The sequence below is a fragment of the Frigoribacterium sp. CFBP 8759 genome (assembly GCF_014841655.1).
GTDB lineage: Bacteria > Actinomycetota > Actinomycetes > Actinomycetales > Microbacteriaceae > Frigoribacterium.
This window is the reverse complement of record NZ_JACYUH010000001.1, coordinates 454859-512057: the sequence shown is the minus strand read 5'-3', so window position 1 is coordinate 512057 and position 57199 is coordinate 454859. Positions and strand designations below refer to the sequence as shown.

Below are 57199 nucleotides of genomic sequence, written 5' to 3'. Positions count from 1 at the left end.
GACGAGCTGTTCTCGGAGGACCGTCGGGCCACCGCGCTCGTCTGGTTCGGTGGCGACGCCCCCATCGAGCGCAGCGACACGGTGCGATTCTCGACCCGCTACACGCCGGAGGTCACGGGCGAGATCCTGCTCGGCGTGGCCTCGGTCGGCCACTCGGTCATCCGCGTCGACGGCGAGGTCGTGCTCGACGGCACGAGCGAGGCCGTCGGCGACGACCTCGGCGCGGCGTTCCTCGCACCGCCGTCGCAGTCGGCGGCCGTGGCGGTCGTCGAGGGGCGACCGATCGACGTCGTCATCGACCACACCATCGGGGCGAGCGCACTCGGCGGAGCCCTGAGCTACACCTTCGGCATCGAGCCCGACGACGCCGACCCGTCCGGGCTGATCGACGAGGCCGTCGCGGCCGCGGCGGCCGCCGACCTGACGATCGTCGTGGTGGGCACGAACAGCAAGGTCGAGTCCGAGGGCTTCGACCGCACCTCGCTCGACCTGCCCGGCCGCCAGGACGAGCTCGTCTCGCGCGTGGCGGCGGCCGCCGCGACGACCGTCGTGGTCGTCAACGCGGGATCGCCGGTGACGATGCCGTGGCGTGACGAGGTCGACGCCCTGTTCCTCACCTGGTTCGGAGGTCAGGAGTACGGCCACGCGCTCGGCGACGTCCTCACCGGTGCCGTCGAGCCCGGCGGCCGTCTGCCCACGACGTGGCCCGCCACGCAGGCGGACGTGCCCGTGATCGACGTCACCCCCGTCGACGGCGAGGTGGTCTACGACGAGGGCATCCACGTCGGCTACCGCGCCTGGCTGAAGGCCGGCACGACCCCGGCCTACCCGTTCGGGCACGGCCTCGGCTACACGACCTGGTCGCTCTCAGGCCTCGACGTGACCTCGACGGTGAGCGCAGGAGGCGCGGTGCAGGTGGCCGTCGACGTCACCAACACCGGCGCCCGCGAGGGCAAGCACGTGGTCCAGGTCTACGCCTCGCGCCCCGACTCCGTGGTCGACCGTCCGGCGCGGTGGCTCGTCGGGTTCGCGCCCGTCGTGGTGCCGGCCGGGGGGACGAGCCGTGTCGAGGTGACCGTCCCGGCCCGGGCGTTCGCCGACTGGCGCGACGGGTCCTGGGCCCACGAGCCGGGCGCCTTCACGGTGCACGTCGGGTCGTCCGTCGCCGAGCTGCCGCTCGAGGCGACGGTCGTGCTCGAGGGGTGAGGCGCGCCGCGTGACGCGACCCGCGCCTCCTGGTCCGTCGGAGCAGGAGGCGCGGGTCGTCGGTGCGCCGAGGGGGCGTCAGCCGCGGTGGTTGCCCGTGCGCTCGCCCCACTCGCGCCACGAGTACTCGGGCACGAAGCCGAGCAGGTCGCGGGCCTTGTCGCTGCTGAGCAGCGGCTCGACGCCCTCGACCGCCCGGCGCTTCTCGACCTGCGGCCAGTACTGCTCGGCGAGCACGGCCGTCGGCGTGTTCATCACGGTGTCGGCCGCCGCGATGATGAACGCCTCGAAGCCGACGAGGTCGCTCTCGAGCGCCTTGCGCACGGCCTGGGCGCCGTCGCGGGCGTCGATGTACGAGAACAGGTTGAAGGTGCGCTTCTCGGGGGTCTCGTCGAAGGGGTACTCCGAGTAGTCGCCGTCGTCCATCACGTTCGAGAAGCGCAGGCCGATCAGCTTGAGCTGACGGTCCCACCGCGTGAAGTGCCGCGCCATCTCCTCCTCGACGGCCTTGCCCAGCGAGTACGACGACTCGGGGCGCACGGCGTACTCCTCGTCGAGCGGCAGGTACGGCGGATCGATGTCGAACGGGATGCCGAGCAGGGTCTCGCTCGAGGCCCAGACGACGTTGCGGATCTTCGCGGCACGGGCGGCCGCGAACACGTTGTAGCTCGACGTCACGTTGTTCGTGAAGAGGGCGGCGTTCGGCACCAGGCCGGGGGCCGGGATGGCGCCGAGGTGCACGACGGCGTCGATGTGGTCGTACCGGTCGTCCACGCTGGTGAGCGCCTGGACGACCTGGCCGTAGTCGGTCAGGTCGACCCTGACGAAGACGACGCCGTCGACGGGGTCGGGGCTGGGGACGCGGTCGAGCAGGACGACCTCGTAGCCGTGGTCGGCGAGGTCGCGGACGACGGCGCGGCCGAGCTTGCCGCTGCCGCCGGTGACGGCGACTCGGGTGGTGGGGGTGCGGGGAGACGACATCGTCGGCCCTTTCTGCCGGACGCCCGGCGGGTCTGGGGGTGCGCGGATCGGGCTCCGCGCCTCCGTCGTTTCTACTAGCCGGCGGGCCTCCGTGGTCGGACGCGGGTGGTCGGGCCGACTCCGTCCCGACGCCCGGAAGGCGCGGCGAGGGTCCGCATCCGCTGGGAGCCGTGTCGGACGTGCCGGGTAGCTTCGGCCTGACCGGGGTCGACCGTCGGCCCCCGAGAGAGGCCCTCATGAGCACGCCCACGAACCCCGCGAACCACGACGCCGACGAGCGCACCGACCCGGCGGCCGTGCACGGCGACAGCCCCGAGGAGGTCGAGCTGAACGGCGAGTCCCCGGCCGACGAGGCCGCGGTCGAAGGTGCCGTCGAGCAGGTCGACGGGCTCCTCGGTGGCCCGGGACGCGTCGCCTGAGCCGTCGGGCCGGTCGACGCGTCAGCCGATCGGCTGCAGCGAGTGGAAGGCGGTGCCGTGGTAGACGAGCGGTGCCGCCGTGTCGTCGACCCGGGCGCCGAGCACCTGCAGGATGACCACGACGTGGTCGCCGACGGGCACCTCGCGGTGCACCACGCACTCGAGCCGCAGCGGGGTGCCCGACACCAGGACGGCCCCGTCGTCGGTGACGACGTGGTCGACGTCGGCGAACCGGGCGGCCCGCGTGCGCGACGAGAGCTGACGGCAGAGCAGGCCCTGGTCGGCGGCGAGCACCGAGACGCCGAGGCGCGGCGCCGTGCGCAGGCGGGCCCAGGTCGCCGAGTCCTGACGCGCGGAGAACGTCACCATCGGCGGGTCGAACGAGGCCCCGACCGTGAAGCTCGAGACGACCATGCCGTCCGGGCCGTCGACCCCGGTGGCGGCGAGCGCGGCGACCCCGCTCGGGAAGGCGGCGAACGCCGAGCGTTCGACCGGGTCGAGCGACGTGGTGCGGTTCATCGGGGCTCCCGTCGAGAGATGTGAACCAGTTGGTTCATCGCGACGTTAGCCGTCCGGTGTTTCATCCGGATTACGAGGTGTTCCAATCACCTGGAAGTCACCCACCACCTCGGGCATCGTCCGAGGTACGGTGTAGTGCGCTCACCGGCTGGTTACCGGGGCGCCCGTTCCCGTCAAGCGGCCGACGAACGCAGCGTGGTCTCCTGATCCGACTTCGTGAGGTCCTCGGCCGTGGGTCCGGTGGGCACGCCCTGGTCCGAGCTCCGCTCGTCGACCGGGGCGTGCCCTCTTCTCGTCCCGGAGGTCGTCGCAGACCGGTCGTCCTCGGGGTCGCGAGTCGCGCCTCCTCGTGATTTACTTGAGTCCCCCTCACCTCGTGGAGGTTCAGGGCACGAGGCGGGGGACCGGCCGCGGGGGCGTCGTCGCGCTCCCGCGGCCGGACGACCCGTCCGTGGTCGTCGCCCTCGGACCGGTGGATGGTGCAGGGTTGACTCATCATGTCGCCCGCTCCCGTCGCCCCCCTCGCCGCCCTGCTCCCCTCGACGCCGGGCGCCGACTCGTACGACGCCGACGCGGCGTACACGGCCTTCGCCGAGTGGGCCGAGTCGCGGGGGCTGCCCCTCTACCCGGCCCAGGACGAAGCGATGATGGAGCTCGTCGGAGGCGCCTCGGTGATCCTCAGCACGCCGACCGGCACGGGCAAGTCGCTCGTCGCGGCCGGCGCCCACTTCGTCGCCCTGAGCCAGGGTGGGCGGTCGTACTACACGGCCCCGATCAAGGCCTTGGTCAGCGAGAAGTTCTTCGCGTTGGTCGAGCTCTTCGGGCCCGAGAACGTCGGCATGGTGACCGGCGACTCGTCGGTGAACTCCGACGCGCCGATCATCTGCTGCACGGCCGAGATCCTCGCGAACCTGGCCCTGCGGCACGGGGCCGACGCCGCCGTCGACCAGGTCGTGATGGACGAGTTCCACTTCTACGGCGACCAGTCCCGCGGCTGGGCCTGGCAGGTGCCGCTGTTGCTGCTGCCGCGTGCGCAGTTCCTGCTGATGTCGGCGACGCTGGGTGACGTCACCCGCATCACCGACGACCTCGCGCGGCGCACCGGTCGGCCCGTGGCGCGGGTCACGGGTGTCGAGCGTCCCGTGCCGCTGCACTACTTCTACGCGCAGACGCCCGTGCAGGAGACGGTCGAAGAACTGCTCTCGACCGGCGAGGCGCCCGTCTACGTCGTGCACTTCTCCCAGGCCGCGGCGCTCGAGCGGGCGCAGGCGCTGTCGAGCATCAAGGTCGCCAGCCGCGAGCAGCGCGACGAGATCGCCGAACTGATCGGCGGTTTCTGGTTCAGCACCGGGTTCGGCAAGACCCTCAACCGCCTGGTGCGCTCGGGCATCGGGGTGCACCACGCGGGCATGCTGCCCAAGTACCGTCGCCTCGTCGAGCAACTGGCGCAACGCGGCCTGCTGCGGGTCATCTGCGGCACGGACACGCTCGGCGTCGGCATCAACGTGCCGATCCGCACGGTGTTGCTGACGGCGCTGACCAAGTTCGACGGCACCCGCATGCGCCAGGTCAGCGCGCGAGAGTTCCACCAGATCGCCGGGCGGGCCGGTCGCGCGGGCTACGACACCTCGGGCACGGTGACGCTCCAGGCGCCCGAGCACGAGATCGACAACCTCAAGCAGATCGAGCGGGCGGGCGACGACCCGAAGAAGAAGCGCAAGATCGTCCGCAAGAAGGCGCCCGACGGCTTCGTGTCCTGGGGCGAACCCAGCTTCACCAAGCTCATCGCCGCCGAGCCGGAGGCCCTGACCTCGCACATGCAGGTCACCCACGCCATGCTGCTCAACGTCATCGGGCGCGGCGGCGACGTCTTCGCCAACGTGCGCTCGCTGGTCTTCGACAACCACGAGCCCCTCGCCAAGCAGTACGCCATGGCCCGGCAGGCCATCTCGATCTACCGCACGCTGCGCACCGCCGAGGTCGTCGTACAAGAGGCCTCGCCCGACGGAGGCGCTCCGACCATCCGCCTGACCGTCGACCTGCAGGCCAACTTCGCCCTGAACCAGCCGTTGTCGCCCTTCGCCCTGGCGACCTTCGAGGTGCTCGACGTCGAGTCGCCCACCTACGCCCTCGACATGGTGTCCGTGGTCGAGGCGACCCTCGACGACCCCCGGCCGATCCTGTCGCAGCAGCAGTTCAAGGCCCGCGGCGAGGCCGTGGCCGCGATGAAGTCCGAGGGCATCGAGTACGACCAGCGCATGGAACTCCTCGAGGAGGTCACCTGGCCCAAGCCGCTCGACGAGTTGTTGACCGCCCTGTTCGAGACGTATGCGGCCTCGCAGCCCTGGATCGGCGACTTCGCGCTCAGCCCCAAGTCGGTCGTGCGCGACCTGTACGAGCGGGCCATGACCTTCGGCGACTTCGTGGCCTTCTACGGGTTGGCCCGCTCCGAGGGGCTCGTGCTGCGCTACCTGTCCGACGCCTTCCGTGCGTTGCGGCAGACGGTGCCGGACGAGGCGAAGACCGACGAGCTGGTCGACGTCATCGAGTGGCTCGGCGAACTCGTCCGGCAGGTCGACTCCAGCCTGCTCGACGAGTGGGAAGAGATGGTGAACCCGAGCGAGCTCGAGGCCCACGACGAGATCGTGCCCCCGACGCTCCGCAACCTCACCGCCAACGCGCGGGCCTTCCGGATCATGGTCCGCAACGAGCTGTTCCGTCGCGTCGAACTCGCCGCCCGCGACGACGCGGACGCCCTCGGGGCCCTCGACGCGGGCTCGGGCTGGGACGCCGACCGCTGGGGCGAGGCCCTCGACCGGTACTACGACGAGTACGACTCCATCGGCACGGACGCCGCGGCCCGGGGCCCGCAGATGCTCCAGGTCGAGCAACTGCCCACGGTGTGGCGGGTGCGGCAGATCCTCGCCGACCCCGAGGGCGACCACGACTTCGGCATCTCGGCCGTGGTCGACCTCGCCTCGAGCGACGAGCGAGGCGAGGCCGTCGTGACCGTCACGGCCGTCGGGCCGGCCTCCGAGCGGAGCCGACCGTCACCCGTCGAGGGGTAATCTCGTAGGGTCGCGCCCCACCCCGGCAGCCGACCAGCTCCACCCGCGTTCCACCACGAAGAGGTCGCCATGTCTCGTCTGTCCGGCAAAGTCGCCATCGTCACCGGGGCAGCCTCGGGCATCGGCGAGGCGATCGTCCGCCGGTTCGCCGACGAGGGGGCCCGGGTCGTCGCGACCGACATCGTCGACGGGGCGGCCGTGGCCGCCGAGACGGGGGCCGAGTTCGTGCAGCACGACGTCGCCAACGGCGGCGACTGGAAGCGCGTCATGGACCGCATCGCCGAGCACTACGGCCGACTCGACGTGCTGGTCAACAACGCCGGCATCGTCTCGGGTCAGTCGATCGACGTCACCCAGCTCGAGAGCTGGAACCGCGTCTTCGCGGTCAACGTCACCGGCGTCATGCTCGGCACGCGCTTCGCCATCGAACAGATGCGCGCGAACCCCGACGGCGAGGGCGGGTCGATCATCAACCTGGCTCCGGCGACGTCCTTCCTCGGCTTCGGTGACGACGCGGCCTACACGGCGAGCAAGCACGCGCTGGTCGGGCTCACCCGGTCGAGTGCCGCACACGCCGCCCAAGAGGGCTGGAACATCCGCATCAACTCGCTCCACCCCGGCCCGACCGACACCGCCCTGTTCCGCCGTCAGGTCGAGGCCCAGCCGCAGGTGCTCGACGCGTTCCGCGCCATGAGCCCGCGGGGTCGACTCGCCAAGCCCGACGAGGTCGCCGGGCTCGCCCTGCACCTCGCGAGCGACGACTCGGCCTTCTCGACGGGCGCCCAGTTCGTCGTCGACGGCGGGCTGTCGAGCACGCACCCCTCGATGTAGCCGCGCGGCGCGGCGCTGCTTGCCTTGCGCGGTGCGGCACCGCGACTCGTGCACGGCACCGCGTCTAGATCAGGTGCGGTGCCCGATTCGCGGTGCGGTGCGGTGCGGTGCGGGTGGGGCGCGTCAGAAGAGCGTCGCCGGAGGCGCGGGCGGGGTCGCCGGCGCCGCGATCGGGTCGGTCGTGGCGACCGGTGCCCCCGGCCAGCCGGGCCCGGACGGCACGTCGGTGCGGTTCTGGAACGCCGTGGCCGCGCCCCGGGCCCGCACGTCGGCCGCCTCGTTCATCTCGTGGCCGACGTGGCCGCGGACCCACTCGAAGCGCACCTTCCGCCCGGCCAGGGCGGCATCGAGCTCCTTGAGGATCTCGACGTTGAGCACGGGCTTGCCGTCGGCCTTCCGCCATCCCTTGCGCTTCCAGCCGGGCATCCACTCGGTGCAGGCCTTGATCGTGTACTGGCTGTCGCACAGGATGTGCAGGTCGTCGTCGGTTCCGGCCGTGGCGCGCAGCAGCTCGAGCACGGCGGTGAGCTCGCCCTGGTTGTTGGTGGCACGCGGCCAGCCGCCGGCCGCCCACCGCTCGTCGTCGACGTACCAGGCCCATCCGGCGGGACCGGGGTTGCCGAGGGCCGATCCGTCTGCTGCGGCGGTGATGGTCATGCGGGGTGCTCCTTGCGTCGACGGGTTGCCGGTCCACGGTAACGTGCCGGGCGCGACCGACCGGACCCGCGCCTCCTGCGGGGTGTCAGCGATCGCCCGGTGGGGTGGCGCCCGCCCGGGTCAGCCGTTGTGGTCGGGGTGCGACCCGGTGCGCTCGCCCGTCTCGATGCCCGCGACGGCGGCGAGGTCGCCGGCGTCGAGCTCGAAGCCGAAGACGTCGAGGTTGGCGCGGATGCGCGACGGAGTGACCGACTTCGGGATCACGACGAGGCCCTGCTGCAGGTGCCAGCGGATCGTCACCTGGGCCGGGGTGACCCCGTGCTTCGCACCGATGCGCACCAGGGCGGCGTTGTCCAGGATGCGCCCTCGCGCCAGCGGCGACCACGCCTCGGTGACGATGCCGTGGGTGGCGTCGAAGTCGCGCAGCTCGCGTTGCTGCAACCACGGGTGCGCCTCGACCTGGTTGATGGCCGGCACGACGTCGGTCTCGGCCATCAGGCGCTCGAGGTGCGCGATCTGGAAGTTGCTCACGCCGATCGAGAGCGCGCGGCCCTCGGCCCGGATCGTCTCGAGCGCGCGGTAGGTCTCGACGTACTTGTCCTGCCGCGGAGCCGGCCAGTGGATGAGGTAGAGGTCGACGTGGTCGGTGCCGAGCTTCGTCAGGCTCTCGTCGAACGAGCGGAGCGTCTCGTCGTAGCCGTGCGCGGTGTTCCAGACCTTGGTCGTGAGGAACACCTCGTCGCGCGGCACGCCCGAGGCCCGCAGGGCCCGGCCCACGCCCCGCTCGTTGGCGTAGAACTCGGCCGTGTCGAGGTGGCGGTACCCCTCGGCGAGGGCGGTCTCGACGACCCGCTCGGCCTCGTCGTCGGCGACCTTGTAGACGCCGAGGCCGAGCTGGGGGATCGTGCGGCCGTCGTTGAGGGTGATCTGGGGCACGTCGATGGAGGGCATGCCCCAACTCTGCCAGCGACCGACCGACGCGTGTCGCACGCACCGGGCGACCGTCCGGTGAACGGTGCGCGCCGGGCCCGTCGCCCGATGGACGAGGAGGCGCGGGTCAGCTCGTCTGGACCGGCACCGGTTCGGTGTCGGGCAGGGGGCTGGCGTCACGGCCGCGGAGGTCGGGCAGCGCCTTGTGGAACGCGGCCCCGACGATCATGCCGACGAAGGCGAAGCAGGCGGCGACGATGAGCCCGCCCTGGCCGCCGACGTGGTCGATCGCGAAGCCGGCGATGGCCGAACCCAGGGCCGAGCCGATCAGCTGGCCGGTGCCGGCCCAGCCGTAGGCCTCGGCCGTGTCGCTGAACTTCACGCTCGACGAGACGATCGCGAACATCACGGCCAGGGCGGGTGCGATGCCGACGCCCGCGATCAGCAGCGTGATGCTGATCGGCCAGAGGCCCGTCGCGAAGATCGCGAGGGTCATGCCCACGAACACGATGGCGATGCGGCGGGCGAGCGCCCACGGGCCGACCGGGACGTGCCCGAGGGCGAGACCGCCGACCAGCGACCCCGCGGCGAAGATCGCCAGGGCGATGCCCGAGTCGGCGCTCCCCTCGCCGAAGAGCGCGACGACGCCGGCCTCGACCGCGGCGCAGGCGCCGATGAGCAGGAACCCGGCGACGGTCGCGAGCAGCACGGTCGGCCGGGCCAGCACCTTGCCGAAGGCCCGCTTGCTGCGGGGGATGCGGACGCGTCCGACCTCGGGCGAGGCGATGAACCAGATGCCGCCGCCGACCAGGAACGCGGCCGCGAGCCAGATCGCCTCTCGCGTGCCGACCTGCGTGCCGACGAAGGTCGTGATGACCGGACCGGCGACCCAGATGATCTCTTGCGCGGACGCGTCGAGGGAGAAGAGGGGGGTGAGCTGGTTCGAGGTGACCATCTTCGGGTAGATGGTGCGGACGGCCGGCTGGACGGGAGGCACGCTGAGGCCCGTCACGAAGCCGAGCGCCATGAACACCGGCACCGAGAAGTCGTACAGGGTGAAGGTGACCATCGTGATGAGGCAGACCACCAGGGTCAGGGTGAGCACGGGGCGCATCGCCCAGCGGCCCATCCACCGGCTGGTGAGCGGCCCCGAGATCGCCTGACCGATGCTCGTCGCCGCGAGGACGAGACCGGCCGCGGCGTACGAGTGGTGGACGTGCTCGACGTGCAGCAGGAACGCGAGCGACAGCATGCCGAACGGGAAGCGCGCGGTCAGCTGGGCCGCGATGATGCGCGAGACGCCGGGCGTCTTCAGCAGGGTCGAATAGGTGCTCACGAGGGGACAAGTCTACGAGTGGGTCCGCGGTCCGCGACACGCCGTGGTCCCGAACTGGGGACATCCGTCGACGAGTGTCGGTGGTGGGGACGAACATGTGGAGAACGGCGCAGAACCGGGGAGAACCGCCCTCGTTCTGTGCAAAACGTGTGCGGTTCCCTGTGGACAACTCTGCGAGACGAACTACAGGCGTGTAACACCGCATCTAGTTGTGGGGGCAACCCCGGGCCACTAGATGTAGTATCGAGGAGTCGCCACGGGCACCACGACCCGCAGGCTCACGAACCACCGATCCGGCCTCAGGGGCCGGCCAGAACACAGGGGATCCCATGGCCATCACCGTCTACACCAAGCCGTCCTGCGTCCAGTGCACGGCCACCTACCGAGCCCTCGACAACAAGGGCATCGAGTACGACGTGCTCGACGTCACGGCCGACGACGCCGCCCTCGAGAAGGTCCGCGCCCTCGGCTACATGCAGGCCCCCGTGGTCATCGCCGACGACGACCACTGGAGCGGTTTCCGCCCCGACAAGATCGCCGCGCTGGCCGCCAAGGTCGACTAGTCGACCCGGCGCACAGCGCCCCACCAGTCGGATGACCCGGGGCTCGGGCCCACACCACGTCGGAGGCGAGGACTCGTCATGACGAACGAACTCGTCTACTTCTCGAGCGTCTCGGGCAACACCGACCGCTTCGTCAAGAAGCTCGGTCTCCCGGCCCGGCGCATCCCGCTGTTCCCGTCCGAGCCGCCGCTCCACGTCCGTGACCCCTACGTCCTCGTCCTGCCGACCTACGGTGGCGGCGAAGGACGAGGCGCCGTCCCGAAGCAGGTCATCCGGTTCCTCAACGACGAGGGCAACCGGCGCCTCATCCGAGGCGTGATCGCGGCGGGCAACACCAACTTCGGAGAGGGCTACTGCCTGGCCGGTGACATCGTCGCCGCCAAGTGCGACGTTCCCCTTCTCTACCGTTTCGAAGTCTTCGGAACACCAGACGACGTACAAGCCGTACACACAGGATTGGAAGAATTTTGGACGCAGCAGTCGATGACCTCGAAGTGATCGCCGCCCCGGGGCAGGGTCTCAGCTCGGGGATGGACTACCACTCCCTGAACGCGATGCTGAACCTCTACGGTCCGTCCGGCGAGATCCAGTTCGAGAAGGACCGCGAGGCGGCGAAGCAGTACTTCCTGCAGCACGTCAACCAGAACACGGTCTTCTTCCACAACCTGCGTGAGCGTCTCGACTACCTTGTCGAGAACGAGTACTACGAGCTCGCCACCATCGAGCAGTACGACTTCGCCTTCATCGAGAAGCTGAACGACCTCGCGTACTCGAAGAAGTTCCGCTTCCAGACCTTCCTCGGCGCGTTCAAGTACTACACCTCGTACACGCTCAAGACGTTCGACGGCAAGCGCTACCTCGAGCGCTTCGAGGACCGCGTCGTCATGACCGCCCTCGGCCTGGCCCAGGGCGACGAGAAGCTCGCCGTCGACCTCGTTGAAGAGATCATCGCGGGCCGGTTCCAGCCGGCCACGCCGACCTTCCTCAACACGGCGAAGGCCCAGCGCGGCGAGCTCGTCAGCTGCTTCCTGCTGCGCATCGAAGACAACATGGAGTCCATCTCGCGCGGCATCAACTCGTCGCTGCAGCTGTCGAAGCGCGGTGGCGGAGTCGCCCTGTCGCTCTCGAACATCCGCGAGGCCGGCGCCCCGATCAAGCAGATCGAGAACCAGTCGTCGGGCATCATCCCCGTCATGAAGCTGCTCGAAGACAGCTTCAGCTACGCGAACCAGCTCGGTGCCCGCCAGGGTGCCGGTGCGGTGTACCTCAGCGCACACCACCCCGACATCATGCGCTTCCTCGACACCAAGCGTGAGAACGCCGACGAGAAGATCCGCATCAAGACGCTGTCCCTCGGCGTCGTCGTGCCCGACATCACGTTCGAGCTCGCCAAGAACAACGAAGACATGTACCTCTTCTCGCCGTACGACGTCGAGAAGGTCTACGGTGTCCCCTTCGGCGACGTCGCGATCAGCGAGAAGTACCGCGAGATGGTCGCCGACTCGCGCATCAAGAAGACCAAGATCAAGGCGCGCGACTTCTTCCAGACGATCGCCGAGATCCAGTTCGAGTCGGGCTACCCCTACATCGTGTTCGAGGACACGGTCAACAAGGCGAACCCGATCAAGGGTCGCATCAACATGTCGAACCTGTGCTCCGAGATCCTGCAGGTCAACACGCCGACGACCTTCAACGAAGACCTCTCGTACAACGAGATCGGCAAGGACATCAGCTGCAACCTCGGCTCGATGAACATCGCCCTGTCGATGGACGCCCCCGACCTCGGCAAGACCGTCGAGACCGCGATCCGTGGCCTCAGCGCCGTCAGCGACATGAGCCACATCACGTCGGTCCGCTCGATCGAGGTCGGCAACGACCAGTCGCACGCCATCGGCCTCGGCCAGATGAACCTGCACGGCTACCTCGCCCGCGAGCGGGTGCACTACGGCACGCCCGAGGCGATCGACTTCACGAACATCTACTTCTACACGGTGCTGTTCCACGCCCTGCGCGCCTCGAACACCATCGCGATCGAGCGTGGCGTCACCTTCGGCGGCTTCGAGGACTCGACCTACGCGTCGGGCACCTTCTTCGACAAGTACACCGAGACCGAGTGGAAGCCCGAGACCGAGCGGGCGGCGGCACTGTTCGCCGACGCCGGCGTCGCGATCCCCACGCAGGACGACTGGCTCGCGCTCAAGGCCAGCATCATGCAGCACGGCATCTACAACCAGAACCTCCAGGCCGTGCCGCCGACCGGGTCGATCTCGTACATCAACCACTCGACGTCGTCGATCCACCCGATCGCGTCGAAGATCGAGATCCGCAAAGAGGGCAAGCTCGGTCGCGTGTACTACCCGGCGCCGTTCATGACGAACGACAACCTCGAGTACTACACCGACGCCTACGAGATCGGGCCCGAGAAGATCATCGACACCTACGCCGCGGCGACGCAGCACGTCGACCAGGGCCTGTCGCTCACGCTGTTCTTCAAAGACACGGCGAGCACGCGCGACATCAACAAGGCGCAGATCTACGCATGGCGCAAGGGCATCAAGACGATCTACTACATCCGTCTCCGCCAGCTCGCGCTCGAGGGCACCGAGGTCGATGGCTGCGTCAGCTGCATGCTCTAGGCCCTCGCGCCTCGAGTCCTTGCGCCACCCGGCGCGGGCCGGTCTCGACGACCGGCCCGCGCCTCCTGAACTCACACTCCTGCTCCTGAAAGGCACGTCATGACCCTCACCGATCCGGTCCACGCCACCGGCAAGTCGGTCCCGCTGATCTCGTCGGTCAGTGCGATCAACTGGAACCGCATCCACGACGACAAGGACGTCGAGGTCTGGAACCGGCTGGTCAACAACTTCTGGCTGCCCGAGAAGATCCCGCTGTCGAACGACGTCCAGTCGTGGAACACCCTCACGCCCGAAGAGCAGCAGATGACGATGCGGGTCTTCACCGGCCTGACGCTGCTCGACACCATCCAGGGCACCGTCGGCGCGATCAGCCTGATCCCCGACGCGATCACCCCGCACGAAGAAGCCGTCTACACGAACATCGCGTTCATGGAGTCGGTGCACGCCAAGAGCTACTCGTCGATCTTCTCGACCCTCGCGTCGACCCCCGAGATCGACGACGCCTTCCGCTGGTCGACCGAGAACGTCAACCTGCAGAAGAAGGCCCAGATCGTCCTCGACTACTACACGGGCGACGACCCTCTGAAGCGCAAGGTCGCCTCGACGCTGCTCGAGTCGTTCCTGTTCTACAGCGGCTTCTACCTGCCGATGTACTGGTCGTCGCGCGCCAAGCTGACCAACACGGCCGACCTCATCCGCCTCATCATCCGCGACGAGGCCGTGCACGGGTACTACATCGGCTACAAGTTCCAGAAGGGTCTCGAAGGCGCCTCGGACGAGCGCAAGCAAGAGATCAAGGACTACACGTTCAACCTGCTCTTCGAGCTCTACGAGAACGAGATCCAGTACACGCAAGACCTCTACGACGGCGTCGGCCTCAGCGAAGACGTCAAGAAGTTCTTGCACTACAACGCCAACAAGGCGCTGATGAACCTCGGCTACGAGCCGATGTTCCCCAAGGAGACGACCGACGTGAACCCGGCGATCCTGTCCGCGCTCTCGCCGAACGCCGACGAGAACCACGACTTCTTCTCGGGGTCGGGTTCGTCGTACGTCATCGGCAAGGCCGTCAACACCGAAGACGAGGACTGGGACTTCTGACCCACCCCCGCACCACGCAGCAGGCGTCGCCCATCCCGGGCGGCGCCTGTTCTGCGTCCGGTCCGACCGCGTGCGGGCTCAGTCGGCGAGCAGTGCCGCACGGATCGCGGCGATGCCGATCCGCACCTCGGCGAACGAGGTGCTGAGCGGCGACAGTCCGATGCGCAGGGCGTCGGGGTTGCGGAAGTCCGGCACGACACCGGCCTCCCAGAGCCGCGCCACGATCGACCGGAACGAGTCGTGCGTGATCGTGACGTGGCTGCCGCGGCGGTCCGGTTCGCGAGGCGTCGCGACGGTCACCCCGAGCGGCACGAGCCAGGCGTCGACGAGGTCGAAGGCGTAGTCGGTCAGGGCGAGCGACTTCGACCGGATGGCATCGATGCCGGCCTCGTCGATCAGGTCGAGCATGTCGTGCATCGCGAGCATGCCCATCACCGGGGGAGTGCCGCTGATGAACCGCCGGATGCCGGTCGCCGGCTGGTACCCGACGGCCATGGCGAACACGTCGGCGGCGCCCATCCACCCCTGGATCGGCTGGTCGAGCTCGGGCAGCAGCGAGGCGCGGGCGTAGACGAACGCGGGAGCTCCCGGCCCACCGTTCAGGTACTTGTAGGTGCAGCCGACGGCGAGGTCGACGCCCCACTCGTCGAGCTGCATCGGCACGACGCCGACGCTGTGGCAGAGGTCGGCCAGCACGAGACCGCCCGCCTCGTGCACGAGCGTCGTGATCGCGGGCAGGTCGACCAGCCAGCCCGACCGGTACGACACGTGGTTCACCAGCAGCAGTGCGGTGTCGGGCCCCACGACGTCGCGCACCTGCGACACGGTCACGCCGGTCGCCTTGTCGACGGCGATCCAGCGGATCGTGGCCCCGTGCTCGCGGGCGATGCCCTCGACGACGAAGCGGTCGGTCGGGAACTGGTCGTCGTCGATGACGATCTCGTGGCGGTCGGGCCGAGCCCGCAGGCCCGCACGGATCGCCTTGTAGAGCAGCACGGTCGTCGAGTCCGCCACGACCGTCTGGCCCGGGGCGGCACCGAGGCAGGCCGCCGCGATGCGGTCGCCGAGCTCGGTCGGCAGGGCCATCCAGCGTTCGTCCCACGAGCGGATCAACCGCGTGCCCCAGGCGCCCTCGACGAACTCGGACAGTCGCGAGAGCGTAGCGGTCACGGGCCGCCCGAGCGAGTTGCCGTCGAGGTACGACACCACGTCGACGGCCGGCACGAACCGGTCGACGAACGACGCCAGCGGGTCGGTGGCGTCGAGCGGGCCGGCGGGGTGCGCCGAGGCCTGCTCGTCGGGGTCGGTGGAGTCGACGGGGTAGGCGAGCGGATCGGTCATCGGGTCTTCTCCTCGAGGGCGACGGCGAGCAGCTCGTCGGCGGTCAGTGCGGTCGCGCGGGCGAGCCAGGCGGCCCGTTCGTCGGAGGACGCGGAGGCGCGGGGCGCGTCGGCGATCCAGGTCACGCGGGTGAACGGCAGGCGCGCACCGCCGGTGGGCCCGGCGACGTCGGGGGCGAGGGCGTCGAGCAGGCCGGCCAGCCCGAAGCCGGCCCGACCCATCGCGCGCAGCTCGCGTTCGTTCACCCCGAGCGGAAGGTCGCCGTTGCCGAGGTCGGTGCCGTAGAGCACCCGGCCCCCGGCGGCCCGGAACCGCGACAGGTTGTCGACGGCTGTCTCGTGCGCGGCCCCACCAAGACCGTAGCCGTGGATGTCGAGCGTGCTCACCCACGTCGTGGACGCGGCCAGCCGGGCGATGAGGTCGTCGTCGAGCCGTTCGCTGAAGGGCGTGTGGGCGAGCCGGTCGACCCCGGCGTCGGCCGCGCGTGCCGCCTGGCCGACGTCCTGGACGTGGGCGACCACGGGCAGGTCGAGCCCGTGTGCGGCGTCGACGACGGCGGCCAGCATCGCGTCGTCGAGGACGGGGCCGACGTCGGAGTTCAGGGCGACCTTGACGATCGAGGCGCCGAGGGCGTGCTGCTGCTCGACGAGCCGGGCCGCGCGGCGCAGCCGGGTCGAGGCGCGGAGGCCGCCGACCGGGAGGGAGGCGCGGGACGGCGCCCAGCCCGCCCGGCTCGGGTACCCGCCCGGCGCCGTGATCAACCCGCCGGCGATCGCCACCTCGGGCCAGCCGTCACGACCGGACCGGCCGAGCCAGCCGGACGCGACCGTCGGATCCCACCCGAGGTCGACGACCCGCGAGATGCCGCCGACGGGCAGCTGCGTGGCGTCGATCAGGCCGAGGTGGACGTGCGAGTCGGTGAAGGGGGCGAGCACGGTGCCCGGCACGTGGGGCAGCTCGGCACCGGCCAGGGTGTCGGCGTCGTGCGCGTCGGCCGATCCGGCGAAGACCACGCCGTGGGCGTCGAGGCGCAACAGGCTGCGACCGGACCACCGGCCCGACCAGGCGTGGTCGACCGTGACGAGCCGCGCCTCCTGGTCCATGACCCGACCCTATTCGTGCGTGCTGCCCGTGCCCTGCAGGCCCGCCCGCGTCCGGGGACGACGAGGCGGGCTCGCAGGGTGGGTGCCGAGGAGGCGCGACTCAGCCGGGCAGGACGGCCCGCGAGCACCGCGCCACGTAGGGCAGGCGGATGAGGTCGGCGCCGCGGGTGTCCGGGTGCGTGTCGAGCAGCCGCTCGACGTCGCGCAGCAGGGCCGCGCGGTCGTCGGGCGAGAGCGTGATGACGTAGCTGCGCGACGCGATCATGGCGAGGAACTCGTCGCGACCCAGCTCGTGCACCCAGGGGACGTCGTACCGCTCGACGGTGCCGAACGGCGCACCGACGACCGGTGCGTCCGACCCCATGTCGCGCTCTCGGGGTTGGCGCATCACCCGGCTGAGCTCCGCCAGCCACGGCACGGACTCGTCGCGGATGTTCCAGACGAGGCCGAGGGTGCCGCCGGGACGCAGGACGCGGGCGATCTCGGGCACGGCGCGGGCGGGGTCGACCCAGTGCCAGGCCTGCGCGACGAGGACGGCGTCCACCGAGTCGTCGCCGAGGGGGATGTCCTCGGCCGACCCGGCGACCGACGTCGCCCCGGGGACGACCTGCTCGAGGGTCGCGCGCATGCCCGGCGAGGGCTCGACGGCCGTGACCGACGGGGCACGGTCGAGCAGCAGACGGGTGAGCTTGCCCGTGCCCGCCCCCAGGTCGACCACGTGACAGGCGCCCTCGGGCAGCAGCCAGTCGACGGCGTCGAGGGGGTACGACGGGCGACCCCTCTCGTAGACGTCGGCGGCCAGCCCGAACGAGGCGGCGAGGTCGGAATCGGGTCGTGCGGGGTCGAAGCCGTGGGCGGCCGGATCGAACCCCTCCTGGAGTGGTTGATGTGTCACCGGAACACTGTCGCACGTCACGATCCGTCACACACCCTCTGTTACGTCGGCCTCGGGCGCAGCATGGAGGGGATGACTTCCTCGCTGCCTCCGACCCCCTCGTCCCCGCGTCCGACCCGTCCCCTGCGGGTCGTCGCGGTGTCCGGCACCCTCAGCACGCCGTCGAAGACCGACGCCCTCGTGCACGAGATCGTGACGGCGCTGGGTGACGTCCTGCCGATCGAGGCGCACGTGATCCGGGTCAGCGAACTCGGCCCCCTGTTCGCCGGCGCGCTCACCCGGGACCAGCTCGACGAGCGGGTCGAGCGCGAGCTGGTCGCCATCGAGACCGCCGACCTGCTGATCGTCGCCTCGCCCGTCTACCGCGCCTCCTTCACCGGGCTGTTCAAGCACCTGTTCGACTTCGTCGAGCAGTACGCGCTCGTGGACGTGCCCGTGCTGCTCGCCGCGACGGGGGGCAGCGAGCGCCACGCGCTGATCATCGAGCACGCGTTGCGACCACTGTTCGGGTTCTTCCAGGCCCTCACCCTGCCGCTGGGCGTCTACGCGCACACGACCGACTTCACGGCGACCGGAGGCGCGGAGAAGTACGCGGTCACGGCCCCTCTGCTGCAGGAGCGCATCCGCCACGCGATCCAGCGCGGCCTGCCGCTGATCCGCTCGAGCATCGCCGAGAAGGGGCGCATCAAGCAGACCCTCGACGACGGCGACGCGCGCGTCGACCTGGCGGTGGGCGACCTGCGCGCCGACGAGCTCGACGTCACGACCCCGACGCGCCTGTTCAGCTGAGCGCGACCCGAAGGCGGGGCAGCCGCTCCGGGATGCCCACCGGTATCGTGATCGTCGTGAACCCCGACCCGACTCCCCGTGGCCCGTCCGTCGCCCGCGCCGAGATCCGCGACAGCGAGGCACAGCGCCGTCTCGGCCTGTTGCCCTCCGGCGTGCTGCCGGGGCGTGCGGCCCGATGGGTGGACGACGGCGTGGACGACCTGTCCGTGCTCGCGCTCGCCGAGGCACAGACCAGCACCGACGACGCCCGTGAGGCGCTCCTCGCCCAGGCGGCCGTCGACCTCGGCCTCGGCTTCGGCTCGGTGCGCGAGGCGCGTGCCCATCACGGTCAGCGCGTCGTCGAGTCGATGACGGCCGCGTCGGCCCCTGCCGACGCCCTGGGCTTCTCGAACGGCTTCACCGACACCATCGAGGAGTCGGTGCGCGACAGCATCGCCCGCCTCTTCAAGCCCCGCGGCTGATCCGGGGCGTCGACGCGACCGGACGCAGGAGGCGCGGTGCCGGTCGTGACCGGCACCGCGCCTCCTGCGGTCGTGCCGTGGGTCAGGCCTTGCCGACCTCGAGCTCGACGACCGCCCACGAGAGGGCGGGCAGGCGGAGGCGCGCGGTGCCGCCGTCGACCGTGACGCCGGTCAGCGGCACGAGGCCCACGGTGTCCTGCGCGTTCTCGGTGTTGGACGAGAAGCGGTCGCCGCCCTCGGGGACGGCCAGGACCTCGGCGCGGGTGACGCGCCCGCCGCTGAAGCCGCGCAGGGCGACCTCGACGTCGGCCGCCTCGTCGAGCCCGCGGTTGGCGAGGAAGAACGCGACCGTGCCGGCCTCCTCGTCGTAGGTGGCGCTGACGTCGACCAGGTCGGCGTCGCCGTACTTCTCGGTGTCGACCTTGTCGCTCGTGACGAGGGTGCGCAGGATCTGCCCGGTGGCGAGCGCGGCCATGCGGGCGAACGGCCAGAAGATCGACTGACGCCACGCGGGCCCGCCGGCCTCGCTGCGGATCGGCGCGATGACGTTGACGAGCTGCGCCTGGTTGGCGATCTTGACCCGGTCGCCGTGACGCAGCAGCGAGTTGAGGAAGGTGCCGACCACGACCGCGTCGGTGACGTTGTACTGGTCCTCGATCAGCCGGGGGTGCTCGCGCCAGCCCTTCGACACGTTGTGCGGCTGGTCGTCCGAGTCGAGGCCCGTCTGGTACCAGACGTTCCACTCGTCGAACGAGATGTCGACCTGCTTCGTGTGCTTGCCGGCGGCCTTGACGCCGTCGATCGTCGACACGACCTCCTCGATGAACGCGTCCATGTCGACGGCCGTCGCGAGGAAGCTCTTCGCGTCGCCGTCGTGCTCCTGGTAGTAGGCGTGCATCGACACGTAGTCGACCTCGTCGTAGGCGTGCGTCAGGACCTCGTGCTCCCAGGTGCCGAAGGTGGGCATGCCGCGGCCCGAGCTGCCGACGGCGACCAGCTCGATCGAGTCGTCGACGAACTTCATGGCCTTGGCGGCCTCCTGGGCGAGGCGGCCGTACTCGGTGGCCGTCTTGTGGCCGATCTGCCACGGGCCGTCGAGCTCGTTGCCGAGGCACCAGAGCTTGATGTCGAAGGGGTCCTTGGCGCCGTTGGCGATGCGGCGGTCGCTCAGCGCGGTGCCGCCGGGGTGGTTGGCGTACTCGACGAGCTCCCGGGCGGCGTCGACGCCCCGGGTGCCGAGGTTGACGGCCTCCATCACCTCGGTGCCGGCCAGCTTCGACCACGCGACGAACTCGTGCAGGCCGAAGGCGTTGGTCTCGACGGTGTGCCAGGCGCCGTCGAGGCGACGGGGGCGCTGGTCGACCGGGCCGACGCCGTCCTCCCAGTTGTACCCCGAGACGAAGTTGCCGCCGGGGTAGCGGATGACGGTGGCGCCGAGCTCCTTGGTGAGGTCGAGGACGTCCTGGCGGAAGCCGTTCTCGTCGGCGGTGGGGTGACCGGGTTCGTAGATGCCGGTGTAGACGCAGCGGCCCATGTGCTCGACGAACGAGCCGAACAGGCGGCGGGGGACCGGGCCGATGGTGAACTCGCGGTCGACGGTGATGCGGGCGGTGGACATGGGTCTCCTAGGTGAGGGGATCGGCGTGCGTGTGGTGGGGACGAGGAGGCGCGGTGCGGCAGGGCGGTCGCGTCCGGGGCGGTCGGATCACTGACCTCCGAACCCGGTGGTCGAGATGCCCTTGATGATCTGCCGCTGGAAGAACAGGAACACGAGGATGAGCGGCAGGGCCGCGAGGACCGCGGCGGCCATGTTCTGCGCGTACTGGATGCCGTAGGCGCTCTCGATGGTCTGCAGGCCGACCGGCAGGGTGAGCAGCGACGCGTCGTTCGTGACGATGAACGGCCACAGGAAGTTGTTCCAGGCGCCGATGAACACGAAGATCGACACCGCGCCGAGGATGGGGCGCGACAGCGGTAGCAGGATCGTGAAGAAGACCCGGATGCGTCCCGCGCCGTCGACGCGGGCGGCGTCCTCGAGCTCGATCGGCACCTGGTCGAAGAACTTCTTCAGCACGAACACCATCGCCGGGGCGATCGCCTGCGGCAGGATGATGCCCCAGTACGTGTCGACCATGTCGAAGGCGAGCATCTGGTAGAACAGCGGCACGATCAGCACCTGCGGCGGGATGATGATCGACGCGATCGTCGCGACGTACAGCCACTTCTTGCCGCGGAAGTCGAGGCGCGAGAAGGCGTAGGCGACGAGGGCCGAGGTGGCCACGACGATCAGCGTGATGACGATCGAGGTGAACAGGCTGTTGAACAGCCACACCGGGATGTTGCCCTGTTCGAGCACCCCGCGGTAGGCGTCCAGCGTGAAGCCGCCGGCCGGGATCCAGGTCTGCGGCGTCGCCGCGGCGTCGGTCTCGCTCTTGAACGAGGTGGCGAGCGACCACAGGAACGGCAGCAGCCAGAGGACGGCGAGCACGACCAGGATGGCCACGCTGATCACGGCCATGGGGCCGAACGGCTTCTGGCCGGGTTTGTGGCCCTTCCGGCCCCGGCCGGCGGTGGGGGCCCGCAGGTCGGACGTGGGGGCGAGGGCGGGGGCGGTCATTTCTGGGCTCCCTTGCGGTTGCGGGCCGTGATGCTGAACTGCGCGATCGAGATGACGACGATGACCGCAAAGAAGATGTACGAGATCGCCGACGAGTAGCCGAAGCGGTAGCCGGTGAAGCCGGTGTCGAAGATGTACTGCACGGCCGAGCGGGTGCTTCCCGCCGGTCCGCCGGTGGTCATCTGGTAGATCTGGTCGAAGACCTTCAGCGAGGCGAGCACCTGGAGGATGACGATCAGGCCGGTGGTCGGGCCGAGCTGCGGGATGGTGATCGACAGCAGCGACCGCCAGCGTCCGGCGCCGTCGAGCGACGCGGCCTCGTACTGCTGGTCGGGGATGTTCTGAAGGGCGGCGAGGTACAGCAGGAAGTTGAAGCCGACCGTCCACCAGACGGTGGTCGCGACCACGGCGATCATGGCGGTGTCGGGGTCCTGCAGCCAGGCGGGTTGCGGCAGCCCCAGCGTGCCGAGCACGTTGTTGATCGGGCCGAGGGTGGGGCTGTAGAGCTGGATCCAGAACAGCGAGACGACCGTCGAGGCGAGCAGGTACGGCAGGAAGAAGCTCAGCCGCCAGAGCCACTGACCCGGCAGCCCGGTGTTGACGAGGATGGCGAGCACGAGCGCCACGACGACGAGCGGGATCGTGCTGAGCACCGTGAACCACAGCGTGTTGAGCATCGAACGCCACATGTCGCCGTCGGCGAAGGCCTCGGCGTAGTTGGCGACGCCGATCAGCTCGCCGCCCTGGCCGGTCAGGCTCTGGCCGGTGAAGCTCAGGTAGAAGCCGTGGAGCAGCGGCCAGACCAGGAACACCGCGAAGAGCACGGTGAACGGAGCGGCGAAGCCCCAGCCGATGCGGTTGTCGGAGGGGCCGGTCCGCTTGCGGGAGGCGCGGCTGCTGTCGGTCGCGCGGGCGTCGGACCGCGTGCGCTCGGCGGTGGCCCGGGGGGCCTTGACCGTGGTGGAGGTCACAGATCGACTCCTTCGTCGTCGTGATGGTCGGGTCGTGCGGAGGGGGAGGAGGGCGGTGTCGGGCGGACGGGGCGGCGGTGCCGCGTCGGCGTGGGGGAGGGCACGACGGTCACACCGGAGCCGGCCGCGACAGCTGCGTGTTGACTCGCGCGACGAACCGACGCATGCCGTCGGCCGCGTCGTCCTTGGCGAGGATCACGGACTGGATCGAGTCGAGGAAGTACGTCTGGAAGTCCGAGCCCGAGCCGGTGAACCAGGCGGGCGGGTCGTAGTTCAGGTAGTCCGCCGCCTCGGCGTAGTTCGCCTGCGGTCGCAGCTCGGCGTACTCGGGGCTCTCGACGATCGGCAGGTAGGCCGGGATGTGCCCGGCCGCGGCCCAGGAGATGGAGTCCTTCAGGATGGTCGAGACCATCTTGTAGGCGTCCTCGCGCTTGACGTCGTCGACCTCGCTCTGCCTCGGCAGCACGAACGCGTGCGAGTCGGCGTAGACGGCCGGCGTGCCGAAGAGCGTCGGGATGATGCTGCCGTCGAACGGGATGCCCGCGTTCTCGGCGCTCGGAACCTCCCACACGCCGGTGAAGAGCATGCCGCTCTCGCCGCTGACGAACTCGGCGATGCCCGACTGGATGTCGCTGGCCGTGGCCATCGCCGTGCCGTCCGTGAGCTGCTGCATGAACTGGAGCGCGGTGACGGCGGCCTGCTCGTCGTACTCGACCGTGCCGCCTTCCTTCAGCACCATGTCGGCGCCCTGCTGCTTGTAGAACGTGTAGAACATGCGCCACAGCTGCGCGCCGTCGTTGAGGTAGCCCCACGAGGCGCCGTGCTTGCCGGTCACCTGCTGCATGGCGTTCGCGACCTCGAGGAACTGCTCGGGGCTGGTGATCTCGACGAGCTTGCCGTCGGGGCCGAGGGCACCCGCCTGGGCGGCGATGTCGGTGTTGTACAACAGGATGAACGGGTGCGAGTCGAGGGCGACCGAGTAGAGGTCGCCGCCGTTGAAGCCCTTCTTCCACACGGCCTCGGCGAAGTCCTCTTCGCGGACGCCGTACGACGCGAGCTTCTCGACGTCCCACGGGTCGAGCAGGCCGCCGGGGGCGTAGCCGGGCACGCGCGAGGCGTGCATGATCGCGACGTCCGGCGCGCGACCGCCGGCCGAGGCCATGGCGAGCTTCGTGTAGTACGGCGTGCCCCAGGCGAGCACGGTCTGCGTCGCGTGGAACCCCGGGTTCTGCTCGTTGGCCTGGTCGATCAGCGCCGACATCTTGATGCCGTCACCGCCGCTGAGCAGGTGCCAGAACTTCAGCTGCGCGACGTCCGTGCCCGAGCCGGTGACCGCCCCGGGCGCACAGCCCGAGAGGCCCGTGGCGACGAACGCCCCGCCGACGAGGGCGGCGGAGCCGAGCAACATGCTGCGGCGGCTGAGGCCGCGGGGGGTGGCGGTGCCGGCGGTGGTGCCCGGACGCGGTGCCGGGGTCGTCCGATGGTTCTCGGTCATCTTCACTCCTTCGTGATGCGTGACGAAAGCGACTATTCCATCGTTGTAACGGATGCGCAAGAGGTTTCCGGCACACCATCAGGACAGGGCCACAGCGCCAGGCTCTCTTCTGGCGTCATGCCCCTCTCGTGGTGTCAGGCGCGGCCGCGGGTGCTGGCGCGCACGACGATCTCGTGGGGGACGATCACGAGTTCGGCCGCGCCCTGCCGGTCGGCGATGCGGGCCGCGAGCAGTTCGAGGGTGCGGTCGACGAAGAGGCGCTTGTCGAAGGTGACGGTCGTCAGCGGCGGCACGGAGAACCTCCCGTCGACGATGTCGTCGAAACCGGCGACCGCGACGTCGTCGGGGACCCGCAGGCCCGCCGACGTCAGCGCGCTGACGGCGCCGATGGCGAGCGAGTCGGTGAAGCAGAAGATCGCGTCGGGCCGGTCGCCGCGCTCGACGGCCGCCCGGACGACCGAGAAGGCGTCGGCCGAGGTCCACTCCGGGCACGAGTACTGCAGGGCGTGGTCGAGGGGCAGCCCGGCCTCGGCCATGGCCTGCTCGAAGCCGCGGGTGCGGGCGCGGGCCGTGGCCGTGTCGAACTCGCCGGCCGAGTCGCCGAGGGTCGCGATGCGGCGGTGTCCGGCGGCGATCAGGTGGGCCGTCATGTCGCGGGCCGCGGCGACGCTGTCGACCCGCACCTGGTCGACGAGGGTCTGCTCGACCTCTCCGATGACGACCACGGGCGGCAGCGAGTCGGTGGCCCCCGAGCCGGAGCCGGAGCCGGAGCCGGTGCCGGAGCCGCTGCCGGCGGACGACAGGGCGCTGGCGTCGAGCGTGATCGGGTTGAGGACGAGGCCGTCGACGAGGTGTTCCTTGCCGCGCGAGAGCAGCTCGCCCTCGCGTTCGGGCCGCGAGCCGGTCTGCTCGAGCTGGATCGACCAGCCGCGCTCGTGCGCCTGCTCGACGAACCAGTGCGTCATCTCGGCGCTGTACGGGGTGCTCAGGTCGGGGAACGCCAGGGCGATCGACCCGGTGCGCCCGGTGCGCAGGCCACGCGCGCTGAGGTTCGGCACGTAGTCGAGTTCGGCCAGTGCGCTCTCGACCCGGGTGCGGGTGTCGGGCCGGACGAAGACGACGCCGTTGATCACGTTGGAGACGGTCTTCGGCGACACCCCGGCGAGTGCCGCCACGTCCTTCACCGTCGCGCGCATGCGTTCAGGCTAGTGGCGGCAGGCGCTCAGGCGGAGGCGAGCACCTTGACGATGCGTTGCAGCGAGACGCTCTCGCTCGGCCGCAGGTCTTGTGCGAACAGGCTGAGGCGGAACTCCTCGATCATCCACCGGGCGCGGACGAGTGCAGGAGGCGCGGTGTCGGCGGGCGGGAACGTCCCGCCCGCGGCCTCGTACCGCTCGGTCGCCTGCTGCACCTCGCTGAGCCAGACGCGGTCCCGCCCGGGGTTCTCGAGCAGTTTCGCCGTGCGCTTCGTGATGCCCACGAGGTACACCGGCACGCGCTGGAGCTGCTGGAGCCCGGTCTGCGACACGAAGCCCGGACGGATCAGGCGATCCCGCTGCTGCCGCATGTCGGTCAGCGCCGCGAGCAGGGTCATCGAGGTCGCACCCTTCAGGGCCTTGTCGGCGTCGCGGGCGGCGGTCAGCGTACGGGCGACGAGCGAGACGGTCTGGAACATCTGGTCCATCACGGCCCCCGAGACCCGGTCGCGGGTCGAGAGGAACTCCTTCTTCGTCATGACCATGCCGTCGGGCTTGACGCGGAACAGCACGTCGTCGACGACGGCCACGAGGCAGTCCGCGAAGAGCGCCGACGTGTTCTGGTACGGGCTCGTCGCGAGGATGAGCTTCTCGGCGCTGGTCAGGTGCTGCTGCACGTAGGCCACGGGCGACGGGGTCGCGAGCATCAGCAGGCGCCGCACGCCCTTCGGCGTCGCGAGGGCCTGGTCGGCGGGCGTCGCCATCAACGTGATCGAGACCGAGTCGCCGTGGTCGACCAACGCCGGGTAGGCCCGGATCACGGTGTCGCCGTGGCGGGTGTCGACGACCGCGGGGAGCTCGTCGAAGTCCCACGACGTCAGGCCCTCGCGCTCGATCGAGCTCGTGGGGCGAGGCGTGACGGGCGTGGCGTCGCCCCCCGCGCCTCCTCGTCCGCGACCCCGGCCACGGCCGCGCTCGTCGCGCCCGCCGCCCTGCGTGACGCGCGCGACGCTGTCGCGCGTGGCGTCGCGCAGCCGGTGCTGGAGCGCGTCGAGATCTTTGTCGGCCCCGACCGTGCGGCCCCGCTCGTCGACCACGGCGTACGTGACCCGCAGGTGCGCGGGCACGCGGTGCAGGTCGAAGTCGTCGGTCGAGACGGGCGTGTAGGTGAGCTTCTTGATCGCCGCGGCCACGGTCGCCGTGAACGGCTCGTCGACGTCGGCCGGTGGTGCGTCGGGCAGCTCGTCCGTGATCTTCGACGCCCAGTCGGCGGCGGGCACCACGTTCTTGCGGATCTGCTTCGGCAGCGACTTGATGAGCGACGTGACGAGCTCGTCGCGCAACCCCGGCACCTGCCAGTCGAAGCCGACCGGACGGAGGCGCGGCAGCAGCGGCAGCGGAACGATCACGGTCACGCCGTCGTCGTCGGCCCCCGGCTCGAACTTGTAGCGCAGGGTCAACGTCTGGTCGCCCTGCTGCCACGTGCTCGGGAAACCCTGTTCGTCGACGTCGGGTTCGTCGTCCCCGAGCAGGTCGGCGGCGGTCATGGTGAGCAGGTCGGGCGTGTCGACCTTGGCCCTGCGCCACCAGCCCTCGAAGTCGCGCATGCTCGCGACGTCGGCCGGGATGCGCCGCTGGAAGAACTCGAACGCGGCGTCGCCGTCGACCAGGATGTCGCGGCGGCGCGTGCGCTCTTCGACCTCGGTCAGCTCGCGGATGAGCTGCCGGTTCTTCTGCTCGAAGGCCTGGTGCCCCTCCCAGTCGCCCTCGACGAGCGCGTGCCGGATGAACAGCTCGCGGGCGTAGGCCGGGTCGATGCGCGAGAACTGGATGCGTCGTCGCTCGACGATCGGCACCCCGTAGAGCGTGACGCGCTCGTAGGCGACGACGGCGCCCTGCTTCTTCTCCCAGTGGGGTTCGCCGTAGCTGCGCTTGACCAGGTCGGGCGCCAGCGGTTCGGCCCACGCCGGGTCGATCGAGCCGGCGACGCGGGCGAACAGGCGACTGGTCTCGACGAGTTCGGCCGTCATCACGGCCGCCGGCGGCTTCTTCGCGAGGCTGCTGCCCGGGAAGATCAGGAACCTCGTCTGGCGGGCGCCGACGAAGTCCTTCTTCTGCGGGTCGAACAGCCCGATCTGGCTGAGCAGGCCGGCCAGCAGGCTGCGGTGGACGCCGTCGGGGTTCGCGCTGCGCTCGCCGATGTGCAGGCCGAGGGGCCTGGCCGCGCGGCTGAGCTGGCGGTAGACGTCCTGCCACTCGCGGATGCGCAGGTAGTTGAGGAACTCGTCGCGGCACAGACGCTTGAAGGCGTTGCCGCTGAGCTCCTTCTGCTTGTCCTCGAGGTACTCGAACAGGTTGAGCAGCGTGAGGAAGTCGCCCTTGGGGTCGCGGAAGCGCGAGTGCTTCTCGTCGGCCTGGGCACGCCGCTCGAGGGGCCGCTCGCGCGGGTCCTGGATGCTCAGGGCCGAGACGATGGCGAGCACCTCGCGCGTCGTGCCCTGGGTCTTGGACTCGACGACCATGCGGGCGAGGCGCGGATCGATCGGCAGTCGCGTGAGCTGCTTGCCGACCCGGGTGATCTGGCCGCCCTGGGTGACGGCGCCGAGCTCGCGCAGCAAGTCGAGTCCGTCCTTGATGCCGCGCGAGTCGGGCGGCTGGAGGAAGGGGAAGGCGGCGATGTCGCCGAGGTTCAGGGAGATCATCTGCAGGATGACCGCGGCGAGGTTGGTCCGCAGGATCTCGGGCTCGGTGAACTCGGGGCGCTTCTCGAAGTCGGTCTCGCTGTAGAGGCGGATCGCGATGCCGCTGCTCGTGCGACCGGAGCGGCCCGACCGCTGGTTGGCGCTCGCCTGCGAGATGGCCTCGATCGGCAGGCGCTGCACCTTGGCCCGGGTCGAGTAGCGGCTGATGCGGGCCGTGCCGGCGTCGATCACGTACTTGATGCCGGGCACGGTGAGGCTGGTCTCGGCGACGTTGGTCGCGAGGACGATGCGTCGCCGGGTGCCCGCGGTCGTGCTGGGCTGGAAGACCCGGTGCTGGTCGGCGGCGCTCAACCGGCCGTACAGCGGCAGCACCTCGGTGAACGGCAGGTTGCGGCCGCGGATGCTCTCCTCGGCGTCACGGATCTCGTTCTCTCCGCTGAGGAAGACGAGGACGTCGCCGCTCGACTCGCGGGCGAGTTCGTCGAGGGCCTCGTTGATGCCCTGCAGGTAGTCCTTGTCGTCGGCGCGTTGCCTGCGGTCGCCGGCCCGCGCCTCCTGACGGTCGCCCTGGCGACCCGCGGGGCGGTCGTCGTCGTCGAGGTCGCCGTCGTCGTCGCTCGTGGTGTCGTCGGCGACGAGCGGTCGGTAACGGACCTCGACCGGGTAGGTGCGACCCGAGACCTCGACGATGGGCGCGTCGCCGAAGTGCTTCGAGAACGACTCGGGATCGATCGTGGCGCTCGTGATGATGAGCTTGAGGTCGGGGCGGCGGGGCAGCAGCTGCTTGAGGTACCCGAGCAGGAAGTCGATGGTCAGGCTGCGCTCGTGGGCCTCGTCGATGATGATCGTGTCGTAGCGCTCGAGCTCGCGGTCGAAGTGGATCTCGTTCAGCAGGATGCCGTCGGTCATCAGCTTGATCTGCGTGTCGGCACCGACCTTGTCGGTGAACCGCACCTGGTAGCCGACCACGCCGCCGACCTCGTCGCCGAGTTCTTCGGCGATGCGCTCGCTGATGGTGCGGGCCGCGATGCGGCGCGGCTGGGTGTGGCCGATCTTGGTCCGGCCGAGCTCGAGGCAGATCTTGGGCAGCTGGGTCGTCTTGCCCGAACCGGTGGCGCCCGCGACGATGACGACCTGGTTGTCACGGATCGCCGCGGCGATGTCGTCGCGCCTCTGGCTGACCGGCAGCTCGGCGGGATACGTGATGGTGGGGATCATGAGCCCTCCATCGTAAGCCGCCCGGGGCCGGACCGGGCGACGGGTGGCGCGTCGTAGGATCGCGGCAGACCGCACGTCAACGGAGACGGAGAGACACCATGTCATCAGCACCCAGCCCCCGAGGCCACGCCACCGCGTCGGTCGCGGCCATCCTCGCCGAGTCGGCCGGCCGGTACCCCGACGACGTCGCCGTCATCGTCGGGCCCACCTCGACCACCTACGCCGAGCTCTGGCAGCAGACCCTGGCCTACGCCGGGGCCCTCCGCGCCCGGGGCGTCGGCCCCGGGGACCGGGTCGCCATGCTCGTCCCGAACGTCGCGGACTTCCCCCGCGTCTACTACGCGACGCTCGCGCTCGGCGCGGTCGCCGTGCCGGTCCACGCCCTCCTCAAGCGACACGAGATCGAGTACGTGCTGCGCGACAGCGGCTCCCGCCTGCTCGTCTGCGCCGCACCGCTGCTCGGTGAAGGAGGCGCGGGAGCGCAGCTCGCGGGGGTCGACGTCCTGACCGTGCTCGCGCCTCCTGCCGGCCAGGAGGACGACGGGCCCGACCGCCTCGAGGACCTCGCCGCGGCCGCCGCACCCCTCGACACCTACGTGCCCCGCGACCCGTTCGACACCGCCACGATCCTCTACACGAGCGGCACCACGGGCCAGCCCAAGGGGGCCGAAGGGTCTCACCTCGCCCTGATCGAGCAGGTCAACACCAACCTGATGACGACGTTCGACATGCATCGCGGCGACGTGCTGCTCGGGGCCCTGCCGCTGTTCCACACCTTCGGACAGACCTGCACGATGAACACCGGGTTCCGGGTCGGCGCGACGATCGTCATGCTGCCGAAGTTCGACGGCGACGCCGCGCTCGCCGCGATGGTCGAGCACGGCTGCGAGGTGTTCATGGGCGTGCCCACGATGTACATGGCCCTGATCGCCGCGGCCACCCGCAGCGAGGCGCGCCCACCGCTGCGCTACGCCGTCTCGGGCGGGGCGTCGCTGCCGCTCGCGGTGCTCGAGAAGTTCCAGCAGGTGTACGACGCCCCGATCCACGAGGGCTACGGGCTGACCGAGACCTCGCCCGTCGCCACCTTCAACCACGTCGGGGTGCCACCGCGGCCCGGCACCATCGGCACGCCGATCTGGGGCGTCGACGTCGAGATCGCCGACCAGCACGTCGAGGACTCGATCGTGCTGCTGCCGCACGGCGAGATCGGCGAACTCGTCATCCGTGGGCACAACCTCATGAACGGCTACCTCGACCGGCCCGAGGACACCGCGAAGGCGATCGTCGACGGCTGGTTCCGCACGGGCGACCTCGGCACGAAGGACGACGACGGCTACCTGACGATCGTCGACCGCACGAAGGACATGATCATCCGCAACGGCTACAACGTGTACCCGCGGCAGGTCGAGGAGGTCCTCGCGCAGCACCCCGACGTCACGATGGCGGCCGTCTTCGGCGTGGCGCACGAACTCCACGGGCAGGAGATCGAGGCGGCCGTCGTCCTCCGTGACGGGGCCACGGCCACCCCCGACGAGTTGGTCGCCTTCGTCGCCGACGAGATCGCGGCCTACAAGTACCCCCGCGTGGTCCACGTCCTCGACGCCTTGCCGCTCGGCCCCAGCGGCAAGGTCCTCAAGCGCGAACTCGTGGACCGGTTCTCGGCCGCCGTCACCGGGGTCGGCGAGGGAGCCGCGGCGCCCCGCTGACCGGGTCGCGAGGGCACCCCCCGGACGGGGATCACCAGGACGGGGGCTGCCCGGACGGGGGCTGCCGGGCGGACGATCGGGCTCCTAGCCTCACAGCAGAACCTCAGCCCGATCTGACAGGACCCCCGTGAACCCTTCCATGTCCCGAGTCCTCGGCGTCACCGCCGCCGTGGGCGGCCTCGTCGCCCTGAGCCTGGCAGGCGTCACCGCGGCGACCGCCGAACCCGCCACCGGTTCCTTCACCGGGTCCGACGCCTCCGCGGCGGCGGCCCCCGCCCTCGACCGCTACCAGGGCGCCGACCGTTTCGCGACGGCCGCCGACATCGCCGGCCGGGCCTACCCGGACGGTGCCGGCACGGTCATCATCGCGAACGGCGTGCAGTTCCCCGACGCGCTGAGCGCCGCTCCGGCCGCCGCGCTGATCGAGGCGCCGCTCCTGCTGACGGCTCCGAACGCCCTCCCGTCGTCGGTGGCCGACCGCCTCGTCGCCCTCAAGCCGCGGAACGTGGTCGTCATCGGTGGCGTCAACGCCGTGTCGCCCGCCGTCGCCACCCAGATCGGCAAGATCACCGGGGCGACGGTCGAGCGCGTCCAGGGCGCCGACCGTTACGCGACCTCGCGGGCCGTCGTCGACGCGTTCTTCGCCGAGACCGGCGTCTACCGCGCCTTCGTCACCTCGGGCCTGAACTTCCCCGACGCCGTCAGCGCCAGTGCCGCCGCCGGTGCCGGCAGCACCGACTCGACCGGTGCGCCGGACGCGGTCGTGCTCGTCCCCGGGACCGCCGACGGGGTCGACCAGCCCACGTCGGACCTGTTCGAATCGCTCGGCGTCGAGTCCGTCGCCGTCGTGGGTGGCCCCGCGGTCATCTCGGACGGCATCGTCTCCGATCTCGACGCGCAGTTCCCGGGCGAGGTCGCCCTGCTGGCCGGCCAGGACCGCTACGAGACCTCGGCCTTCGTGTCGTTCTTCGCCTTCAGCGACGCGACGGGCGACGTCCCCCGCACGGACGACTCGGGCACCGTGTACCTCGCCTCCGGGCAGAACTTCCCGGACGCCCTCGCGATCGCCGCGGTCGCCGGTGCCGAGAAGTCGCCCGTGCTCCTCACCGCGCCCGGCTGCACGAACTACTACGCCGAGGACCTCATCGCGGGCCTCGCGTCCGAGAAGGTCGTCACGATCGGTGGCACGGCCGCCGTCTCCGAGAACGCGGCCGCGTTGAACTACTGCCCGGGCCCGCCGCGCACCTGACCCGCGCCGTCGGTACCCTCGCACGATGATCGCCATCGTGCTCGCCGCGCTCCTCTGGGGCACGACGGGCACGGTGGCGTCTTCTCTTCCCGGCGACGTCGGCCCGCTCGCCACGGGCGCCGCGACGATGTGCGTCGGCGGTCTGCTGCTGGCGCTCACGGCCCCCCGCGCCACGCGCGCCGCCCTGCGAGGTGGCCCGGCGGCGTGGCGCTGGCTCGTGCCGGGGGCACTGGGCGTCGTGGTCTACCCGCTGGCGTTCTACTCGTCCATGTCGCTCGCCGGCGTCGCCGTGGGCAACGTGGTCTCGCTCGGGACGGCGCCCGTCTTCGCGGCGCTGCTCGAACGCCTGCTCGACCCGCCCGGCCGGCGGCGTCCCCTCGAGCCCCGCTGGGTGGCGAGTGCGGCACTGGCCGTCGTGGGCGTCGGAGTGCTCGCGGCGACCGGGCAGCACGGTCAGGCGGGCACGGCGGCGTCCCCCGGGTGGGCCCCGCTCGGCATCGCACTGGGCGTCCTCGCGGGTCTCGCCTACGCGACGTACACCTACACCGCGGCTCGGCTCATGGCCGAGGGTCACCCGTCGCGCGGGGCCGTGTCGGCCCAGTTCGGCCTCGGTGCGGTGCTCCTGCTGCCGGTGTTGCTGGCGACCGGGGCTCCGTTGCTGCAGTCGGGCGCCTCCGTGGGGGCGACGGCCTACCTCGCCGTCGGGCCGATGTTCGTCGCCTACCTCCTCTTCGGCCACGGCCTGCGCACGGTGTCGAGTTCTCGGGCGACGACCGTGACGTTGCTCGAACCGTTCGTCGCGACCCTGCTGGCGGTGCTCGTGGTGGGCGAGCGGCTCGAGCCGCCGGGCTGGATCGGCCTCGCCCTCGTGCTGGCGGGTGTCGTCTCGATCGTGCTGACGAGACCCGTCCGCCCCTCCCGTCCCGAGGCGCCCGCCACCTAGAGTGGAGCCTCGACGATCGTGTCGCGGCCCCGTCCCGGCACGACCGGCCCGCTCCGGCGGGCCCGCCTCATCACGAAGGAGTGACATGAGCGACACCATCACCGCACCCGCCCCGGCCGCCTCCGACGGTCCCGAGATCCACAAGGGCCTGGCCGGCGTCACGGTCGACCGGACGGCGGTCTCGAAGGTCGACGCGGCCAGCAACTCGCTGCTCTACCGCGGCTACCCGGTGCAGCAGCTCGCCGCCGAGCGGGACGTCGAGGACGTCGCCTGGCTGCTGCTGCACGGCGACCTGCCGACCGTCGACGAGCGACGCGACTTCGACGCCGAGCTGCGCTCGCACCGCACGCTGGCCCCCGGGCTGCAGCACCTCATCGACCTGATCCCCACCTCGGCGCACCCCATGGACGTCGTCCGCACCGCGGTGAGCGCCATCGGCGCCGCCCGGCCCGAACCCACGACGGGTGCGGGCGCCTACGACGTCGCCGACACGCGTCGACTCGCCACGCACCTCTTCGCCGTGCTGCCCGCCGTGATCGCCTACGACCAGCGGCGCCGCCACGACCTGCCGCCGGTTCCGCCGCGGGACGACCTCGGCTACAGCGCCGACTTCCTGCACCAGGTGTTCGACCGCGAGCCCGACCCGCTCGACGTGGACGCGTTCGACACCTCGATGACGCTCTACGCCGAGCACTCGTTCAACGCCTCCACCTTCACGGCCCGGGTCGTCGCCTCGACGCTGTCCGACCTGCACTCCTCGATCGTCGGCGCGATCGGGGCGCTCAAGGGCCCGCTGCACGGCGGCGCCAACGAGGCCGCGCTCGAGCTGCTCGACCGGGTCGGCCCCGCCGACGGGGCCGTGGCCTGGCTCGACGAGGCGTTCGCGCGCAAGGAGAAGATCATGGGATTCGGGCACCGGGTCTACAAGAACGGCGACAGCCGGGTTCCCACGATGGAGGACGCCCTCGGCCGTCTGGTCGACCGGGCCCGCGAGCGGGGCGACGACCGGGTCGACGGGCTCAAGGAGACCTACGACGTCGTCGCCGCGACGGTGTTCGAGCGCAAGGGCCTGAAGCCCAACGTCGACTACCCGTCCGGGCTGGCGTACCACCTGATGGGGTTCGAGACGCCGGTCTTCACGCCGCTGTTCGTCGCGTCGCGGGTCCTCGGCTGGAGCGCCCACGTCATCGAGCAGCGCGAGGCCAACTCGCTCATCCGCCCCTTGAGCGAGTACGACGGCGCACCCCTGAGGGACGTCCCCGCGCGCTGACGCCTACCGTGGCCCGCATGCCGAACCAGCTGCGAGACGCCGTCAGCCCCTACCTCAGGTCGCACGCCGACAACCCCGTCGAGTGGCGTGCCTGGGGGACGGGGCCGTTCGCCGAGGCCGTCGAGCGGGACGTGCCCGTGATGGTGTCGATCGGCTACTCGACCTGCCACTGGTGCCACGTGATGGCGCGCGAGAGCTTCTCCGACCCCGAGGTCGCTGCCCAGCTCTCGGCGGGCTTCGTCTCGGTCAAGGTCGACCGCGAGGAGCACCCCGACGTCGACTCCAGCTACCTGGCCGCCGCCTCGGCCTTCACCGAGGGGCTCGGCTGGCCGCTGACCGTCTTCGTCACGCCCGAGGGTCGGCCGTTCTACGCCGGCACGTACTTCCCGCCGGTGCCCGTGCAGGGTCGGCCGTCGTTCCGACAGGTGCTCGACGCCGTCACCGACGCCTGGACCACCAGGCGGTCCGAGGTCGACGCGACCGCGTCGGCGGTGCAGGAGGCGCTGGCTGCGGGGCCCGCGTCGGTCACCGGCACCGCGCCTCCTGGTCCCGGTGCCGGGGTCGCCCTGCCGGGACGGCCCGAGCTCGCCCACGCCGTCGCCCGGCTCGTCGCCCACGAGGACCGCGAGCACGGCGGCTTCGGCGGGGCCCCGAAGTTCCCGACGGCGCCGGCCCAGCTGGCGCTGCTCGCCCTCGGCGCGGGAGGGGACGACGGCGCGCTCGAACTCGTGTCGCGGACGCTCGCCCGCATGGCCGCGTCGCCGCTGCGCGACCCGGTCGAGGGCGGGTTCTTCCGGTACGCGGTCCGACGCGACTGGTCAGAACCCCACTACGAGCGCATGCTATACGACAACGCCCAGCTGCTGCTGGCCTACTCGCGGCTCTCGGTGCTCGACCCGGCCCCGGCCCCGGGCCCCGCGCCGACGTCGGCAACTCAGGAGATCGGCTCGGATCCGGCCCGGGTCGCCGCCGGGGTCGCCGATTTCCTGAGTTCCCGACTGCGCACGGCCGACGGGGCCTTCGGCTCGGCGCAGGACAGCGAGAGCACGATCGACGGCGTCCGTGACGAGGGCGGCTACTACCGGAGGGACGCCGCGGGCCGCGCGGCCCTCGACCCGCCGCCCGTCGACGACAAGGTGCTCACCGGCTGGAACGGCCTCGCGATCGCGGCGCTCGCCGAGGCGGGGTCACGGCACGGCCGCCCCGACTGGGTGCGCACCGCCCGCGGCGCGGCCGACCTGCTGCTCTCGCGTCACGTGACCGACGATGGTCGTCTGCTGCGCGCCTCCGTCGGGTCGACCGTGTCGGACGCCGTGGCGACCCTCGAGGACCACGGCCTGTTCGCGTCCGGCCTGCTGGCCCTCGCGCTCGCGACGGGCGAGGCCCGGTACGCCGTCGCCGCGCGGTCGTTCGTCGACGCCTGCCTGCTCGACGACGCCGACCCGCGGGTCGTCGCGGCCCCGTCGGGTGGCGACCCCGTGCTGGTCTCGCAGGGCGTGGCCCTGTCGAGCGACCCGAGCGAGGGTGCCTACCCGTCGGGACGCAGTGCGGTCGCGGCGGCCGCGCTCACCCTCCACCAGCTCACCGGGGAGGCGCGCTACCGGTCGGTGGCCGGACGGCTCGTCGCCGAGGTGGCCGGTTCGGCCCTCGACAACCCGCTCGCGTACGGTGCCGCCTTCGGGCTGCTCGTCGAGCTCGAGGCCCCGCTGACGCAGCTGGTCGTGGTCGAGCCGTCCCCGGTGGACCGCGCTGACGACGGCCTCGCCCGCCGGGCACGCCGCGTCGTCCGCCCGGGCAGCGTCGTCGCCGTGTTGGACGAGGAGGCGCTGGTCGCCTTCGAGCACGCGGGCTTCGAGCTGTTCGCGGGTCGCTCGGCCCCCGGGCGCGTCCCCACCGCGTACCTCTGCCGCGACTTCGTCTGCCGACTGCCGGTCACGACCGTGGACGACCTCGACGGACTGCTGCTCGAGGAGTGACGACACGACCGCGTCGGTCGCCCAGGCACCGGCGACGCACCGGGTAGGGGCACCCGCCCGGCGAGGCACCGGGTAGGGGCGCCGGGCGGGGGCGCCCGGCGGGTGAACCGTCCGGGGCGCCGGGCGGGGGCGTCAGGCGGCGGCGGGCACGAGCGGTGCGGTCGGGTCGGCGACCCACTCGGCGAGCGAACCGTCGTACACCGCGACGTCCGAGCGGCCGAGGACGGCGAAGGCGAGGGCGTCGACGCTGGCCGACACCCCCGAGGCGCAGTAGACGACCGTGCGCGGTTCGTCGGGCACGACGGCGAGGCGGTCGCGGAGGACCGGGTCGCGGGCGAGCGTGCCGTCGTCGGCGAGGAGCGTCTCGGCCGGCACGTTGACGCTGCCGGGGATGTGCCCGGCACGGGTGAGCGGGCTCGACGTGCCGTCGAACTCGACGCGGGGCGAACCGGAGACGAGCGCCGCTCTCTCGTCGCCCGCCACCACGGACTCGACGAAGGCCTTGTCGACCCAGTGGTCGGGACGTTCGGTCGCGACGAACGGGGCGGGCGTCGGCAGGACGTCGCCGAGGTCGTACGGCTTGCCCTGCGCGAGCCACTGCGACCACCCGCCGTCGAGCACCGCCACGGCGTCGTGCCCGTAGGCGCGGAACAGCCACCACAGGCGGGACGCCCAGCGGCCGTCGACCGTGTCGTACACGACGACCGTGCTGTCGTTCGAGACGCCCAGCGCGGCCGCCGCGGCCTGGAAGCGGTCCACCCCGGGCCGGGTGAAGGGCAGGTCGGAGCCGGGGTCGCTGAAGTCGACGAGCAGGTCGGCGAGGACCGCCCCGGGGACGTGACCGTCTCGCTCGAACCCGTCGCGGCCCGTGGTGAGGGCCGCCGGGCCGACGCCGCGACCCGGGCCGACGCCGCGACCCGGATCGACGTCGAGGTCGACGTCGAGATCGAGATCGACGAGCACCGTCGCGTCGACGACCGTCAGGTCGTCGGCGCCGAGGTGGTCGGCCAACCACTGTGTCGAGACGACGGGTGAGGTGAGGACGGGTGCCATGCGGGCCACGGTAACGCCGACCGGTGACATCGGACCCTGAGTCCGCAATGAAGCGTCACAACGTGTGCGCCGCGACGAACGGGGAAACCGCGACCCGCCCCGACGGTCGTGTCAGCGACCGGCCTTCTTCGCGGTGATGACGCCGGTGTCGAAGCCCATCAGGTTGAGCCCGCCGTTGAACCGGGCGTGCTCGACCTTCATGCAGCGGTCCATGACGACGGTGAGCCCCTGTTCTTCGCCGTACCGGGCGGCCTCCTCGTCGTAGATGCCGAGCTGGACCCAGATCGTCTTCGCGCCGATCGCGAGCACGTCGTCGACGACCGAGCGGATGTCGGAGGCCTTGCGGAACACGTCGACGACGTCGGGCACCTCGGGCAGCGAGGCCAGGTCGGGGTAGGCCTTCTGGCCGAGGATGGTGTCGGCACGGGGGTTGACGAAATAGACGCGCAGGTCGGTCGACTGCTGCAGGTAGGTGCCCACGAACGAGCTCGACCGGCTCGGGTTGGGCGAGGCGCCGACGACGGCGACGCTCTTCGCCGAGCGCAGGATGGCCTGGCGCTCGCGGGCCGTGGGGCCGACCCACGTCCGCTGCGACTTGAGCAGCTTGGCGAGGGGGGACGACGCGGGCAGCTCGCAGGTCAGCCCGTTGGTCAGCTGCGTGGTGACGGTGTCGGTCACGTCGGGTCACTCGCCTTTCGTCGCCGCGGCCAGCGCCTGGTCGAGGTCGTGGATGATGTCGTCGGGGTCTTCGATGCCGACGCTGATGCGCACCGAGCCGGGCAGCACCCCCGCGTCGACGAGCTGCTGCTCGCTGAGCTGGGCGTGGGTGGTCGAGCCCGGGTGGATGACGAGCGTCTTCGCGTCGCCGATGTTGGCGAGGTGGCTGGCGAGCTCGACCGACTCGATGAAGGTCTTGCCGGCCGGACGACCGCCCTTCAGCTCGAACGTGAAGACCGAGCCGGGGCCCTTCGGCAGGTACTTCGCCGCGCGCTCGTGGTGCGGGTGCCCGGGCAGGCCGGCCCAGCGAACGCGCTCGATGCGCGGGTCGGCGTCGAGCCACTCGGCGACCTGGCGGGCGTTGTCGACGTGGGCCTGCATGCGGAACGGCAGGGTCTCGACCCCCTGGGCGAGCAGGAAGGCCGAGTGGGGAGCGAGGGCCGGGCCGATGTCGCGCAGCTGCTCGGCGCGCAACCGGGTGAGGAAGGCGTACTCGCCGAAGTTGCCGGACCAGTTGAGCCCGCCGTAGCTCGGCACGGGCTGGTCGAAGAGCGGGAACCGCTCGCTGTCCCAGTCGAAGCGGCCGGACTCGACGACGACGCCGCCGAGCGTGGTGCCGTGACCGCCGAGGAACTTCGTGGCCGAGTGCACGACGACGTCGGCACCCCACTCGATCGGCCGGTTGAGGTAGGGCGTGGCGATGGTCGAGTCGACGATCAGGGGCAGGCCGTGCGCGTGGGCCACGTCGGCCAGGCCCTCGAGGTCGGCGACCTCGCCGGACGGGTTCGCGACCGTCTCGACGAAGACCAGCTTCGTCTCGGGACGGATGGCGGCGGCGTAGTCCGCCGGGTCGGAGGACTGCACGAAGGTCGTCTCGACGCCGAAGCGACGCAGGGTGACGTCGAGCTGGGTGATCGACCCGCCGTAGAGGTTCGCGCTCGCGACGATGTGGTCACCCGCGCCGGCCAGCGAGGCGAACGTGACGAACTGGGCGCTGAGGCCGCTCGCCGTCGCGACGGCGCCGAGGCCGCCCTCGAGGCTGGCGACGCGCTCCTCGAAGGAGGCGGTGGTCGGGTTGGCGAGGCGGCTGTAGATGTTGCCGTACTTCTGCAGGGCGAACCGCGCCGCGGCGTCGTCGGTGTCGTCGAACACGAAGGCGCTGGTCTGGTAGATGGGCAGCGCCCGTGCCCCCGTCGCCGCGTCGGGAATGTTGCCCGCGTGGATCGCCCGCGTGCGGAAGCCGTACTCACGATCTGCCATGCCCCCACGCTAGCCGCTGGTCGTCACGCGGGGACCCGGGACGTCACACGGCGGAACACGGCCGACCCGCGCCTCCTGCGGGGGAGGAGCCGTCGGTCGGCCGGAGGCGGCTCCGGCGCCTACTTCCAGCTGGGAATCCAGTAGTGCAGCCGGATGAACTCCCAGTCCTCCAGCTGCGCCGTCCACAGGGGGTAGAAGAAGACGGACACGGCGACGGCGACCACGACGACGATCGCCGTGACGCCGATGCCGCTCAGCCGACGGGACCGGTCGTCGGTGCGTCGGCCGAGGACGATGCCGAGCACCGCGGCCAGGGCGAGCACGAGATAGGGCTCGAAGGCGATCGTGTAGAACTGGAACACCGTCCGGTCGGTGAAGGCCAGCCACGGCAGGTAGGCCGCCGCGACGCCGACGAGGATCGCCCCGTACCGCCACTCGCGGTACCGCGCGACGCGGTAGACGAGGTAGAGGCAGGCCGCGACCGCCGCGTACCAGATCAGCGGGTTCGCGACCGAGGTGATCGCCTCGCCGCACCGGGCCACGTCGCAGCCGCCCTGGCCCTCGTCGAACCCCTGGTAGTACATGCTCGTCGGTCGCAGCATCAGCAGCCAGGTGAGCGGGTTCGCCTGGTAGGCGTGCGGGGTGTGCAGGCCGACGTTGAACCCGTAGACGCCCGCCTGGTAGTGCCAGAAGTTCTGCACCACGTCGGGCACCCACGCCAGGGCTCCCGTCCACCGCGTGCCGCCGTCCTCGACCCAGCTGCGGTAGTAGCCGCCCGACGTCGCGAACCAGCCGGTCCAGCTCGCCAGGTAGGCCACCACGGCGACGGGCACGGTCAGCAGGAAGCTCACCGGTGCCTGCCTGAACAGGGTGCCCGACAGCCAGAACTCCACGCCGGCCCGGCGGCGCGCCACCATGTCGACGACCACCGTGTAGACCGCGAAGAACGCCAGGAAGTACAGGCCGTTCCACTTCACGGCCGTCGCCAGCCCGCACAGGAGGCCGGCCGTCACCAGCCAGGGACGCGCCCACAGGGCGGGGCCCCAGGCGATGTCGCGACCGGCACCGCGCCTCCTCGCCCGCCAGGCCTCGAGCCGGCGGGCGCTCTGCCGGCGGTCGAGCAGCACCGCCCCGAAGGCCAGCAGGCCGAAGAACATGACGAAGTTGTCGAGCAGGGCCACCCGGGACATGACGATCGCGTGCCCGTCGATCGCCAGGAAGAACCCCGCCAGCGTGCCGAGCAGCGTCGATCGCAGCAGCAACGACCCGATGACCGCGACCAGGGCGACCGCGAGGATGCCCACGACTGCCGTGCTGATGCGCCAGCTCGCCGGGTTCTCGGGACCGACCGCCGCCATGCCGAGGCCGATCAGCCACTTGCCGAGGGGCGGGTGCGCCACGAACGACGGTGCCGCGAGGAACCCGCCGACCCCGCCCGCGGCGAAGGTCGGGTCGTAGTCGGCCGGCCACGACCCCTCGTAGCCGAGGTTGAACAACGACCAGGCGTCCTTGACGTAGTACGTCTCGTCGAACACGAGGGTCGCGGGGGAGTTCAGGTGCCACAGGCGCAGCACCGCGGCCAGCAGCGTGACCGCGAGCGGGCCCGCCCAGGCCCAGACGCGCCTCCTGACCGGGGTGCGCAGCACGCGCCCCCACCAGGCGTCGAGCCGGGTCGGGGGAGCCTCGCGGGCGTGGGCCGCGGTCGCGTCGTCGACCGGGGTGCCGACGGGCGGGACGGTCACCCGGTCGGTGAGCGGGTCGGCCGACGCGAGGCCCGGCTCGCCCGCCGTCGGACGGGCAGGAGGCGCGGTGCCGGCCTCGACGAGCGCGTCGAATTCGCGCTCGGGCCCGGTCGTCATCGGGCCATCGTAAGTGGGCGGTCCGGGACCGGGGGACAATGGGCGGGTGATCGTGCTCGCCGCCACCCCCATCGGAAACCTCGGCGACGCCAGCCGTCGCCTGATCGAGACGCTGTCGAACGCCGAGGTCGTCGCCGCGGAGGACACGCGCACGGCGATCCACCTGATGCGCGCCCTGGGCGTCGAGAACCGCCCCCGCCTCATCGCCCTGCACGAGCACAACGAGCGCGAGAAGGCGGGCGAGATCGTCGAGCTGGCCCGCGCCTCCGACGTGGTCGTGCTCACCGACGCCGGCATGCCCGCCATCAGCGACCCCGGGTTCCCGCTCGTCGAGGCCGCCGCGGCCGCGGGCGTCACCGTCACGGCGATCCCCGGCCCGTCCGCGGTGCTCACCGCGCTCGCCGTGTCGGGACTGCCCACCGACCGCTTCAGCTTCGAAGGCTTCCTGCCGCGCAAGCAGGGCGACCGTCTGCGCGTGCTGGGGGCGCTCGCCGACGAACGCCGCACCATGGTGTTCTTCGAGTCGCCCCACCGCCTGGCCGACTCGCTCGGCGACCTGGTCACCGCTCTCGGGGCCACGCGCCGCGTGGTCGTCTGCCGTGAGCTGACGAAGCTGCACGAAGAGGTGCGCCGCGGCAGCGCGGCCGAGCTCGCCGAGTGGGCGGCCGAGGGCGTCCGGGGCGAGATCTGCATCGTGGTCGAGGGCGCCCCCGAACGCGTCGTCGACCTGGCCGCCGGGCTCGCGCAGGTGCAGGCCCTGGTCGCCGACGGCACCCGCCTCAAAGAGGCCACCGCCGACGTGGCCGCCGCCACGGGTCTGTCGAGGCGCGACCTCTACCAGGCCGCCCTCGCCGCCCGCCCGCCCCGCGCGTAGGGCGTGGCGTACCCCGCCCAGCCCGGCGGGTGCAAGCTCGGAGGAGGCGCGTGCCCGGAGGAGGCGCGGCCCACCACGAGCAGGAGGTACGACATGAAGGCGGTCCGTTTCGAGCAGTACGGCGACATCGACGAGCTGAAGGTCGAACAGGTGGCGAAGCCCGAGGCGGGTGCCGGCCAGGTCGTGGTCGCCGTCAAGGCGGCGGGCCTGAACCCCGGTGAGGCGGCGATCCGCGCCGGACTGATGCACGACGCGTTCCCCGCGGCGTTCCCGTCGGGGCAGGGGACCGACTTCGCCGGCGTGGTCGACGAGGTCGGTGCGGGGGTCGACGAGTGGTCCGTCGGTGACGAGGTCGTCGGGTGGGCCAACCGGTCGTCGCACGCCGAGTTCGTCGTCGTCGACCACGACGAACTCGTGGCGAAGCCCGAGAACGTGCCGTGGGAGGTCGCGGGCAGCATCAGCGTGACCGGACCCACCGCCTACGCCGCGCTGCGTGCCGTGCAGGCCACCGAGGGCGACACGATCGTCGTCTCGGCCGCGGCCGGCGGCGTCGGCGTGATGGTGTCGCAGCTCGCCGTCCTCGGCGGGCTCACCGTGATCGGCACCGCGAGCGAGCGCAACCACGACTTCCTGCGGCAGCTCGGCGTCACGCCCGTGGAGTACGGCGACGGCGTCGTCGACCGCATCCGTGAGGCCGCCCCCCAGGGCGTGGACGCGTTCGTGGACTGCTTCGGCCAGGGCAACGTCGGGTACGCCCTCGAGCTCGGCGTCGCGCCGCAGCGCATCGACACGATCATCGACTTCGCGGCCGTCGAGCAGCACGGCGTCAAGGCCGAGGGCAGCGCCCAGGCGACGTCGCAGGCCGTGCTGTCCGAGCTGCTCGAGCTGATCTCGACCAATAAGATCATGGTGCCGATCGACGGGATCTTCCCCCTCGACGACGTCAAGGACGCCTACCGCGACCTCGAGGACGGCCACGCCCGGGGCAAGTACGTGCTCGGCATGGACGTCGTCGAGTACCCGGGCGAGCACGCCGGCGAGCGGGCGGGTTCCGACGACCGCACCGAGGAGCACGACGCGACCTGACCGGTCGACGCGACCCGCGCCTCCTCGTCCCCGGCGGCGGACGCAGGAGGCGCGGGTCGCGTCATCACGTCGGTGCCCCCACCTAAGATGGTCCCCATGCCCGCCGGCGACTCCTTCTTCATCGCAACGCCCATCTTCTACGTCAACGACGTGCCGCACATCGGTCACGCCTACACCGAGGTCGCAGCCGACGTGCTCGCCCGGTGGCACCGGCAGCGGGGTGACGACGCCTGGCTGCTGACCGGCACCGACGAGCACGGTCAGAAGATCCTGCGCACGGCCACGAGCCACGGCGTGACCCCGCAGGAGTGGGCCGACAAGCTCGTCACCGAGTCCTGGAAGCCCCTGCTCGAGACCGTCGACATCGCCAACGACGACTTCATCCGCACGACCGACGCCCGCCACGAGGCCGGCGTGCAGAAGTTCCTGCAGAAGCTCTACGACGACGGCTTCATCTACCAGGGCGAGTTCGAGGGCTTCTACTGCGTCGGCTGCGAAGAGTACAAGCAGCCGAGCGACCTGGTGCCCGGCACCGGCGCCTACGAGGGCGAGCAGGTCTGCGCGATCCACAGCATCCCGGTCGAGGTGCTGCAAGAGAGCAACTACTTCTTCCGCATGAGCGACTTCGAGCAGCGACTGCTCGACCTCTACGAGGCCCAGCCCGACTTCGTGCAGCCCGACTCGGTGCGCAACGAGGTCGTCTCGTTCGTCAAGCAGGGTCTGCGCGACCTGTCGATCTCGCGACAGAGCTTCGACTGGGGCGTCAAGGTGCCCTGGGACGAGAAGCACGTCGTCTACGTGTGGTTCGACGCCCTGCTCAACTACGTCACGGCCATCGGCTACGGCGTCGACGACGACGAGTTCCGGCGTCGCTGGCCGGCCGTGCAGCTCGTCGGCAAGGACATCGTGAGGTTCCACGCCGTCATCTGGCCCGCGATGCTCATGGCGGCCGGGCTGCCCGTCCCCAAGAACGTCTTCGGCCACGGCTGGCTGCTGGTCGGTGGCGAGAAGATGTCGAAGTCGAAGCTCACGGGCATCGCCCCTCAGCAGATCACCGACGTCTTCGGTGCCGACGCGTTCCGGTACTACTTCATGCGCGCCATCACCTTCGGTCAGGACGGCAACTTCAGCTGGGAAGACATCGCGGCCCGCTACCAGGCCGAGTTGGCCAACGGGTTCGGCAACCTGGCCTCGCGCGTCGTGGCCATGATCACCCGCTACTTCGACGGCACCGTGCCCGTCGCCGGCGACCTCACCGAGGCCGACCTGGCGGTCCGCGAGACCGAACTGCGGGTCACGGCCGAGGCCGACGCGGCGATCGACCGGTTCGCCATCAACGAGGCGCTCGCGTCCATCTGGCAACTGGTCGACCAGCTGAACGGGTACATCACCGAGCAAGAGCCCTGGGCCATCGCGAAGGACGAGTCGCAGCGCGAGCGCCTGGCGACGGTCCTCGCCACCGCGCTGCGGGGTCTCGGCACCCTCACCGTGCTGCTGTCGCCGTTCATCCCGACGGCCACGCGCACCCTGTGGCAGTCGATCGGGCAGGGCGAGCTGACCAGCCAGCCCGTCGATCGTGCGGCCGAGTGGTCGAGCGCTCCCGACGTCCAGCCGCTCGCCGCCGGTCTCTTCCCGCGCATCGAACAGCCCGAGCCCGCGGCATGAGCGACGACACGTCCGGTGGCGGCGGCGCGACCTCCGGGCCGGCCGACGGAGTCCCGGCGACGCACGTCCGCCACCGCTCGTCGGGCGCGGACGGCCAGAAGCGCGACCTGACCTACCCCGCGCCTCCCCAGCCCCTCGTCGTGCCGGTCTACGACAACCACACGCACCTCGAGATCGCCGACGGCGTCGGAGACGACGGCGACGGCCCCCTCGACTACCGCGAGCACCTCGACCGGGCCTCGTCCGTGGGCGTGCGCGGCGTGGTGCAGGTCGGCACCGACCTCGAGACGTCCCGCTGGTCGGCCGAGATCGCCAGCCGCGAGCCCCGGGTGCTCGCCGCCGTCGCCATCCACCCGAACGAGGCCCCGGCCCTCGCGGCCGCGGGCACCCTCGACGAGGCGCTGTCCGAACTGGACGGGCTCGCCGCGAGGCCGCGCGTGCGCGCCGTCGGCGAGACCGGGCTCGACTTCTTCCGCACCGGCGACGACGGTCGGGCGGCCCAGCTCGAGGCGTTCCGCGGCCACATCGAGATCGCCAAGCGCCACGGCCTGGCCCTGCAGATCCACGACCGCGACGCCCACGACGACGTGGTCGACCTGCTGCTCGAGGTGGGCGCTCCCGAACGCACCGTCTTCCACTGCTTCAGCGGCGGGCCCGAGCTGGCGAGCATCCTCGCCGAGAACGGCTGGTACGCGTCCTTCGCCGGCACGGTGACGTTCAAGAACGCCCAGCCCCTGCGCGACGCCCTCGTGCAGTTGCCGCGCAACCTGATCATGGTCGAGACCGACGCGCCCTACCTGACGCCGGTGCCCTACCGCGGTCGCCCCAACGCGCCGTACCTGATCCCCTTCACGCTGCGGTCGATGGCCGAGACGATCGGCACCGACGTGTCCATGCTCGCGGCCCAGATCTCGTCGACGACCGAACTGGTCTACGGCAGCTGGGACAGCGAGCCCGTGACGGTCGAGGGCTGATGTCGCGCGCCACCCTGCTCGGCCCCGCCGAGATCCGTGACCTCGCCGACCTCCTCGGCGTGCAGCCGACCAAGAAGCTCGGGCAGAACTTCGTCCACGACGCCAACACCGTGCGTCGCATCGTCGCCGCGTCGGGTGTCTCGGCGGGCATGACCGTCGTCGAGATCGGCCCCGGGCTCGGCTCCCTGACCCTCGGCCTGCTCGAGGCGGGTGCCAAGGTCGTGGCCGTCGAGATCGACAAGCGCCTCGCCGAACAGCTGCCGAAGACCGTCGCGCAGCTGCAGCCGGCGGCCGACCTCACCGTCGTCGTCGACGACGCCCTGCGCGTGACGACCCTGCCCGACGAACCCACCCACCTCGTGGCGAACCTGCCGTACAACGTCAGCGTGCCGGTGCTCCTGCACTTCCTCGAGCACTTCGGCGGGCTCGAGCACGGGCTCGTCATGGTGCAGTCCGAGGTCGGTCTGCGCCTGGCCGCCGAGCCCGGCTCGAAGGTCTACGGCGGCCCGAGCATCAAGGCGGCGTGGTACGGCGAGTTCCGGGCCGCGGGCCAGGTCAGCCGCCAGGTGTTCTGGCCCGTGCCGAACGTCGACAGCATCCTCGTCGCGTTCGACCGCAAGCCGGCCCGCGGCAGCGAGCTCGAGCGTCGGGCGACCTTCGCCCTCGTCGATGCCGCGTTCCAGCAGCGACGCAAGATGCTGCGCCAGTCGCTGTCCTCCCTCTACGGGTCGTCCGCCGCCGCCTCCGAGGCCCTCGAGCGTGCCGGACTCGCCCCGACCCAGCGGGGAGAGCAGCTCACCGTCGACGACTTCCTCGCCGTGGCCCGGGTCAGCGACGTCGACGCCCTCGCCGGGGCGTCCGTCGCCGCCGTGCTGCACGCCGACGAGGGCTAGGCCGGCTGAGCCGTGCCCCGACGCAAGAACGGCCCCGACGGCGCGCCGTCCGGCAGGGCCAGGGGCAGGGACGGTGGCGGTGACGAGCGCGGGCACGGTGAGCAGCGGCTCAGTGACGCCCGGCTCGGGTCGGGCACCGGACGCGGTGCGGCCGAGTGGTTCGCACGGCTCGACGCCGCGGGGGCGGCGCGACTGTCCCACGAGCAGATCTCGCGCCTCCTGGTCGACGAGTTCGAGGTCGTGCCGTGGTGGGCCGAAGGGATCACGGTGCGCTACGAACAAGAACGCGGCGTCGAGCCGCCGGGGCGTCAGCCCGACGGCAGCTACGCGGTCACCGTCGGCCGCAGCCTGAGGGGTGCACCGCTCGAACTGTTCGACCTCGCCGTCGACCGGTTCGCCCGGTACGCCGGCGGTCCGCCCGAGGTCGTCGCCCGGTCCGCGACGCGCCCGACCGCCGACTGGACCCTCGCGCACGGGGACACGCTGCGCCTCCAGGTGGTGTCGACCGCCGGTCCGAAGTGCTCGGTGTCGTTGACGCAGGGCAGCCTGCGCCTGCCCGAACGGGTGCAGCCCGTGAAAGAGGGGTTGACGCGGGCGTTCGGCGTCATGAGTGATCGCCAGAACTGACTAGGTTGGACGCATGACGTCCGTGGCCGCCCCGACCGTGGTCCACACGCGTGCGCCGGGCAAGATCAACGTCTTCCTCGCCGTCGGCGACCTGCAGGACGACGGTTACCACGACCTCGCGACCGCCTACCAGGCCGTCTCCCTCTACGAGGACGTGCGCGCGCGTCGCGCCGACGACTTCACGGTCAGCGTCACGGGTGGCCCGTCCATCGACGTGTCGGGCGTGCCGACCGACGGGTCCAACCTGGCGATCAAGGCCGCCCGCCTGCTGGCCGAGACGACCGGCTACACGGGCGGCGTCGCCCTGACCGTCGACAAGGCGGTGCCCGTGGCCGGCGGCATGGGGGGCGGATCGGCCGACGCCGCCGCGACGCTGCTCGCGTGCGACACGCTCTGGGGAACCGGCGTCGGTCGTGACGAACTCCTGCGGCTCTCGGCCCGACTCGGTGCCGACGTCCCGTTCGCCTTCGCCGGGGGCACCGCGATCGGTACCGGTCGCGGCGACGAGCTCAGCCCGGCCCTGGCGAAGGGGCAGTTCCAGTGGGTCCTGGCCGTGGCCGACGTCGGCCTCTCGACGCCGCGCGTCTACGACGAACTCGACGCGCACCGTCTGCGGCACCAGGGCGAGATCCGCTCGGTGCGGCACCCCGTCGTCGACGCTGGCGTCCTGCAGGCACTCCGGGCGGGCGACCCGGGCATGCTCGCGGACGCCATGCACAACGACCTCCAGGCGCCCGCCCTGCACCTCCAGCCGGGCCTGGCCGACGTCCTCGAGCTCGGTGAGGGCAACGGGGCCCTCGCGGGCATCGTGTCGGGCTCCGGCCCGACGGTGGCGTTCCTCGCACCCGACCTCGACGGCGCTCTCGAGCTGCAGATCGCGCTGAGCGCAGCCCGCCTCACGGTCGTCCGCGCCACGGGCCCGGTCCACGGCGCCCGCGTCGTCACCGACTAGGCCCGGGCCCCAGGGCGTCGCCGAGCCCCCCCGCGCGCGCAGGGGGGCTCGGCGACGCCCCGGGGTCTCGCGGGCTCAGCGCTCGTACTTGAGCACGTTCGTGCGGGTGAGGTGCCACTCGTCGGCGACGTGGAAGCCCTTGGCGGCGAGGTCCGCGGTGACCCGGGGCCTCCAGTCCTGCTTGTCGCTCGTGATCAGCCAGACGACGTCGAGGTCGTCGGTGCGGTCGATGACGTCCTCGAGCGGGTGCTGGACCTCCCACAGCCCGCCGGTCTCGGCCGCGGGGGTCTCGAGCGTGAAGTCCGACATCCCCTCGAACGCCGCGGGGTACGTGTTCTCGATGATGCGCGACGTGGCCTTCGGGTGTCGACGCACGGGGCCGAAGACGACGCCCTCGGCCGTCCCGGCCGGTTCGAGCGCCCGTTGCTCGCTCACGAGGTCGGCCACCTGGTTCCACGCGGCCGAGTCCTTCGCCTCGGGCTGACGCTGACGTTCGTAGGTCGGGGCGGTGAGCACCACGGCGACCAGCAGGACGAGGGCGATCACCCGCCGCCAAGGGATGGCGGCCACGGCGACGGCCATCATGATCGCGACGGCCGGGGTGCCGAAGGTCAGGTAGCGGGGCGAGTAGAGCGGCTCGGTCACGAGCGAGACGCCCACGAGGCCGACGGTGGGCACGATCATCCAGGGCAGGACGACCTCGGCCAGTCCCCGGGCACGGGGCACGAGACCGGCGACCACGACGACCAGGCTGGCGAGCACCAGCATCCAGCCGAAGACGGCGAAACGGTCGTTCTGGTAGAACCACTGCGTCGTCAGCACCTGGTCGATCGTCGCGAAGCTCGGCCGGTCGAGCCAGCCGACCTGGCCGCTCTGCTCGGACGTGAAGTACACGACGGGCAGGCTCGCGAGTCCGGCGACGGCCGCACCGGCGAACCAGCCGAGGAACGAACCGCGTGCTCCGTGCGGTGCGCCGACGAGCGGGGTCGACGCCACGGCGTCCTGCGACGTCGCCACCGACCCCGAGGAGGCGCGGAGCCGGCGCTCGCGTCGCCACTGCACCAGCATGGTGACGCCGTGCCCCACCACGACGAAGGCGACGTACAGGAAGAAGAGAACCGAGACGACGGCGAGCACGGCGTAGGCGACCCACCAGCGGACGGCCGAGGCCCGGGTGCGGGTCTCGCCGACCTGGGCGGTCCGGCGCGAGGCGGTGACGAGGACGAGGGTCAGGGCGACGGCGAACATCGCCGAGAAGGCGTACGAACGGCCCTCGCCGCCCATCCAGGTCACGCGGGGGATCAGGCAGAACAGCAGGCCCGCCACGACGGCCGTCCGGCGGTCGGCCAGGGTGCGGGCGAGCACGACCGTGAACGCGGCGGCGAGCCCCGTGACGATCGTGCTGGGCACCCGGAGCGAGATCGGCGAGTACGGGAAGACGTCGAACCACAGATGCATGAACGCGTAGTACGTGGCGTGCACCAGGTCGACGGTCTGGACCATCTGCCAGAGCTGGCCCCAGCTGCGCGTCGCCGAGATGACCGTCGCGGCCTCGTCGTACCAGACGGACGGCACCCAGAGGAAGGCGCCCGACAGCAACGCGGCGAGCAGGCCGACGAGCACGGCGTCGAGATGACGCCAGTGCCGGAGGCGCGTGAGGGCCGTGCTGCGGCCGGTCCCGGGCGTCGTGGATACAGTGGGCGCGGTCGATCGACCGTCGGCCGGATGCAGGAGGTTCGTCATGTCGTCTCTTCCCCCTCTCGGAGGATCTCGCGTGCGACACGGGGGTGACGCGCGCGGGGCGGCCGTGCACGACGGTGGCGTGCACGGTGCCGGCGTGCGCGACGGTGGACACGGCGGCGACCCCGTCGAGGGCGAACGCTACTCGCGAAGCGTGCGCCTGCCGGGGTTCGGTCTGGGCTCCCAGGGGCGCCTGGCGGCGTCGAGGGTGCTGGTGGTCGGGGCCGGCGGGCTGGGCGCGCCGGTCATCCAATATCTCGCAGCCTCGGGTGTGGGAACCCTGGGAATCGTCGACGACGACGCCGTCGATCTGTCGAACCTACAACGGCAGGTGCTCTTCCGCCCCGACCAGCTGGGCTTCCCGAAGGCCCGCGCCGCCGCCGACTGGGTGCGTGCCGCCAACCCGGACGTGACCGTCGTCGCCCACCCCGTCCGACTGAGCGACCGCACCGCCGACCTGCTCGACGACTACGACCTCGTGGTGGACGGCAGCGACTCGTTCGACACCTGCTACCTGGTGGCCGACGCCGCGGCCGAGCGCGGTCTGCCGGTCGTCTGGGGCAGCGTCAACCGCTGGGACGGACAGTTCAGCGTCTTCTGGGACGACGCCCCGGACGCCCGGGCGGTCGACTACCGCGACCTGCACCCTGCCCCGCCCGCCTCGGGCTGGGACGAGTCCTGCGCCGACGTCGGCGTGCTGGGGCCGCTGTGCGGGACGGTGGGCGCGGGCATGGCCGGAGAGGTCGTCAAGCTGCTGACCGGTCTCGGCGATCCGCTGCTCGGCCGGGTCGTGACCGTCGACGCCCTGGGCGGCACCTGGCGGGAGAGCCGGTTGGCCCGCGCCCCGCACCGGGCCGAGGCCCGGGCGACGGTGAACGACGCGCGCCGCGCCTCCTCGTCCTCGGCCTCCGAGGCGCAGGCGACCACCGCCGACGCGCCCCCGGCCCGTGGTCGCCGCGTCGGCCCCGACGTCGACGCGGCCGAGCTGACGACCCTGCTCGGGGCGCGAGCGACGGGCGATGCCGACTTCACGCTGCTCGACGTGCGCGAGGTCGACGAGCACGACTTCGCCCACATCTCCGGTGACGTGCAGGCTCCCGGGTACGGCACGCGCACCCGCCAGCGGCCCGAGCTCGATCCGGCGCAGCGGGTGGTCGTCTACTGCGCCCGAGGGCCGCGGGCCCGCGCCGCGGCCGACCTGCTGGCGGGCGAGGGCTTCGACGTGTCGGTGCTGCACGGCGGCATGCTCGGGTGGCAGCTCGCGCAGGGGGCACCCACGCGGCCGTAGGCGGGCGTTCAGCCGCCGGCGAACGGCGGCATGACGTCGATGACCGCGCCGTCGGGGACGAGCTGCTCGCGGTCCCGCGTGGTCAGGCCGTCGACGAGGAACGAGCAGCGCAGCAGCACGTCGCGGAAGTCCGCGGCCGACACGCCCTCGACCGGGCGGACCTCGGTGAGCAGGCGCCCGATGGTCGGGCGTTCGCCCGCGGGCACCTCGACGCGCTGGTCGTCGCGGCCCACGGCGGTGCGGGCGGCGGCGAAGAACCGCAGCGTCGACGAGACGGGGGCCGGGGTGGCTCCGTCGACGGTGGGGGCGGGGTTCGTGGTCGTCATCTCAGCCTCCGATGGCGCTCATGGTGCGTTCCGGCTGCACGAAGTCCGGGTCGTCGATGCCGTGGCCCGAGGGCTTGGCCCACATGGCACCGCGCCAGGCGTCGGCCAGTTCGAGGTCGCTCGCCCCGCTGCGCAGCAGGTCGCGCAGGCCGGTCTCGCCGCCGCTGAAGAGGCAGCTGCGGATGCCGCCCTCGGCGGTCATCCGGGTGCGCCGGCAGTCGGCGCAGAACGGTTCGCTGACCGAGGCGATGATGCCGACCCGCCCGGCCAGTCCGGCGTCGTCGCCGCGGCCGACGGCGTCGAACAGCTCGGCGGGTGCTCCGTCGCGCTCGACGTCGGCGGGGCTGAGGTCGAAGCGCGTCGCGATCAGCGAGTGGATGTCGCGTGACGTGACGAAGGAGGCGCGGTCCCAGCTGCGGTCGGCGTCCAACGGCATCTGCTCGATGAACCGCAGCTCGTGGCCGCCGCGCAGCGCCCAGGCGAGCAGGTCGGGCGCCTCGTGGTCGTTGATGCCGGGCAGCAGGACGGCGTTGATCTTGACCGGGGTGAGGCCGGCCGCCGCCGCGGCGTCGACGCCGGCGAGCACCTTGTCGAGGAACGGACGACGCGAGACCTTCATGAACGTCTCGGCGTGCAGCGAGTCGAGCGACACGTTGACCCGGTCGAGCCCGGCGTCGGCCAGGGCCTGGGCGCGGTGCGCCAGGCCGATGGCGTTCGTCGTCAGCGACACCTCGGGCCGCGGGTCGATCGCGGCGACCCGTCGCACGATGTCGATGAGGTCGGCACGCAGCAGTGGCTCGCCCCCGGTGAACCGCACCTGCCGGACGCCGAGGTCGCGCACGCCGATGCCGACCAGGCGCACGATCTCGTCGGCGTCGAGCGCCTGTTCACGGGGGAGGGCCGGCAGGCCCTCGGCCGGCATGCAGTAGGTGCAGCGCAGGTTGCACTTGTCGGTCAGCGAGACCCGCAGGTCGGTCGCGGTCCGACCGAAGCGGTCGAGCAGTCCCGGAGCGGCGTCGCTCGACGGCCGCGCGGGCAGCAGGTCGTCGGCGGGGGCCCGGCCGGGCATGGTGGGCAGTCCGAGCGAGACGGTCATCCGTCGAGGTTAAGCCCGCGGGGCCGAACGTGGGGTGTCCATGGGAGGCGACCCGCGCCTCCTTTCGCTCCGCCGTGCACGACGCCCCGCCCCGCAGGCTCGTCCGGGGCCACTCCTTGCGGCTGCGCGACCGCGCATTCGGAACTAGGCTCGCGTCCATGACGCAGATGCGGATCAAGGACGCGGCGGCGTTCCTCGGCGTGAGCGACGACACCGTGCGACGCTGGATCGACCTCGGCCTGCTCGAGAGCGAGAAGGACGACGCCGGGCGCGGCGTGGTCGACGGGCTCGCGCTCGCGACGCTCGCCCGGAAGAACGCCGTGCTGCCCGCCGACCCGTCCGAGGTGGGGCGGTCGGCACGCAACCGCCTGGTGGGCGTCGTGACCGAGATCACCGCCGACCGGGTCATGGCCCAGGTCGAGCTGCAGTGCGGCCCGCACCGCATCGTCTCGCTGATGAGCAGCGAAGCCGTCCGAGAGCTGGGCCTCGAACCCGGTTCGGTGGCCATCGCCGTCGTGAAGGCCACGACGGTCATCATCGAGACGCCCGGCGGGAAGGCCTGACCATGAGACGGACCCCCCGCGTCGTCACGGCGCTCGTCGGAGCCCTCGCGGTGGCGACGGCCCTCGCCCTGACGGGGTGCTCGGGCGCGACCGTCGACACGGCGACCAGCGCGACACCGACGGCCTCCGACCCGACCCTCGAGGGGTCGATCACCGTCTACGCCGCCGCCTCGTTGACGACGACGTTCACCGAGCTCGCCGACGAGTTCGAGAAGGCGAACCCCGGCACGACCGTCGACCTGACCTTCGCGGGCTCGTCCGACCTCGTGACGCAGATCACCGAGGGAGCCCCGGCCGACGTCTTCGCCTCGGCCGACGAGAAGAACATGGCGAAGCTGACCGACGCCGGACTCGTCGACCCGTCGGCCTCGGAGGACTTCGCCACGAACGTCCTCACCATCGCCGTGCCGCCGTCGAACCCCGCCGACGTCACGGGCTTCGCCGACCTCGGTAAGTCCGACGTGAAGACCGTGGTCTGCGCGGCCCAGGTGCCCTGCGGGGCGGCGACGGTCGCGGTCGAGCGGGCCACCGGCGTCACGATCTCGCCGGTCAGCGAGGAGTCCTCGGTCACCGACGTGCTGGGCAAGGTCACCTCGGGGGAGGCCGACGCCGGGCTGGTCTACGTCACGGACGTCGAGGCCGCCGGCGACAGCGTGACAGGCATCGAGTTCCCCGAGGCCGACCAGGCCGTCAACACCTATCCCATCGCCCCTGTGGCCGACACGGCGAACCCGGCGGTGGCCGAGGCGTTCGTCGCCTTCGTCACCGGCGAGGTCGGGCAGGGCGTGCTGCGGGACGCCGGCTTCGGCACGCCGTGACGCCCGCCCTGCACCGCGCCTACGCCGGCGTCCCGGTGTGGATCGCGGTCGTCGCGGCCCTGGGGGCGGCCTTCGTCCTGCTGCCCCTCGTCGCCATGGTGTCCCGGGTCGACTGGGCCGAGTTCGTGCCGCTGGTCACGTCGGAGTCGTCGATGGCCGCGTTCTGGCTCAGCCTCCGCACATCGGTCACGGCGACCCTCCTCTGCGTCGTGCTCGGCGTCCCGATGGCGGTCGTGCTGGCCCGCACCGGGTTCCGGGGCCATAGGGTGCTGCGGTCGCTCGTGCTGCTGCCGTTGGTGCTCCCGCCCGTCGTCGGAGGCATCGCGTTGCTCTACACCTTCGGGCGCCGCGGCCTGCTCGGTCAGGCGTTCGACGCGCTCGGCGTGACGATCGCGTTCTCGACCACGGCGGTCGTGCTGGCCCAGACCTTCGTCGCCCTGCCCTTCCTGGTGCTGAGCCTCGAGGGCGCCCTCCGCACGGTGGGCACGCGCTACGAGGCCGTCGCGGCGACCCTGGGCGCCCGGCCCACGACCGTGCTGCGGCGGGTCACGCTGCCGCTCGTGTTGCCCGCCCTCGTCTCGGGCGCCGTGTTGTCGTTCGCGCGGGCCCTCGGCGAGTTCGGGGCGACGCTGACCTTCGCGGGATCGTTGCAGGGCGTCACGCGCACACTTCCGCTCGAGATCTACCTGCAACGCGAGACCGACCCCGACGCCGCCGTGGCGCTGTCGCTCGTGCTCGTCCTCGTGGCGGTCGTCGTCGTCGCCCTGGCCCATCGGGCGGGCGGGCCGTCCGGCGTCGCCACCCGGAGGCGCGGGTCGTGACGCTCGAGTTCGCGGCGGTCGTCGAGGACCGCGGCTTCGACGTCGAGCTGGAGGTGGCCGACGGAGAGACGGTGGCCGTCCTCGGCCCGAACGGGGCCGGCAAGTCGACGCTGCTGTCCCTGGTCGCCGGCCTCCTGCGACCCGACCACGGCACGGCCCGCCTGGGCGACCGCGTGCTGTTCGACGTCGACGGCCGCGGGCGCGGGCCCTCGCTGCGCCCGCACGAGCGCGGCGTCTCGATGCTCGCCCAGGACGCCCTGCTCTTCCCGCACCTCAGTGCGCTCGACAACGTCGCCTTCGGCCCGCGTAGCACCGGGGTGCCTCGACGCGAGGCCGGCCGCCGAGCCCGCGACTGGCTCGACCGGGTCGACGCCACGGGGCTCGCCGAGCGGCGTCCGGCGCAGCTCTCGGGTGGACAGGCGCAGCGGATCGCCGTCGCCCGTGCCCTGGCCGCCGACCCCTGCCTGTTGCTGCTCGACGAGCCGATGGCCGCCCTCGACGTGTCGGTCGCGCCCGCCCTGCGACGGACCCTGCGCGACGTCCTCGCCGACCGCACGGCGGTGATCGTCACGCACGACGTCCTCGACGCCTACACGCTGGCCGACCGGGTCGTCGTGCTCGACGGCGGCCGGGTCGTCGACGCCGGCCCCACGCGCGCCGTCCTCGACCGTCCGACCACGCCGTTCGCCGCGGGGCTCGCGGGGCTCGACCTGCTGACCGGCACGGCCCGCGGGGGAGGCGTCCGGTTGGAGGACGGCACCCTGCTGACCGCCCGGTCCGCCGACGGGCTCCCGGCGGGCGCCGCGGCCGCGGTGGCCGTGCGGCCGAGCGCCGTGCGCGTGTCGACCGGGACCCCCTCGGGTCCGACGCCGTCCGAGAACGTCCTCGACGTCGTCGTCACGGACCTCGAGCCCCGCGGGGACGTCGTCCGGGTCCGGGCCGGCGACGTGTCGGCCGACGTCCCGCCCGGCGTGGTCGCCGGCCTCGACCTCGTGCCGGGCAGCGTCGTCCGGTTCTCGTTCGACGCCGGGGACGCCGTCGCCTACCTGGTCTGAGCGGGCCCGGGGCTCGACGAGGGGGCGGACCGTCGGTGGCCGACGACCCGACGCAGCCGGCCGACGTCGCGCCCGACGGCGTCGAGCAACCGGTCCGTGAACCCGGGGCCGGCCCGCCAGAGCGTCACGAGCAGGATGACGAGCACGGCCGAGGCGAGCGACGCCCGCTGCAGTGCCATGCCCGGCTCGAGCTGGCGCACGAGCAGGGCGAGCGGGATCGCCAGCCACTCGACCCGCCCGGTCAGCGCGACGAACGGCACCAGCAGCAGGGCGTACCAGGGGTAGCGGGGGCTCACCGCCACGAGCGTCACGCCGATCATCACGAGCTGGCCGAGCCACGGGTCGTGAGCCGGGGTCTTCACCCACACGAGCACCGCCGTGACACCGACGATCAGCACGGCGACCGGTGTCGTCCACGCGTCCGGCATGAAGGCCGACAAGAACACGAACCGCGAGCCGTCCTCGTAGCCCTCTTCGGTCAGGTAGCCCGGCAGGTACCCGAGCACGCCCCACCCGGTCATCGCGACGTAGGGCACGTAGAGCACGGCGAAGGTGACGACGGAGGCGCTGATCACCTTCCAGGGCTGCCCGCGCAGCAGGGCGGGTGCCGCGATCACCGGGATCAACTTGGTCGCGATGGCGGCCCCGAGCGCGATGCCGCCGCGGAAGCGCCGACCGGTGGCGACGAGCAACGACGCGGCGACCACGAGCACGGCACCCAGGAGGTCGACGTGCGAGTTCGTGACGCCCTCGCCGACCACGAGCGGGCACCAGCCCCACAGCGCGGCCCAGCGGGGGTCGAGACCCCGCCGGCGCAGGGTCGCCAGCAGGGCGACGGTCGTGCCCAGCACGAGCACGAAGCCCATCGCCTGCAGCGGGAAGAACCCGGCGTCGGGGCCGACCACGGCGGACACCGCCCAGAAGTACAGTTCGGCCATCGGCGGGTAGATGGTCGGCACGTCCGGCCGGTTGATCAGCGTGCAGACGACGTCGCCCGTCTGGCTGTCGTAGGCACGGTGGACCTGGCGGTCGGGTTCGCCGCAGCGCTCGCCGATCGTGCCGTCGTCGCGGGTGAACGGCGTCGACTCGGGGAAGATCCAGGCCGGCCGCAGGTCGCGCAGCTCGCCCGCGTCGGGCGTGTACTCGTACGGCGAGACGCCGGCGGTCTGCACGATGCCGTCCCAGGCGTAGCGCGCCGGGTCGGTGCTCGTGTTGGGCACGCCGGTCAGGCCCGCCCCGCCGACCAGGGCCGTGCCCGCGACGACGAGAGCGGTGACGTGGCGCACGGGCACCCGGCGCAGCAGCACCACCGCCAGGGCGAACAGCGCCCAGCACACGGCGGTCCAGACGACG

49 protein-coding genes (2 of these 49 cut by a window edge) are annotated in these 57199 nt (G+C 71.6%); 27 read left to right on the top strand and 22 right to left on the bottom strand.

The features are described 5' to 3' along the window. Positions 1–1206, top strand: the final stretch of a protein-coding gene (locus tag IFT79_RS02375) for a beta-glucosidase family protein (protein ID WP_192122810.1). Its footprint begins 1308 nt before the window's first position; 1206 of the gene's 2514 nt are visible here — the last part of the coding sequence; its start codon lies beyond the left edge, outside the window; it ends in the stop codon at positions 1204–1206. 78 nt (positions 1207–1284) lie between these two features. Here IFT79_RS02375 and IFT79_RS02370 read toward each other — a convergent pair whose 3' ends face one another. Next, positions 1285–2187 carry an NAD-dependent epimerase/dehydratase family protein gene (locus IFT79_RS02370; protein WP_192122809.1) on the bottom strand — a complete coding sequence of 301 codons (903 nt, stop codon included), beginning with the start codon at positions 2185–2187 and terminating at the stop codon, positions 1285–1287. A 236-nt stretch (positions 2188–2423) separates the two neighbouring features. On the opposite strand from IFT79_RS02370, the gene IFT79_RS02365 reads away from it, so the two are divergent. Continuing rightward, a complete protein-coding gene (locus IFT79_RS02365; protein WP_192122808.1) occupies positions 2424–2606 on the top strand; it encodes a hypothetical protein in 183 nt (60 codons plus the stop codon). A 21-nt stretch (positions 2607–2627) separates the two neighbouring features. Here IFT79_RS02365 and IFT79_RS02360 read toward each other — a convergent pair whose 3' ends face one another. Continuing rightward, entirely contained in the window at positions 2628–3125 is a 498-nt protein-coding gene (locus IFT79_RS02360; protein WP_192122807.1) for a flavin reductase family protein, read from the bottom strand. Between the two features lie 497 nt (positions 3126–3622). Between IFT79_RS02360 and IFT79_RS02355 the strand changes: the two genes are divergently transcribed. Beyond that, a complete protein-coding gene (locus IFT79_RS02355) occupies positions 3623–6193 on the top strand; it encodes a DEAD/DEAH box helicase (protein ID WP_192122806.1) in 2571 nt (856 codons plus the stop codon). 69 nt (positions 6194–6262) lie between these two features. Beyond that, complete coding sequence (locus tag IFT79_RS02350; RefSeq protein ID WP_043596555.1) at positions 6263–7024, top strand: SDR family NAD(P)-dependent oxidoreductase; 762 nt, start codon at positions 6263–6265, stop codon at positions 7022–7024. Between the two features lie 123 nt (positions 7025–7147). On the opposite strand, the gene IFT79_RS02345 is transcribed toward IFT79_RS02350, so the two are convergent. From IFT79_RS02345 to IFT79_RS02335, 3 genes are all read right to left on the bottom strand, one after another. After that, a complete protein-coding gene (locus tag IFT79_RS02345; protein WP_056048966.1) occupies positions 7148–7681 on the bottom strand; it encodes a ribonuclease H family protein in 534 nt (177 codons plus the stop codon). Between the two features lie 120 nt (positions 7682–7801). Then, positions 7802–8632, bottom strand: a complete 831-nt coding sequence (locus tag IFT79_RS02340; protein ID WP_056048963.1) for an aldo/keto reductase — start codon at positions 8630–8632, stop codon at positions 7802–7804. Between the two features lie 106 nt (positions 8633–8738). Next, complete coding sequence (locus tag IFT79_RS02335; RefSeq protein WP_056048960.1) at positions 8739–9947, bottom strand: MFS transporter; 1209 nt, start codon at positions 9945–9947, stop codon at positions 8739–8741. 329 nt (positions 9948–10276) lie between these two features. Between IFT79_RS02335 and nrdH the strand changes: the two genes are divergently transcribed. The 4 genes from nrdH to nrdF all read left to right on the top strand — a co-directional run bounded on the left by nrdH (position 10277) and on the right by nrdF (position 14247). Then, positions 10277–10510, top strand: coding sequence for a glutaredoxin-like protein NrdH (gene nrdH, locus IFT79_RS02330; RefSeq protein WP_043596549.1), 234 nt, complete (start codon positions 10277–10279; stop codon positions 10508–10510). Positions 10511–10588: 78 nt separating this feature from the next. Further along, positions 10589–11008 carry a class Ib ribonucleoside-diphosphate reductase assembly flavoprotein NrdI gene (gene nrdI / locus IFT79_RS02325; protein WP_056048957.1) on the top strand — a complete coding sequence of 140 codons (420 nt, stop codon included), beginning with the start codon at positions 10589–10591 and terminating at the stop codon, positions 11006–11008. A gap of 32 nt (positions 11009–11040) precedes the next feature. Beyond that, the gene (gene nrdE, locus IFT79_RS02320; RefSeq protein WP_123571747.1) at positions 11041–13146 is read left to right on the top strand and encodes a class 1b ribonucleoside-diphosphate reductase subunit alpha; all 2106 of its coding nucleotides are present in this window, start codon (positions 11041–11043) and stop codon (positions 13144–13146) included. A gap of 99 nt (positions 13147–13245) precedes the next feature. After that, a complete protein-coding gene (gene nrdF / locus IFT79_RS02315; protein WP_056048952.1) occupies positions 13246–14247 on the top strand; it encodes a class 1b ribonucleoside-diphosphate reductase subunit beta in 1002 nt (333 codons plus the stop codon). 78 nt (positions 14248–14325) lie between these two features. Here nrdF and IFT79_RS02310 read toward each other — a convergent pair whose 3' ends face one another. The 3 genes from IFT79_RS02310 to IFT79_RS02300 all read right to left on the bottom strand — a co-directional run bounded on the left by IFT79_RS02310 (position 14326) and on the right by IFT79_RS02300 (position 17586). Continuing rightward, positions 14326–15588: a kynureninase gene (locus IFT79_RS02310; protein ID WP_192122805.1), complete on the bottom strand. Its 1263-nt coding sequence runs from the start codon at positions 15586–15588 to the stop codon at positions 14326–14328. Further along, positions 15585–16691: an amidohydrolase family protein gene (locus tag IFT79_RS02305; RefSeq protein WP_192122804.1), complete on the bottom strand. Its 1107-nt coding sequence runs from the start codon at positions 16689–16691 to the stop codon at positions 15585–15587. The genes IFT79_RS02310 and IFT79_RS02305 overlap by 4 nt, the downstream gene beginning before the upstream one ends. Positions 16692–16791: 100 nt before the next feature. Continuing rightward, positions 16792–17586 (bottom strand): class I SAM-dependent methyltransferase, encoded by a 795-nt coding sequence (locus IFT79_RS02300; RefSeq protein ID WP_123571636.1) that lies wholly within the window; start codon positions 17584–17586, stop codon positions 16792–16794. A gap of 72 nt (positions 17587–17658) precedes the next feature. Between IFT79_RS02300 and msuE the strand changes: the two genes are divergently transcribed. Together msuE and IFT79_RS02290 are read left to right on the top strand one after the other, a co-directional pair. After that, positions 17659–18375: an FMN reductase gene (msuE, locus tag IFT79_RS02295; RefSeq protein ID WP_082460620.1), complete on the top strand. Its 717-nt coding sequence runs from the start codon at positions 17659–17661 to the stop codon at positions 18373–18375. 32 nt (positions 18376–18407) lie between these two features. Continuing rightward, on the top strand, positions 18408–18836 hold the full coding sequence (locus tag IFT79_RS02290; RefSeq protein ID WP_056048939.1) for a hypothetical protein: 429 nt from the start codon (positions 18408–18410) through the stop codon (positions 18834–18836). A gap of 82 nt (positions 18837–18918) precedes the next feature. On the opposite strand, the gene arfA is transcribed toward IFT79_RS02290, so the two are convergent. The 6 genes from arfA to hrpA form a co-directional block, all read right to left on the bottom strand. Further along, positions 18919–20454 carry an arabinosylfuranosidase ArfA gene (arfA, locus tag IFT79_RS02285; RefSeq protein ID WP_056048936.1) on the bottom strand — a complete coding sequence of 512 codons (1536 nt, stop codon included), beginning with the start codon at positions 20452–20454 and terminating at the stop codon, positions 18919–18921. An 87-nt stretch (positions 20455–20541) separates the two neighbouring features. Beyond that, complete coding sequence (locus tag IFT79_RS02280; RefSeq protein WP_056048933.1) at positions 20542–21453, bottom strand: carbohydrate ABC transporter permease; 912 nt, start codon at positions 21451–21453, stop codon at positions 20542–20544. Further along, the gene (locus IFT79_RS02275) at positions 21450–22424 is read right to left on the bottom strand and encodes a carbohydrate ABC transporter permease (protein WP_192122803.1); all 975 of its coding nucleotides are present in this window, start codon (positions 22422–22424) and stop codon (positions 21450–21452) included. The genes IFT79_RS02280 and IFT79_RS02275 overlap by 4 nt, the downstream gene beginning before the upstream one ends. 109 nt (positions 22425–22533) lie before the next feature. Then, positions 22534–23919, bottom strand: coding sequence for an extracellular solute-binding protein (locus IFT79_RS02270; protein WP_082460619.1), 1386 nt, complete (start codon positions 23917–23919; stop codon positions 22534–22536). 134 nt (positions 23920–24053) lie between these two features. Then, a complete protein-coding gene (locus IFT79_RS02265) occupies positions 24054–25115 on the bottom strand; it encodes a LacI family DNA-binding transcriptional regulator (protein WP_056048930.1) in 1062 nt (353 codons plus the stop codon). Positions 25116–25141: 26 nt separating this feature from the next. Further along, positions 25142–29035, bottom strand: coding sequence for an ATP-dependent RNA helicase HrpA (hrpA, locus tag IFT79_RS02260; RefSeq protein ID WP_192122802.1), 3894 nt, complete (start codon positions 29033–29035; stop codon positions 25142–25144). A 98-nt stretch (positions 29036–29133) separates the two neighbouring features. On the opposite strand from hrpA, the gene IFT79_RS02255 reads away from it, so the two are divergent. The 5 genes from IFT79_RS02255 to IFT79_RS02235 all read left to right on the top strand — a co-directional run bounded on the left by IFT79_RS02255 (position 29134) and on the right by IFT79_RS02235 (position 36179). Beyond that, the gene (locus IFT79_RS02255; RefSeq protein ID WP_159827232.1) at positions 29134–30741 is read left to right on the top strand and encodes a long-chain-fatty-acid--CoA ligase; all 1608 of its coding nucleotides are present in this window, start codon (positions 29134–29136) and stop codon (positions 30739–30741) included. 139 nt (positions 30742–30880) lie between these two features. Beyond that, on the top strand, positions 30881–31990 hold the full coding sequence (locus tag IFT79_RS02250; RefSeq protein WP_192122801.1) for a cell wall-binding repeat-containing protein: 1110 nt from the start codon (positions 30881–30883) through the stop codon (positions 31988–31990). Positions 31991–32015: 25 nt separating this feature from the next. Further along, complete coding sequence (locus tag IFT79_RS02245; RefSeq protein ID WP_192122800.1) at positions 32016–32933, top strand: DMT family transporter; 918 nt, start codon at positions 32016–32018, stop codon at positions 32931–32933. Positions 32934–33018: 85 nt separating this feature from the next. Continuing rightward, positions 33019–34203: a bifunctional 2-methylcitrate synthase/citrate synthase gene (locus tag IFT79_RS02240; RefSeq protein WP_056048917.1), complete on the top strand. Its 1185-nt coding sequence runs from the start codon at positions 33019–33021 to the stop codon at positions 34201–34203. A 17-nt stretch (positions 34204–34220) separates the two neighbouring features. Beyond that, complete coding sequence (locus IFT79_RS02235; RefSeq protein WP_192122799.1) at positions 34221–36179, top strand: thioredoxin domain-containing protein; 1959 nt, start codon at positions 34221–34223, stop codon at positions 36177–36179. A 132-nt stretch (positions 36180–36311) separates the two neighbouring features. On the opposite strand, the gene IFT79_RS02230 is transcribed toward IFT79_RS02235, so the two are convergent. The 4 genes from IFT79_RS02230 to IFT79_RS02215 form a co-directional block, all read right to left on the bottom strand. Continuing rightward, complete coding sequence (locus tag IFT79_RS02230; protein ID WP_192122798.1) at positions 36312–37232, bottom strand: sulfurtransferase; 921 nt, start codon at positions 37230–37232, stop codon at positions 36312–36314. A 111-nt stretch (positions 37233–37343) separates the two neighbouring features. Further along, positions 37344–37910: a CoA-binding protein gene (locus IFT79_RS02225; protein WP_056048910.1), complete on the bottom strand. Its 567-nt coding sequence runs from the start codon at positions 37908–37910 to the stop codon at positions 37344–37346. 6 nt (positions 37911–37916) lie between these two features. Beyond that, positions 37917–39209, bottom strand: a complete 1293-nt coding sequence (locus IFT79_RS02220; protein ID WP_137847220.1) for an O-acetylhomoserine aminocarboxypropyltransferase/cysteine synthase family protein — start codon at positions 39207–39209, stop codon at positions 37917–37919. Between the two features lie 119 nt (positions 39210–39328). Next, positions 39329–41068: a dolichyl-phosphate-mannose--protein mannosyltransferase gene (locus IFT79_RS02215; protein ID WP_192122797.1), complete on the bottom strand. Its 1740-nt coding sequence runs from the start codon at positions 41066–41068 to the stop codon at positions 39329–39331. A 46-nt stretch (positions 41069–41114) separates the two neighbouring features. On the opposite strand from IFT79_RS02215, the gene rsmI reads away from it, so the two are divergent. From rsmI to IFT79_RS02180, 7 genes are all read left to right on the top strand, one after another. Beyond that, the gene (gene rsmI / locus IFT79_RS02210; protein WP_056048904.1) at positions 41115–41942 is read left to right on the top strand and encodes a 16S rRNA (cytidine(1402)-2'-O)-methyltransferase; all 828 of its coding nucleotides are present in this window, start codon (positions 41115–41117) and stop codon (positions 41940–41942) included. 93 nt (positions 41943–42035) lie between these two features. Continuing rightward, entirely contained in the window at positions 42036–43028 is a 993-nt protein-coding gene (locus tag IFT79_RS02205) for an NADP-dependent oxidoreductase (RefSeq protein ID WP_082452609.1), read from the top strand. Positions 43029–43124: 96 nt separating this feature from the next. Further along, the gene (gene metG, locus IFT79_RS02200) at positions 43125–44693 is read left to right on the top strand and encodes a methionine--tRNA ligase (protein ID WP_056049295.1); all 1569 of its coding nucleotides are present in this window, start codon (positions 43125–43127) and stop codon (positions 44691–44693) included. After that, positions 44690–45667, top strand: a complete 978-nt coding sequence (locus IFT79_RS02195) for a TatD family hydrolase (protein ID WP_082460596.1) — start codon at positions 44690–44692, stop codon at positions 45665–45667. Before metG ends, IFT79_RS02195 begins: the two co-directional genes overlap by 4 nt. Further along, positions 45667–46560, top strand: coding sequence for a 16S rRNA (adenine(1518)-N(6)/adenine(1519)-N(6))-dimethyltransferase RsmA (gene rsmA / locus IFT79_RS02190; RefSeq protein ID WP_192122796.1), 894 nt, complete (start codon positions 45667–45669; stop codon positions 46558–46560). The genes IFT79_RS02195 and rsmA overlap by 1 nt, the downstream gene beginning before the upstream one ends. Before the next feature lie 12 nt (positions 46561–46572). Then, positions 46573–47187, top strand: coding sequence for a hypothetical protein (locus IFT79_RS02185; RefSeq protein WP_056048896.1), 615 nt, complete (start codon positions 46573–46575; stop codon positions 47185–47187). Between the two features lie 13 nt (positions 47188–47200). Further along, positions 47201–48139 carry a 4-(cytidine 5'-diphospho)-2-C-methyl-D-erythritol kinase gene (locus tag IFT79_RS02180; protein WP_159827195.1) on the top strand — a complete coding sequence of 313 codons (939 nt, stop codon included), beginning with the start codon at positions 47201–47203 and terminating at the stop codon, positions 48137–48139. Positions 48140–48214: 75 nt separating this feature from the next. Here the strand turns inward: IFT79_RS02180 and IFT79_RS02175 are convergent, their stop codons facing one another. Further along, positions 48215–49882, bottom strand: coding sequence for a glycosyltransferase family 39 protein (locus tag IFT79_RS02175; RefSeq protein WP_056048895.1), 1668 nt, complete (start codon positions 49880–49882; stop codon positions 48215–48217). A gap of 31 nt (positions 49883–49913) precedes the next feature. On the opposite strand from IFT79_RS02175, the gene IFT79_RS02170 reads away from it, so the two are divergent. Beyond that, complete coding sequence (locus tag IFT79_RS02170; RefSeq protein ID WP_236557035.1) at positions 49914–51167, top strand: ThiF family adenylyltransferase; 1254 nt, start codon at positions 49914–49916, stop codon at positions 51165–51167. A gap of 8 nt (positions 51168–51175) precedes the next feature. Here the strand turns inward: IFT79_RS02170 and IFT79_RS02165 are convergent, their stop codons facing one another. Next, entirely contained in the window at positions 51176–51493 is a 318-nt protein-coding gene (locus IFT79_RS02165; protein WP_192122795.1) for a MoaD/ThiS family protein, read from the bottom strand. A gap of 1 nt (position 51494) precedes the next feature. Beyond that, entirely contained in the window at positions 51495–52589 is a 1095-nt protein-coding gene (gene moaA / locus IFT79_RS02160) for a GTP 3',8-cyclase MoaA (RefSeq protein ID WP_123571616.1), read from the bottom strand. A gap of 158 nt (positions 52590–52747) precedes the next feature. On the opposite strand from moaA, the gene IFT79_RS02155 reads away from it, so the two are divergent. Genes IFT79_RS02155 through IFT79_RS02140 form a run of 4 tightly spaced genes read left to right on the top strand, consistent with a single transcriptional unit; the run spans position 52748 to position 55846 of the window. Beyond that, on the top strand, positions 52748–53152 hold the full coding sequence (locus IFT79_RS02155; protein WP_123571615.1) for a TOBE domain-containing protein: 405 nt from the start codon (positions 52748–52750) through the stop codon (positions 53150–53152). A 2-nt stretch (positions 53153–53154) separates the two neighbouring features. Then, a complete protein-coding gene (gene modA / locus IFT79_RS02150) occupies positions 53155–53970 on the top strand; it encodes a molybdate ABC transporter substrate-binding protein (RefSeq protein ID WP_173152904.1) in 816 nt (271 codons plus the stop codon). Next, positions 53967–54791, top strand: a complete 825-nt coding sequence (locus IFT79_RS02145; RefSeq protein ID WP_342211747.1) for an ABC transporter permease — start codon at positions 53967–53969, stop codon at positions 54789–54791. Before modA ends, IFT79_RS02145 begins: the two co-directional genes overlap by 4 nt. Beyond that, complete coding sequence (locus tag IFT79_RS02140) at positions 54788–55846, top strand: sulfate/molybdate ABC transporter ATP-binding protein (RefSeq protein WP_173152901.1); 1059 nt, start codon at positions 54788–54790, stop codon at positions 55844–55846. The genes IFT79_RS02145 and IFT79_RS02140 overlap by 4 nt, the downstream gene beginning before the upstream one ends. Here the strand turns inward: IFT79_RS02140 and IFT79_RS16795 are convergent. Next, positions 55834–57199, bottom strand: partial view of a glycosyltransferase 87 family protein gene (locus IFT79_RS16795; RefSeq protein WP_192122794.1) — the 3' portion only. Its footprint extends 104 nt past the window's final position; 1366 of the gene's 1470 nt are visible here — the last part of the coding sequence; its start codon lies off the right edge, out of view; its stop codon occupies positions 55834–55836. The genes IFT79_RS02140 and IFT79_RS16795 overlap by 13 nt on opposite strands.

Excerpts from the sequence above, each read along its gene's own strand:
- IFT79_RS02270 (WP_082460619.1), bottom strand. The coding sequence starts at position 23,919 with ATGACCGAGAACCATCGGACGACCCCGGCACCGCGTCCGGGCACCACC.
- IFT79_RS02220 (WP_137847220.1), bottom strand. The coding sequence starts at position 39,209 with ATGGCAGATCGTGAGTACGGCTTCCGCACGCGGGCGATCCACGCGGGC.
- IFT79_RS02240 (WP_056048917.1), top strand. The coding sequence starts at position 33,019 with ATGAGCGACACCATCACCGCACCCGCCCCGGCCGCCTCCGACGGTCCC.
- IFT79_RS02195 (WP_082460596.1), top strand. The coding sequence starts at position 44,690 with ATGAGCGACGACACGTCCGGTGGCGGCGGCGCGACCTCCGGGCCGGCC.
- nrdE (WP_123571747.1), top strand. The coding sequence starts at position 11,041 with ATGGACTACCACTCCCTGAACGCGATGCTGAACCTCTACGGTCCGTCC.
- IFT79_RS02305 (WP_192122804.1), bottom strand. The coding sequence starts at position 16,691 with ATGGACCAGGAGGCGCGGCTCGTCACGGTCGACCACGCCTGGTCGGGC.
- IFT79_RS02345 (WP_056048966.1), bottom strand. The coding sequence starts at position 7,681 with ATGACCATCACCGCCGCAGCAGACGGATCGGCCCTCGGCAACCCCGGT.
- IFT79_RS02370 (WP_192122809.1), bottom strand. The coding sequence starts at position 2,187 with ATGTCGTCTCCCCGCACCCCCACCACCCGAGTCGCCGTCACCGGCGGC.
- IFT79_RS02250 (WP_192122801.1), top strand. The coding sequence starts at position 30,881 with ATGTCCCGAGTCCTCGGCGTCACCGCCGCCGTGGGCGGCCTCGTCGCC.
- IFT79_RS02310 (WP_192122805.1), bottom strand. The coding sequence starts at position 15,588 with ATGACCGATCCGCTCGCCTACCCCGTCGACTCCACCGACCCCGACGAG.
- IFT79_RS02175 (WP_056048895.1), bottom strand. The coding sequence starts at position 49,882 with ATGACGAACCTCCTGCATCCGGCCGACGGTCGATCGACCGCGCCCACT.
- IFT79_RS02360 (WP_192122807.1), bottom strand. The coding sequence starts at position 3,125 with ATGAACCGCACCACGTCGCTCGACCCGGTCGAACGCTCGGCGTTCGCC.
- nrdH (WP_043596549.1), top strand. The coding sequence starts at position 10,277 with ATGGCCATCACCGTCTACACCAAGCCGTCCTGCGTCCAGTGCACGGCC.
- IFT79_RS02205 (WP_082452609.1), top strand. The coding sequence starts at position 42,036 with ATGAAGGCGGTCCGTTTCGAGCAGTACGGCGACATCGACGAGCTGAAG.
- arfA (WP_056048936.1), bottom strand. The coding sequence starts at position 20,454 with ATGTCCACCGCCCGCATCACCGTCGACCGCGAGTTCACCATCGGCCCG.
- IFT79_RS02290 (WP_056048939.1), top strand. The coding sequence starts at position 18,408 with ATGCCCACCGGTATCGTGATCGTCGTGAACCCCGACCCGACTCCCCGT.
- IFT79_RS02215 (WP_192122797.1), bottom strand. The coding sequence starts at position 41,068 with ATGACGACCGGGCCCGAGCGCGAATTCGACGCGCTCGTCGAGGCCGGC.
- IFT79_RS02280 (WP_056048933.1), bottom strand. The coding sequence starts at position 21,453 with ATGACCGCCCCCGCCCTCGCCCCCACGTCCGACCTGCGGGCCCCCACC.
- IFT79_RS02355 (WP_192122806.1), top strand. The coding sequence starts at position 3,623 with ATGTCGCCCGCTCCCGTCGCCCCCCTCGCCGCCCTGCTCCCCTCGACG.
- rsmA (WP_192122796.1), top strand. The coding sequence starts at position 45,667 with ATGTCGCGCGCCACCCTGCTCGGCCCCGCCGAGATCCGTGACCTCGCC.
- IFT79_RS02350 (WP_043596555.1), top strand. The coding sequence starts at position 6,263 with ATGTCTCGTCTGTCCGGCAAAGTCGCCATCGTCACCGGGGCAGCCTCG.
- metG (WP_056049295.1), top strand. The coding sequence starts at position 43,125 with ATGCCCGCCGGCGACTCCTTCTTCATCGCAACGCCCATCTTCTACGTC.
- nrdF (WP_056048952.1), top strand. The coding sequence starts at position 13,246 with ATGACCCTCACCGATCCGGTCCACGCCACCGGCAAGTCGGTCCCGCTG.
- hrpA (WP_192122802.1), bottom strand. The coding sequence starts at position 29,035 with ATGATCCCCACCATCACGTATCCCGCCGAGCTGCCGGTCAGCCAGAGG.
- IFT79_RS02235 (WP_192122799.1), top strand. The coding sequence starts at position 34,221 with ATGCCGAACCAGCTGCGAGACGCCGTCAGCCCCTACCTCAGGTCGCAC.
- IFT79_RS02340 (WP_056048963.1), bottom strand. The coding sequence starts at position 8,632 with ATGCCCTCCATCGACGTGCCCCAGATCACCCTCAACGACGGCCGCACG.
- nrdI (WP_056048957.1), top strand. The coding sequence starts at position 10,589 with ATGACGAACGAACTCGTCTACTTCTCGAGCGTCTCGGGCAACACCGAC.
- IFT79_RS02155 (WP_123571615.1), top strand. The coding sequence starts at position 52,748 with ATGACGCAGATGCGGATCAAGGACGCGGCGGCGTTCCTCGGCGTGAGC.
- IFT79_RS02245 (WP_192122800.1), top strand. The coding sequence starts at position 32,016 with ATGATCGCCATCGTGCTCGCCGCGCTCCTCTGGGGCACGACGGGCACG.
- IFT79_RS02180 (WP_159827195.1), top strand. The coding sequence starts at position 47,201 with ATGACGTCCGTGGCCGCCCCGACCGTGGTCCACACGCGTGCGCCGGGC.
- IFT79_RS02265 (WP_056048930.1), bottom strand. The coding sequence starts at position 25,115 with ATGCGCGCGACGGTGAAGGACGTGGCGGCACTCGCCGGGGTGTCGCCG.
- msuE (WP_082460620.1), top strand. The coding sequence starts at position 17,659 with ATGACTTCCTCGCTGCCTCCGACCCCCTCGTCCCCGCGTCCGACCCGT.
- IFT79_RS02365 (WP_192122808.1), top strand. The coding sequence starts at position 2,424 with ATGAGCACGCCCACGAACCCCGCGAACCACGACGCCGACGAGCGCACC.
- IFT79_RS02165 (WP_192122795.1), bottom strand. The coding sequence starts at position 51,493 with ATGACGACCACGAACCCCGCCCCCACCGTCGACGGAGCCACCCCGGCC.
- moaA (WP_123571616.1), bottom strand. The coding sequence starts at position 52,589 with ATGACCGTCTCGCTCGGACTGCCCACCATGCCCGGCCGGGCCCCCGCC.
- IFT79_RS02255 (WP_159827232.1), top strand. The coding sequence starts at position 29,134 with ATGTCATCAGCACCCAGCCCCCGAGGCCACGCCACCGCGTCGGTCGCG.
- IFT79_RS02230 (WP_192122798.1), bottom strand. The coding sequence starts at position 37,232 with ATGGCACCCGTCCTCACCTCACCCGTCGTCTCGACACAGTGGTTGGCC.
- modA (WP_173152904.1), top strand. The coding sequence starts at position 53,155 with ATGAGACGGACCCCCCGCGTCGTCACGGCGCTCGTCGGAGCCCTCGCG.